At 50.6% G+C, this 57,671-nt stretch carries 50 protein-coding genes and 1 pseudogene; 46 read left to right on the forward strand and 5 right to left on the reverse strand.

Annotated elements, in window-relative coordinates:
* The first annotated feature begins 306 nt into the window (after window positions 1-306).
* Window positions 307-978, forward strand: coding sequence for a response regulator transcription factor (locus tag RB620_RS18150; RefSeq protein ID WP_308096669.1), 672 nt, complete (start codon window positions 307-309; stop codon window positions 976-978).
* Entirely contained in the window at window positions 975-1,973 is a 999-nt protein-coding gene (locus RB620_RS18155) for a sensor histidine kinase (protein WP_308096671.1), read from the forward strand. The genes RB620_RS18150 and RB620_RS18155 overlap by 4 nt, the downstream gene beginning before the upstream one ends.
* Before the next feature lie 31 nt (window positions 1,974-2,004).
* Here RB620_RS18155 and RB620_RS18160 read toward each other — a convergent pair whose 3' ends face one another.
* Both RB620_RS18160 and RB620_RS18165 read right to left on the reverse strand, forming a co-directional pair.
* Window positions 2,005-3,978: an FtsX-like permease family protein gene (locus RB620_RS18160; protein WP_308096672.1), complete on the reverse strand. Its 1,974-nt coding sequence runs from the start codon at window positions 3,976-3,978 to the stop codon at window positions 2,005-2,007.
* On the reverse strand, window positions 3,975-4,724 hold the full coding sequence (locus RB620_RS18165; RefSeq protein ID WP_308096674.1) for an ABC transporter ATP-binding protein: 750 nt from the start codon (window positions 4,722-4,724) through the stop codon (window positions 3,975-3,977). Before RB620_RS18165 ends, RB620_RS18160 begins: the two co-directional genes overlap by 4 nt.
* Window positions 4,725-4,911: 187 nt before the next feature.
* Between RB620_RS18165 and RB620_RS18170 the strand changes: the two genes are divergently transcribed.
* The 3 genes from RB620_RS18170 (at window position 4,912) to RB620_RS18180 (ending at window position 9,497) form a co-directional block, all read left to right on the forward strand.
* Complete coding sequence (locus tag RB620_RS18170) at window positions 4,912-6,654, forward strand: ABC transporter ATP-binding protein (RefSeq protein ID WP_308096676.1); 1,743 nt, start codon at window positions 4,912-4,914, stop codon at window positions 6,652-6,654.
* 11 nt (window positions 6,655-6,665) lie between these two features.
* Window positions 6,666-8,468 (forward strand): ABC transporter ATP-binding protein, encoded by a 1,803-nt coding sequence (locus RB620_RS18175; RefSeq protein ID WP_308096678.1) that lies wholly within the window; start codon window positions 6,666-6,668, stop codon window positions 8,466-8,468.
* A gap of 156 nt (window positions 8,469-8,624) precedes the next feature.
* Window positions 8,625-9,497 carry a YitT family protein gene (locus RB620_RS18180; protein ID WP_374121426.1) on the forward strand — a complete coding sequence of 291 codons (873 nt, stop codon included), beginning with the start codon at window positions 8,625-8,627 and terminating at the stop codon, window positions 9,495-9,497.
* A gap of 81 nt (window positions 9,498-9,578) precedes the next feature.
* On the opposite strand, the gene RB620_RS18185 is transcribed toward RB620_RS18180, so the two are convergent.
* Both RB620_RS18185 and RB620_RS18190 read right to left on the reverse strand, forming a co-directional pair.
* On the reverse strand, window positions 9,579-10,787 hold the full coding sequence (locus RB620_RS18185) for an SLC45 family MFS transporter (RefSeq protein ID WP_308096682.1): 1,209 nt from the start codon (window positions 10,785-10,787) through the stop codon (window positions 9,579-9,581).
* A 3-nt stretch (window positions 10,788-10,790) separates the two neighbouring features.
* Entirely contained in the window at window positions 10,791-11,525 is a 735-nt protein-coding gene (locus RB620_RS18190; protein ID WP_308096683.1) for a glycerophosphodiester phosphodiesterase, read from the reverse strand.
* Window positions 11,526-11,796: 271 nt separating this feature from the next.
* On the opposite strand from RB620_RS18190, the gene RB620_RS18195 reads away from it, so the two are divergent.
* The 4 genes from RB620_RS18195 (at window position 11,797) to RB620_RS18210 (ending at window position 14,582) form a co-directional block, all read left to right on the forward strand.
* Complete coding sequence (locus RB620_RS18195; protein ID WP_308096685.1) at window positions 11,797-12,129, forward strand: metal-sensitive transcriptional regulator; 333 nt, start codon at window positions 11,797-11,799, stop codon at window positions 12,127-12,129.
* 15 nt (window positions 12,130-12,144) lie between these two features.
* Entirely contained in the window at window positions 12,145-12,345 is a 201-nt protein-coding gene (locus tag RB620_RS18200; protein ID WP_308096687.1) for a copper ion binding protein, read from the forward strand.
* A 188-nt stretch (window positions 12,346-12,533) separates the two neighbouring features.
* Entirely contained in the window at window positions 12,534-13,283 is a 750-nt protein-coding gene (locus tag RB620_RS18205) for a hypothetical protein (RefSeq protein WP_308096689.1), read from the forward strand.
* Window positions 13,284-13,715: 432 nt separating this feature from the next.
* Window positions 13,716-14,582 (forward strand): DUF421 domain-containing protein, encoded by an 867-nt coding sequence (locus RB620_RS18210; RefSeq protein ID WP_308096691.1) that lies wholly within the window; start codon window positions 13,716-13,718, stop codon window positions 14,580-14,582.
* A gap of 85 nt (window positions 14,583-14,667) precedes the next feature.
* Here the strand turns inward: RB620_RS18210 and RB620_RS18215 are convergent, their stop codons facing one another.
* Window positions 14,668-15,411 carry a hypothetical protein gene (locus RB620_RS18215; protein WP_308096693.1) on the reverse strand — a complete coding sequence of 248 codons (744 nt, stop codon included), beginning with the start codon at window positions 15,409-15,411 and terminating at the stop codon, window positions 14,668-14,670.
* A gap of 365 nt (window positions 15,412-15,776) precedes the next feature.
* Here RB620_RS18215 and coxB point away from each other — a divergent pair, with 365 nt between their 5' ends.
* From coxB to RB620_RS18400, 37 genes and pseudogenes are all read left to right on the forward strand, one after another.
* Window positions 15,777-16,832: a cytochrome c oxidase subunit II gene (gene coxB / locus RB620_RS18220; protein ID WP_308096695.1), complete on the forward strand. Its 1,056-nt coding sequence runs from the start codon at window positions 15,777-15,779 to the stop codon at window positions 16,830-16,832.
* Window positions 16,833-16,913: 81 nt separating this feature from the next.
* Window positions 16,914-18,758: a cytochrome c oxidase subunit I gene (ctaD, locus tag RB620_RS18225; RefSeq protein WP_308096827.1), complete on the forward strand. Its 1,845-nt coding sequence runs from the start codon at window positions 16,914-16,916 to the stop codon at window positions 18,756-18,758.
* Complete coding sequence (locus RB620_RS18230; RefSeq protein ID WP_308096697.1) at window positions 18,755-19,372, forward strand: cytochrome (ubi)quinol oxidase subunit III; 618 nt, start codon at window positions 18,755-18,757, stop codon at window positions 19,370-19,372. The genes ctaD and RB620_RS18230 overlap by 4 nt, the downstream gene beginning before the upstream one ends.
* Window positions 19,373-19,376: 4 nt before the next feature.
* Window positions 19,377-19,694, forward strand: a complete 318-nt coding sequence (locus RB620_RS18235) for a cytochrome C oxidase subunit IV family protein (RefSeq protein WP_308096699.1) — start codon at window positions 19,377-19,379, stop codon at window positions 19,692-19,694.
* A gap of 123 nt (window positions 19,695-19,817) precedes the next feature.
* Window positions 19,818-20,717 (forward strand): cytochrome c oxidase assembly factor CtaG, encoded by a 900-nt coding sequence (gene ctaG, locus RB620_RS18240; protein WP_308096701.1) that lies wholly within the window; start codon window positions 19,818-19,820, stop codon window positions 20,715-20,717.
* Window positions 20,718-20,803: 86 nt separating this feature from the next.
* Complete coding sequence (locus RB620_RS18245; protein ID WP_308096829.1) at window positions 20,804-21,265, forward strand: DUF420 domain-containing protein; 462 nt, start codon at window positions 20,804-20,806, stop codon at window positions 21,263-21,265.
* Between the two features lie 15 nt (window positions 21,266-21,280).
* A complete protein-coding gene (locus RB620_RS18250) occupies window positions 21,281-22,330 on the forward strand; it encodes an acyltransferase (protein ID WP_308096704.1) in 1,050 nt (349 codons plus the stop codon).
* A 354-nt stretch (window positions 22,331-22,684) separates the two neighbouring features.
* Window positions 22,685-23,407: an ABC transporter permease gene (locus RB620_RS18255; protein WP_308096706.1), complete on the forward strand. Its 723-nt coding sequence runs from the start codon at window positions 22,685-22,687 to the stop codon at window positions 23,405-23,407.
* Between the two features lie 85 nt (window positions 23,408-23,492).
* Window positions 23,493-23,897 carry a GntR family transcriptional regulator gene (locus tag RB620_RS18260; protein WP_308096831.1) on the forward strand — a complete coding sequence of 135 codons (405 nt, stop codon included), beginning with the start codon at window positions 23,493-23,495 and terminating at the stop codon, window positions 23,895-23,897.
* On the forward strand, window positions 23,894-24,838 hold the full coding sequence (locus tag RB620_RS18265) for an ABC transporter ATP-binding protein (protein ID WP_308096708.1): 945 nt from the start codon (window positions 23,894-23,896) through the stop codon (window positions 24,836-24,838). Before RB620_RS18260 ends, RB620_RS18265 begins: the two co-directional genes overlap by 4 nt.
* Window positions 24,835-25,737, forward strand: a complete 903-nt coding sequence (locus RB620_RS18270; protein WP_308096710.1) for an ABC transporter ATP-binding protein — start codon at window positions 24,835-24,837, stop codon at window positions 25,735-25,737. The genes RB620_RS18265 and RB620_RS18270 overlap by 4 nt, the downstream gene beginning before the upstream one ends.
* Complete coding sequence (locus tag RB620_RS18275; RefSeq protein WP_308096712.1) at window positions 25,730-27,040, forward strand: ABC transporter permease; 1,311 nt, start codon at window positions 25,730-25,732, stop codon at window positions 27,038-27,040. Before RB620_RS18270 ends, RB620_RS18275 begins: the two co-directional genes overlap by 8 nt.
* A 244-nt stretch (window positions 27,041-27,284) precedes the next feature.
* Window positions 27,285-27,527: a helix-turn-helix domain-containing protein gene (locus tag RB620_RS18280; protein WP_308096714.1), complete on the forward strand. Its 243-nt coding sequence runs from the start codon at window positions 27,285-27,287 to the stop codon at window positions 27,525-27,527.
* Between the two features lie 791 nt (window positions 27,528-28,318).
* Window positions 28,319-29,344, forward strand: a complete 1,026-nt coding sequence (locus RB620_RS18285) for a hypothetical protein (protein WP_308096716.1) — start codon at window positions 28,319-28,321, stop codon at window positions 29,342-29,344.
* A complete protein-coding gene (locus RB620_RS18290; protein WP_308096718.1) occupies window positions 29,328-29,558 on the forward strand; it encodes a hypothetical protein in 231 nt (76 codons plus the stop codon). Before RB620_RS18285 ends, RB620_RS18290 begins: the two co-directional genes overlap by 17 nt.
* A 1,315-nt stretch (window positions 29,559-30,873) precedes the next feature.
* Window positions 30,874-31,023 carry a hypothetical protein gene (locus RB620_RS18295; protein WP_308096720.1) on the forward strand — a complete coding sequence of 50 codons (150 nt, stop codon included), beginning with the start codon at window positions 30,874-30,876 and terminating at the stop codon, window positions 31,021-31,023.
* 150 nt (window positions 31,024-31,173) lie between these two features.
* Window positions 31,174-32,097 (forward strand): hypothetical protein, encoded by a 924-nt coding sequence (locus tag RB620_RS18300; protein ID WP_308096722.1) that lies wholly within the window; start codon window positions 31,174-31,176, stop codon window positions 32,095-32,097.
* Entirely contained in the window at window positions 32,090-33,937 is a 1,848-nt protein-coding gene (locus tag RB620_RS18305) for a DEAD/DEAH box helicase (protein WP_308096724.1), read from the forward strand. Before RB620_RS18300 ends, RB620_RS18305 begins: the two co-directional genes overlap by 8 nt.
* 44 nt (window positions 33,938-33,981) lie before the next feature.
* Window positions 33,982-35,253 (forward strand): helicase-related protein, encoded by a 1,272-nt coding sequence (locus RB620_RS18310; protein WP_308096833.1) that lies wholly within the window; start codon window positions 33,982-33,984, stop codon window positions 35,251-35,253.
* Window positions 35,254-35,432: 179 nt separating this feature from the next.
* A pseudogene (locus RB620_RS18315) lies at window positions 35,433-36,555 on the forward strand (IS256 family transposase).
* 968 nt (window positions 36,556-37,523) lie between these two features.
* The gene (locus tag RB620_RS18320) at window positions 37,524-37,823 is read left to right on the forward strand and encodes a hypothetical protein (RefSeq protein WP_308096726.1); all 300 of its coding nucleotides are present in this window, start codon (window positions 37,524-37,526) and stop codon (window positions 37,821-37,823) included.
* A 151-nt stretch (window positions 37,824-37,974) separates the two neighbouring features.
* Window positions 37,975-38,730: a YveK family protein gene (locus tag RB620_RS18325; protein WP_308096728.1), complete on the forward strand. Its 756-nt coding sequence runs from the start codon at window positions 37,975-37,977 to the stop codon at window positions 38,728-38,730.
* Window positions 38,711-39,403, forward strand: a complete 693-nt coding sequence (locus RB620_RS18330; protein WP_308096730.1) for a CpsD/CapB family tyrosine-protein kinase — start codon at window positions 38,711-38,713, stop codon at window positions 39,401-39,403. The genes RB620_RS18325 and RB620_RS18330 overlap by 20 nt, the downstream gene beginning before the upstream one ends.
* Before the next feature lie 498 nt (window positions 39,404-39,901).
* The gene (gene galU, locus RB620_RS18335; protein ID WP_308096732.1) at window positions 39,902-40,804 is read left to right on the forward strand and encodes a UTP--glucose-1-phosphate uridylyltransferase GalU; all 903 of its coding nucleotides are present in this window, start codon (window positions 39,902-39,904) and stop codon (window positions 40,802-40,804) included.
* On the forward strand, window positions 40,804-41,469 hold the full coding sequence (locus RB620_RS18340) for a sugar transferase (RefSeq protein ID WP_308096734.1): 666 nt from the start codon (window positions 40,804-40,806) through the stop codon (window positions 41,467-41,469). The genes galU and RB620_RS18340 overlap by 1 nt, the downstream gene beginning before the upstream one ends.
* A 12-nt stretch (window positions 41,470-41,481) precedes the next feature.
* Complete coding sequence (locus RB620_RS18345; protein ID WP_308096736.1) at window positions 41,482-42,738, forward strand: glycosyltransferase family 4 protein; 1,257 nt, start codon at window positions 41,482-41,484, stop codon at window positions 42,736-42,738.
* Between the two features lie 22 nt (window positions 42,739-42,760).
* Window positions 42,761-44,137: an O-antigen ligase family protein gene (locus tag RB620_RS18350; RefSeq protein WP_308096739.1), complete on the forward strand. Its 1,377-nt coding sequence runs from the start codon at window positions 42,761-42,763 to the stop codon at window positions 44,135-44,137.
* A 156-nt stretch (window positions 44,138-44,293) separates the two neighbouring features.
* A complete protein-coding gene (locus RB620_RS18355; protein WP_308096741.1) occupies window positions 44,294-45,541 on the forward strand; it encodes a glycosyltransferase family 4 protein in 1,248 nt (415 codons plus the stop codon).
* Between the two features lie 3 nt (window positions 45,542-45,544).
* A complete protein-coding gene (locus tag RB620_RS18360) occupies window positions 45,545-46,924 on the forward strand; it encodes a lipopolysaccharide biosynthesis protein (RefSeq protein WP_308096743.1) in 1,380 nt (459 codons plus the stop codon).
* Window positions 46,917-47,963: a glycosyltransferase family 4 protein gene (locus RB620_RS18365; protein WP_308096745.1), complete on the forward strand. Its 1,047-nt coding sequence runs from the start codon at window positions 46,917-46,919 to the stop codon at window positions 47,961-47,963. The genes RB620_RS18360 and RB620_RS18365 overlap by 8 nt, the downstream gene beginning before the upstream one ends.
* Window positions 47,960-48,847 (forward strand): glycosyltransferase, encoded by an 888-nt coding sequence (locus RB620_RS18370; protein ID WP_308096747.1) that lies wholly within the window; start codon window positions 47,960-47,962, stop codon window positions 48,845-48,847. The genes RB620_RS18365 and RB620_RS18370 overlap by 4 nt, the downstream gene beginning before the upstream one ends.
* A gap of 141 nt (window positions 48,848-48,988) precedes the next feature.
* A complete protein-coding gene (locus RB620_RS18375) occupies window positions 48,989-51,832 on the forward strand; it encodes a chitobiase/beta-hexosaminidase C-terminal domain-containing protein (RefSeq protein ID WP_308096749.1) in 2,844 nt (947 codons plus the stop codon).
* A 21-nt stretch (window positions 51,833-51,853) separates the two neighbouring features.
* The gene (locus RB620_RS18380; protein WP_308096751.1) at window positions 51,854-52,405 is read left to right on the forward strand and encodes an acyltransferase; all 552 of its coding nucleotides are present in this window, start codon (window positions 51,854-51,856) and stop codon (window positions 52,403-52,405) included.
* A gap of 211 nt (window positions 52,406-52,616) precedes the next feature.
* Window positions 52,617-53,579, forward strand: a complete 963-nt coding sequence (locus RB620_RS18385) for a polysaccharide pyruvyl transferase family protein (protein WP_308096753.1) — start codon at window positions 52,617-52,619, stop codon at window positions 53,577-53,579.
* A 150-nt stretch (window positions 53,580-53,729) separates the two neighbouring features.
* Window positions 53,730-55,100 carry a sugar phosphate nucleotidyltransferase gene (locus RB620_RS18390; protein WP_308096755.1) on the forward strand — a complete coding sequence of 457 codons (1,371 nt, stop codon included), beginning with the start codon at window positions 53,730-53,732 and terminating at the stop codon, window positions 55,098-55,100.
* Between the two features lie 32 nt (window positions 55,101-55,132).
* Window positions 55,133-56,473 carry a UDP-glucose dehydrogenase family protein gene (locus RB620_RS18395; RefSeq protein WP_308096756.1) on the forward strand — a complete coding sequence of 447 codons (1,341 nt, stop codon included), beginning with the start codon at window positions 55,133-55,135 and terminating at the stop codon, window positions 56,471-56,473.
* A 24-nt stretch (window positions 56,474-56,497) separates the two neighbouring features.
* A complete protein-coding gene (locus RB620_RS18400; RefSeq protein ID WP_308096758.1) occupies window positions 56,498-57,664 on the forward strand; it encodes a nucleotidyltransferase domain-containing protein in 1,167 nt (388 codons plus the stop codon).
* Window positions 57,665-57,671: the final 7 nt, after the last annotated feature.

Here is a 57,671-nt window from a genome sequence, read left to right on the forward strand (position 1 = left end):
GTGGTAACCAACCCACGGATAGCAGCGTGCCGACCGTCGCTCGCTTATTTGCTCCCGCGCCTAGTGTTTTGGTGGTGCAAAATGCAAGGGCTTGACTAAAACGTTCATAGCAACGGAACACACAACGCTTATTCGATTGAAAATACCACGATTTCAGGTAGAAAAGCATAATAAAGCCCCGTATTTCCGTTAGATATTCAAAAGGAATAAAATGAGCCGAATAGCGTCGACTACTTCCGTTAGCGTTCAAGAACAACCGCAAAGTACGGTTTTTCGGAGCTAAACCCGCAGAAAGGAGCATCCGGCATGTTCAAAATCATGCTCGTCGAAGACGACGAGAAAATCCGCGCCATCGTGGCGGACAGCTTAAGAAAGTGGCAGTACGAGGTCGTCGAAACGGTCGCCTTCGATTCGATCGAAGAGGAATTCCGCCGGCAGGAGCCGCATTTGCTGCTGCTTGACATCAACCTCCCGGTCTTCGACGGGTATTATTGGTGTCACCGCATACGCGCGATTTCCAAGGTGCCGATCATCTTCCTCTCCTCCAGGAGCCAGAATATGGATATTATTATGGCGATCAATATGGGCGGCGACGATTATGTTCAAAAGCCATTCGATTTGTCCGTTCTCGTGGCAAAGGTGAGCGCGCTGCTCAGGCGCAATTATACATATCAGGACGAGGCGATGATGCTTCGGCATCGCGGATTAACGTTCCACCTGTCGAATTCCTCCATTCAATTGAACGGGACATCCGCGGAGCTTTCGCGCAACGAATTTATTATTTTGCAGGTGTTGATGCGCGGCATCGGGAAAATCGTCTCCCGCGAAGAGCTTATGCACGCCTTATGGAACGACGAGCAATTCGTCGACGACAACACGCTCACCGTTAACGTGAACCGGCTCAGACGCAAAATCGCCGAACACGGCATCGAGGATTTTATTATGACCCGCAAAGGAATGGGGTACATCGTCGAATGAAGCGGGTATGGAAGTTTCTTCGGTATGAACGTCCTTATATTCTGATCTGTTTCGCATGTTATTCGCTAGCCATGGCGATCTGTTACGCGGACCCGCGAATGAATTACGAGTGGGACGCTTTTTTCTACGGTTTGGGTCTGCTTTTTCTTGTGTTGGCGTTTTTTTTCGTCTACCGCTACACCAGGGAGATGCAGGCCATTCGCCTCTTAAGAAGCGAGGACGGGGAGCCGCTGTCGATGGAGGGGGAGGCTTGCCAGGAGGAGCTCGGCCGAATGGAGACCGAACATATCCGCAAGTTGAACGAGATGCACGAGAAGCAGATGGAATCGTACCGGTTCATCGTGTCGTGGTTTCACGAGATCAAGACGCCGATCGCCGTCCTACGGCTGATCCAGCAGACGGATCCGAATGCCGCAGGCATGGACGAGGAGCTGTCGCGCATCGAGCATTACGTGGACCAGGCGCTTTACCATGCGAAGCTGGACAGCTTTCATCAAGATTACGACATTGCGGCAGTCGATCTGGAGCAGCTCGCGAAATCGTTGGTCAAGCGGCATGCCAAAACGTTTATTTCGAAGCGGATCAGAATCGATCTGCAGGTCGAGCGGCTAAACGTGCATAGCGATCGCAAATGGCTGGATTTCGTGCTTCATCAACTGATTACGAACAGCTTGAAGTATACGCCGGCAGAAGGAGAAGTGACGATCGCCACGTCCGAGACGCCGACGGAGATCCGGCTGACCGTCCGCGATAACGGCACGGGCATCGACGCCAAGGATTTGCCCCGCGTATTCAACCGCGGATTCACGGGAGAGAACGGCCGGACCCATGCGAAGTCGACGGGGATGGGACTCTACCTGGCGCAGGAGCTATGCGCGAAGCTCGGCCATTATTTGACTGCCGAATCGGAGAAGGGGCGTTATACGGCGATGACGATCCATTTTCCGCGCAACCACGATCCGTACCTCGATACGCTGCGGCTGCGCCAGTCGTAAACCTTATTATCGAAGAAGAAAGCCGGAAGCATTAAAGCTTCCGGCTGACGATGCGTTCGTATACGCTCGAGGACGAGAGGTAGAGCAGGCCGTAGATGAGGAAGTAGAGCACCATGGAGCCGATCACGATGGCCACGACATCTGGGTAGTCTTGCAGCGTATCCAGGATGTACGAATCGATGATGAACCAGCTGCTCAGCAGTCCGAGCGCCAGCGGAGGCGCGAAGACGAACAGGAGCTGCTTGCGGATGACGGATTTCACTTGATCCCTCCGGATGCCGAGCTTGCGGAGCGTATCGAATTGCTGCATCGCTTCCGTCGCTTCCCGCAGCTGGCGGAAGTAGATGACGCTCGCTAGAGCGAAGAGCGCGATTATAGCCAAGAATGCCCCGGAGAACAGCATGAGGGAAGAGCTTTCGATCTGCTTCGAATAAACGTCGGCGAAGGAGGAGTAATATCCTTCGGGCGCGGCGTCGTAGAATACGTCCTGCACCTGCTTCGACAACGCCTCCGCATTCCCCGCGTCTTCGATGTCGTACGTCGCGAACGTTCGCTCTTCGGCACCTGCGCTCAACTCGGAGTAGGTGTCGTCGGCGATGACGAGGATGGCGACCTTATCGGTCATGGAAGCCTCGAAGTTGGTCGTCCATCCGAGCAGCGAATAATCGAACTGCTCCGCGATCGATAGCTTCAAGGGCGTCGAACCTGCCATGATATCGAAGTCAGGCCGCTGTCCGGGAGCATGGACGAGGGGAATATCGATGCCGGCGGACAGGGCGATCGCTTCATTACCGATTAGCGACGCGGGCTCCGGATGTCCGCGGAGCTCCTCGTATTGCTTGAACGTGCTCTCGGACACGAGCAGCAATCCTTCACGGAACTGCTCCTCTCCTTGGAACGCGATCTCCCGATCGGTGACGGCGTCAGCCCGAAGCGCGTGCAGGACGCGGTAATCGTTCACCGGATGATTCTCCGAGCCGCGAATGATCGCATCCAACTTCGCGTTCGTGACTTCATCCAGCGTTTCGAAGGCGAAGTCGTTCGGCAGGTTTTTCGACACCGCGCTGAACTGCACGCTGTAATTAATGGCAACGAAACTGATAAGCAGAATGAGCGCTGTGCTGAACAATGTAATGAAGGTAAGGTTAAGCGCGTTGCTTCTGACCTGGAACCGGAGTGAGGAGGTCCACAAGACCGTGTTCCCTTCATGATAGCGCGGCGCCTTGCTAAGCCTGCTTAGCAGCCAGCCCGCGAATTGCCGGAAAAACAGCCATGTGCCGGCGATGATGCCGATGGAGACGGCCGGCAGCGCGATCGTGCCATGTTCCTTCCATATGACGGATTCGCGGCCAAGAACGATCAGTACATAAGCTTGCGCGAGCAAAATAACCGCCAAAATAGCAAGCGCGGGAGAGGTCCGGATCGGCTTCTCCATCAATGATCTCGCCCGGAACAGCTCGACGAGCTGGACGCGGCGAACCATGACCAGGTTCTGGATGCTAATGATCAGGACGATGACGAGAAAGACGAGTGCCGTCGTGCCGATCGCCTGGGCGGGAAACGATAACGATACGGTCTGGTCATATTGCATCAGCTTCATCAGCAACATGCCGAACCACTTCGACAGCAATCCACCCAGCAGTATGCCCGCGGCTAGCGATACGGCGCCTAGTACGGTCGTTTCGTAGAACAGCATTCGCGTCACCTGCTTCTCGTTCATGCCGAGCAGCAAGTACATGCCGAGCTCCTTCTTGCGCTGCTTCATGAAGAACGAGTTGGCGTATAAGATGAACAGTACGATAAAGAGGAAAATGGCAACAGACGCGATGGAAACGCCTTGGCGGAACATATCGCTGTTCCGGAGCGCTTCGAGAATATCGTCATTGTACATGAGCGACGAGAACGTAAAATGAATGACGACGCCCGCGATCATCGCGAGCAGGTAGATCGTATACACTCGGAAGTTACGCCGCACGTTGCGCAGCGTCAGCTGGAGCAGGCTCATTCCCGGCCACCTCCGAGTAGGCTTTGCGCTTCCAGAATGCGGTCGAAAAACGACTTGCGGGACTGGTCGCCCGCGTACAGCTCGTTGACGATGGAGCCGTCGCGCAGGAACACGACCCGCTTACAATAGCTGGCCGCATACGGATCATGCGTGACCATGAGGATCGTCGTGCTGAACCGTCCGTTCATGCTGGCAAGCTCCTCGAGAAGCTCCGTTGCGGATCTGGAATCAAGCGCGCCCGTCGGTTCGTCCGCGAAGACGATTGCCGGATTCGCGATCAAAGCCCGGGCGGACGCGGTCCGCTGCTTCTGCCCGCCGGATATTTCGGCCGGATACCTGTCTAGAATCGCCTCGAGCTGCAGCGCTCCGGCGAGCGTCGCTAGCCTTTTCTCCATCTCGGCCGTCTTGAAGCCGCGCAGCGACAGCGGCAAAAGGATGTTTTCTTTGACGGTAAGCGTATCGAGCAGGTTGTAATCCTGGAAAATAAATCCCATCCGCTCCTGGCGGAATTGGCGAAGCTCCTTCTTGCCGAGCGACAGCAGGGATTGCTGCTGCAGCCAGACCTCGCCGCCGGAGAACCGGTCGATGGTGGACAAGACGTTCATCAAGGTCGACTTGCCGGAGCCGGACGGCCCCATGATGGCGGTAAACTCGCCTTCGTTCACCGTTAAGTCGATATTTCGGAGGACGGCGGTTTTGCCGTAGTTTTTGGATACGTTTTGCGCGCGGATAATCGGCATATTCATGTGGTTTCCCCTTTCGTTTCCCTTACTGCTTTCCAATATACCGTCCTCCCGTTTCCCGTTCCATCGATCTGACCGCATCCAAAGTGACGTTTCCGTCACATATGTTTTATACTCGTTTTTTCTGTTGTAGGATTTCGAGTTTAAAGGTAATATTATACAATCGACTGCCGGAAAGTAGGGGATTCCTTTGTCTTTTTTGAGGCGTTTGGATTGGTTTTTCAAGCAAAGATGGGGCAGCTACGCCATCGCGATTACCGTCATGGCGACCGTGAGCCTTCTCTCCGCCTTACCTCCGAGATGGATCGGCAACACGGTTGACCGTATCGGCTCCGGGGAGCTGACGCGGGACGAGCTCGGCCGAACCGTCCTGCTGCTCGTTCTGCTCGCGCTGCTTACCTACGTGCTCGTCTATATTTGGATAACGACCTTATTCCGCAATTCCGCGCTGGTGGAGAAGGTGCTGCGCGGTCGGCTGCTTGCGCATTTGACGAGGATGAAGCCGTCTTACTTCCATAAGAATAGCACAGGCGGTCTCATGGCGCTGGCCACCAACGACGTGCTTGCGATCGGCAACACGGCCGGTTACGGCGTCATGACGCTGGTCAATACGATCGTGGGCGCGTCCGTCGTCATTGTGATGATGGTGCTGTTCGTCTCCTTCAAGCTGATGCTGGCGGCTTTGCTGCCGTTGCCGCTGCTTGCGTTCGTCATCAGCAAGCTCGGCAACAAGGTACGTATTCGCTTTATGGCTGCGCAGGCGGCCTTCGGCGGCATGAATGACCATGCGCTTGAATCCATCTCCGGCATCCGCGTCATCCGTTCGTACGTGCAGGAACGCGCCGACATCACGGCGTTCGACCGCGTGACGGAAGACGTCATGGTGAAGAACCGGCAAGTGTCGCTGCTCAACGCGATGTTCCACCCGCTCATCTCCGTCATCGTCGGGGTGAGCTATACGATCAGTATCGGCTATGGCTCCTATCTTGTGTTGGAGAAGGAGATTCTGATCGGCCAGCTGCTTACGTTCAATATTTATCTCGGCATGCTCATCTGGCCGATGATTTCCTTCGGCGAATTTATCAACGTGCTCCAGCGGGGCACGGCTTCCGCGGACCGACTGGACGATGCGTTCGCCCAGCAGCCCGACGTAACCGAGCCGGAGTCTCCGCTGGCCGTGAAAGTTCCAGCAAGCATCGAATTCAAGCGGCTTGGTTTCACTTATCCGGGGGGGACCGCTCCCAGCTTGTCGGATATCAGCTTCCGGCTGAAACGCGGGCAGACGCTCGGCGTCGTTGGCAAGACAGGCAGCGGCAAAAGCACGCTGCTTAAGCAGCTGCTGCGCCAATATCCGGTTCAACCCGATTCGGCGTTTATCTCGGAAGCGCCGATCGAACGGATCTCGATCGAGCAATTGAAGCATTGGATCGCCTACGTGCCCCAGGAGCATCTGCTCCTTTCCAAGTCGATCCGCGACAATATCGCGCTTGGCAAACCGGATGCGACGGATGAAGAGATCGACAGAGCCGTCGCGATGGCATCCTTCGATTCGGACATTGCGAATATGCCCGAAGGTCTTCGGACGATCGTAGGCGAGAACGGCGTCATGTTGTCAGGCGGCCAGAAGCAGCGACTGGCGATCGCGAGGGCGCTTCTCGTCGACTCCGAAATGCTGCTGTTCGACGATTCCCTGTCCGCGGTGGATGCCCGCACGGAAAGCCGCATCCTGAAAGCGATCCGCAAGGAGCGCGCCGGGAGGACGACGCTGATCACGACGCACCGGCTGTCCGCGGTCAGCCATGCGGATTGGATTTTGGTCCTGCAAGATGGCAAGGTGCTGGAAGAAGGCACGCACGAACAACTAATGATTCTCGGCGGCTGGTACAAGCAGCAATGGGAGCGGCAGCAGATGGAAGCAAGTCTGGAGGAATAGGAGGGATAACGATGGTTTCGGAAGACAACGAACAAGCGGCATCGGGCAAGTCGACCGTCAGGCGGCTGCTTTCCTACGCAATGACCTACAAATACCGGATTATGGCGGCCATCCTCATCTTGTGCGGCGCTGTCGGAGCGGAGCTGGCCGGTCCGCTCATCGTGAAGACGATCATCGACGATCATCTCGGCGCGACGGGAAATGACGGCAGCATGGCCGCGGTATTCCGTTTGTTGGCTCTATATGTAGGACTGTTGATCGCGGCCGGCTGTTTCCACTTTCTGCAATCCTATATGTTACAATCGACGGCGCTGCGCATTATCAAAAACATGCGAATGGATCTGATGAGCCATATTCATCGCATTCCGCTTCGGTACTTCGACAATACGCCGATCGGTCAGATCGTCTCCCGCATCGCGAACGATACGGAGGCAGTCCGCGAATTGTTCATGAGCTTCATGGCGACGTTCGTCGTCAGCTTCGTCCAGCTTGCCGGCATCTACGCGGCGCTTTTCTTCCTTGACGTCAAGCTGGCGCTGCTATGCTTGCTGCTTTTGCCGCTCTTCGCGATTATCATGGCCGTTCATCTCAAATATTCCAAACATTATATCGCGATTATGAGGGCCCGCTTAAGCGACATGAACGCGATGATCAACGAGTCGATCAACGTCATGCCCATTATTCAAGCATTCCGCAGGGAGCGGCGCACGCTCGACGAGTTCGAGTCGCTGAACAACGACAGGTACGTCAACCAAATGAAGCAGTTCCGCATTTTCTCGTTGTCATCCCGCAATATCGTGGGCACGATCGGAAGCCTGCTTACGGCATTCGTCCTGTGGTATTTCGGAGGGGAGGCGCTGACGGGCGGGATTATGTTCGGCGTACTTTACGCTTTCATCGATTACCTCGGTCGAATCTTCCACCCGATCATCGGCATTTTCGACCAATTGACGAACGCCCAGCGCGCGTACGTGTCCGCCGAGAAGGTGTTCGCCATCATGGATATGGAAGGCAAGGATGTCGACGAAGCGCTAGAAGGGAATCGGACCCGCGGCGACATCGCTTTCCGCGACGTGACGTTCTCGTACAAGGAAGGAGAGCCGGTTCTTCGCGATATTTCCTTCGAGGTGAAACGGGGAGAGACGCTGGCGCTCGTCGGGCATACGGGCTCGGGCAAAAGCTCGATCATGAATCTGCTGCTCGGATTTTATGAGCCGGATCGCGGCGAGATTACGATCGACGGACGGAGCATCGGGACGATGTCCAAGCAGGAGCTCCGCAAGCCTATGGGAATCGTGCTGCAGGATCCGTTTCTGTTCGCGGGGGATATTGCATTTAACGTGAGCTTGTATAAGGATGGCATTACCAGGGAGCGGGTGGAAGCGGCGCTGCGCGAAGTAGGCGCAGGCTCCTTCATCGAATCGTTGCCGAAAGGACTGGATGAGCCGGTCGTCGAGCGGGGGAGCACCTTCTCCGCGGGACAGAGGCAGCTCATTTCTTTTGCCAGGGCGCTCGCCTACGATCCGGCCATCCTCATCTTGGACGAAGCGACGGCCAGCATCGATAGCGAAACGGAACATGTCATTCAGCGGGCGCTGAAGGTCGTCAGCGAAGGGCGGACGACGCTCATCATCGCGCATCGGCTGTCGACGATCCGGGATGCCGACCAGATTCTCGTCCTGCACCGCGGCGAGATCGTTGAACGGGGGAATCACGAGGCGTTAATGGCGCTCGGAGGAAGGTATCACAAAATGTATCAGCTGCAAATGGGGGAAGAGGGAGCCGCCATGCAGGCTGCCGTGTCAAAAAAATAAAAGAAGGCTTTGCGACTGTCGTTAAGGACGGATCGCAGAGCCTTTTTTTCAATTCTAAGCCGTTTCTCCGTGGTTATTTCTCGCGTGAAAGATGCACTAGCGGATGAAAAAGTTTATAATAATAAGAAATAGTTATAGATGAAGGGAGGAAGCCATTTGGCAACCGTCAAAGAGCACAAAAAGCTGACGAAGCTGGAAATATTGAAGCGTCTCGTTTTTATTACGATCGGTTCCATCCTGATGGGCGTGGCGCTGGAGCTGTTCCTTGTTCCGTTCGAAATCATCGACGGCGGCATCGCCGGCATATCCATTATGTTATCCGCGCTCACGCCGCTTCCGCTAAGCGTGTATTTATTCCTCGCGAACTTACCGTTCCTCGTGCTTGGCTACAAGCAGCTCGGCAAAACATTCGCATTATCGACGCTATACGGCATTACCGTCATGTCGGTTACGACCGCGCTTCTGCACCATGTCGGCGCGTTCCCGGAGGATAAGCTGCTGGCCGTGTTGTTCGGGGGCATGATTCTGGGCGCTGGTGTAGGTCTCGTTATCCGTTACGGCGGAGCGCTGGACGGCATAGAGGTTATCTCCATTCTGATCTCCAAAAAATTAAGGGTCGCCGTCGGCCAAGTCATCATGATCTTCAACTTGATCATCTTCGTGATCGCGGGTTTCGTCTTCGAATGGACATCCGCCATGTATTCGATATTGGCTTATTACATAGCGATCAAGGTGATCGATATCGTCGTGGAAGGTTTGGAAGAATCGAAGTCGGTGACGATCATCTCCAAGGAATACGAGGAAATTTCCCAATCGATCATGGACCGTCTCGGACGAAGCACGACTTTGTTACAAGCGCGCGGCGGCTACTCGGGCGACGAGACGCAGGTTATCTATTGCGTCGTTTCTCGTCTGGAGCTGGCGAAGCTGAAAGGCATCGTCCAAGCGGTCGACGAAAAGGCGTTTATCGCCGTTGAGCACGTCTCGGATGTCATGGGCGGCAACTTTAGCAAAAACAGCATTCATTAACGATACCGCTTCTGCGGTCAAGAAGGGCCGCGCCTAGTCTTAACGACTTCGGCGCGGCCCTTCCTTTTGTCATAGGATGGCTTACATGGACTGCGATCGCGGAGCTTGGACGGACTTGCCTTGGTCCCGGACGCCTAGCAGGAACAGGAGCGCAACCGCCATGCCTCCCGCGGCGACATAGAACAAGACGGAGTAGCCGAGCCAGTCGATCATCGTGCCCATCAGCGGCGGCGACAAGATGGCCGCAATCGACGAAGCGATGTAATAAATGCCGGTGCGGGTGCCGATGCTGCTCTCTTCGCCGAGCTGCACGATGAACGGATACGAGTTGATGTTGATGCAGGCCCAGAAGATGCCGCCGATCAGCAGCATTATTCGGAGCAAAAGGGTGGACTCCGCGAACGAAATGAGCGAGAAGACGCAAATCAAGCCGACGACGCCGATGAGGATGATGTTTTTTTTGCCGAACCGGTTGCCCAGCATGCCGCTCGGAATAGCGGCCGCGACAAAGGCGAGCGAAAAGAAGGCAAGCGAGAACGAGGCTTGCCCGTCGGTCATGCCGAGCCGGTTCGTGCCGTACAAGGTGAAGAGCGCCTCGACGCCTTGGTAAGAGAAAAACCAAAAGAAGATGGCTCCGAGCAAAAACACAGTCGGCCGATTCCATTCGCCTTTGAAAGAGGTCAATTTCTCATGCTGCGTCCGCTCGTAGTTGATTGAATCGCGTTGCTCCCTGATGACGTATACCAGGGCTGCAAGGCAAAGAAGCGTAATGACCGAAGACGTCAAGAATGGAAGTGAGCTGTGCCGCTCGTAAAGATACGCGCCGCCCGCGAAGGCAAGAATCGAACCGACTCCACCCATGAAGTTGATGATGCCGTTCGCTTGCGTCCGCTTCGCGCCCGGCGTCAAATCCGGCATTAACGCGACCGTCGGCGATCGGTACAAGCTCATCGCCAAGTTCATTAGCACCATGAATGCGATCAGCGTAACAATGCCGTTGTGCCAAGGGATAAGCGAGCCGAATACGGCGGCTAAAGGCATGCCGATCAGCAGGAAAGGCATACGCTTGCCGAACCGCGAACGCGTGCGGTCGCTCTTCCGCCCGATCCATGGCTGCAGGAACATGGCGAAGTAGTTGTCGATCGTCATCATGAACCCGATAAGACCCGCTTTTTTTATGAAATCTTCCAGGAAAAGAGGCACGTAGGCGTTATATAAGGCCCATGTAATGCTGATACTGAAGAAGCCGAGCCCGAGCAGCCAAATTTTGCTTCTGGAATATCCGTTCATCGATTAACCCCTCTCCGCCAGCAGCGCGTTCAGCCGGTCCGGATAATCCGTAATGATGCCGGCGACGCCCGCCTCGATCAGCCGAACCATCTCGCGGTCCTCGTTCACTGTGAAAGGGTGATAAACAATGCCGGCTTCGGCTGCATCATGGACCCACTCCGGCAGAACGGCGTAATGATACGCATGGAGAGCATCCGCTTTCAGCGTAGCGGCGTATTCCCAAGGACGGAACAACCCTTCCATATAAAGAATTCCCGTGCGGATGTCCGGAGCCAATTGTTTGCACAGCGCAAGCGAATAATGGTTGAAGCTGGACAAGACGACGCGGTTCGCAAGTCCGGCTTCGCGTACGGCGGCGATCACCTCCGCTTCCATGCCTGGGTACAGCACGACTCCGTTCTTAAGCTCCAGATTCAAGATCAGTTCCGATTGCGCCGCCAGCTGAAGCAGTTGATCCAAAGTCGGCACGCGCTCGCCCGAAAACGATGGATCGAACCAGCTGCCGGCATCCAGATGACTAAGCTCTTCGTAGTCGGTATCGTTCACGAGTCGATTCAATCCGGCCGTGCGTAGGAGAGAGTCGTCGTGGATGCAGACGAGCTTTCCGTCTTTCGTGCGCTGGATGTCGGTTTCGATTCCCGTTGCGCCGAGCTCGACCGCTCTTGCGAATGCGGCCATCGTATTCTCGGGACAATAAGCGCTGGCGCCGCGATGCGCGAAGTTAATCGGAGTGTTCATTACGTTTCATCCTCTCGAATAATTATGTAAGATCATATAAGAAATCTAAGGTGACTATACCGCAGCATTGTTCGAACCGTATTAACGGTAAACGCTGACAGCCTAAAGATAGCGTTTACATGAGGATCGTAGCATAATTGGAGAATTCTGAATAGAGCCCGCAAGCAAGCGAAAGCTAAAAAAAGCAATTCTGGTTGATGTGCCGCTTTACATACCCAATGGGGGTATGATATGATGATTTTGTCGACAACATACCCTAGGGAGGTATTAAATGGAACCAGTAAAGGAAAGCTGCGAAGAGTTGTCCTGCCATACTGAGGAAGGCGGCAGGAAGAGCCATCACTCCGATAAGACGAAACAAAATTTAACGAGCCGCCTGAACCGAATCGAAGGCCAAATCCGTGGAATCAAGTCCATGATCGAGAAGGATACCTATTGCGACGATGTGTTAACGCAAATCGCGGCGGCGCAGTCCGCGCTAGGCAGCGTCGCGAAGCTGCTGCTAGAGGGGCATTTGAAGAGCTGCGTCGTGGAACGGATCCAGGCAGGCGAAGATGAGGTTATAGAGGAATTGCTAGTAACGGTCAATAAATTAATGAAATAACGGGAGGAAAGACATATGGCGAACATTGTGTTGAAAGTAGAAGGAATGACATGCGGGCATTGCGTGAGCTCGGTAGAGAAAGCGGTCGGCGGCTTAGGCGCAAGCGGACAAGTAAATCTGGCGGAGAAGAAAGTCACGGTGGAGTACGATGAATCCAAAGTAAGCCTCGACGCGATCAAAGCCGCGATCGAAGACCAAGGTTACGATGTGGGATAAGATTCGAACGGTACGGCAACGCCACAACAAGAGAACAAGCGGCAACCGCGCATCGCGCGGAATGACGATAGCCGCGATTACGTTATGCGCCGCACTAGCCGTCGGAGGATGCGGGAACGGGTCGGGCGGGGCGCACGGCAATCATGCCGCCCCTACTTCAGCAGGAGAAACAGGGGGCACGGACGGTCATGCCGGTAACGAACATGGCAATAACGCCGCCGATGCGGAAGCCGGTTCTGAACATGCAGGGCATGGCGACGAGTCGGCAACGAACGCCGGGGGCGGATCACCCGTCTGCAGGCGGGAAGCTGGCTATTGCGATGAACATTACGGACCGGGATGGAAACAAGATCGAGAAATTCGACATCAATCACGAGAAACTTATGCACTTGATCATCGTCAGCAGGGACTTGAGCGAATTTTATCATCTCCACCCGGACTATGAAGGCGAAGGGGTGTTCCGGCAGGAAGCGGTTCTTCCTAGCGGCGGGGAATACCGGCTCTTCGCCGACTTTAAGCCAACCGGCGGAGAGCAGGCGACATTATCCGGCTCCGTTCACGTCAGCGGGGATGAACCGGGCAATCCGCTTGTCCCCGATACGGAATTGACGGAAGAAGTCGACGGTACGACCGTCTCGCTTTCCTTGTCCACGATGAAGGCCGGCGAAGCCTCGGAACTGACGTTCAGCTTCGCCGACGCAGGCACGAATAAGCCAGTCAAGGATTTGGAGCCGTATCTAGGCGCGATCGGACACGTCGTTATCGTAGGCGAGGGCGCCGAGCATTACCTGCACGTGCATGCCGAGAACGGTAACGGTTCGGGACCGGACGCGGTATTCGCGACGACGTTCCCGGAGCCCGGCACTTACCGGATCTGGGGACAATTCCAGCGGAACGGGAAAACCTTCATCGCGCCGTTCACGGTGAAGGTCGAATAGCAGTATAAATTGGACAGGGCTGCCCTGCCGGCGACAATCGTCGCCAGCTAGGCAGCCCTTATTGCGTATATTTAACCTGCCGTTTCAATAAACGACATGTAATCCCCATAGCTAACCGTTAACAGCATGCGTGTCTAGTTGAACGTACATCTCATTTCCTAAAACAACGAAAGCCCTACCTCTCTTTCGTCCTTGCGGCTCCAATGACCGCGCCAGTGTGAATCAGAAAAACAGCATGAAACATGAGTTGGAATCGTCAGTCAAGATGATCAAATACAGAGGGAATAGTTGATTCTTACTGGGGATATATAGGGGTTAAATATTACATTCTTATTATAATATCACATTATGATTTTGAATGCAAGTATAATAACCGAAACGAATGACAACGGCCGATTTGGACACTATAGGATGGAAAGGGAGGGATTAACCATGCCGGATTGGTTCCAAATCGTGCTGCGCACGCTGGCGGCAATCGTCATTTTGTTTGTCCTAACGAAGGTGTTAGGGAAACGTCAAATTTCGGAGCTTTCGTTATTCGAATACATAACGGGCATCTCGATCGGCAACATTGCGGCTTACGTCTCGCTGGATCTCGACAATCTGTGGTACCTTGGCATCGTCTCTTTGCTCGTATGGGTTAGCGCATCGGTCGGCATCGAACTTTGGACGATGAAAAACAAGAGAGTACGGGATTTCGTCGACGGCAAGGGGACGGTATTGATCAAGGACGGCAGGCTACTAAAGAGCCAGCTGCGGAAGGAACGGCTGACGTTGGACGAGCTGCTGGAGCAGCTCCGCGGCAAGGACGTCTTCCGCGTTGCCGATGTCGAGTTTGCGGTCATGGATTCTAACGGCGAATTAAATGTATTAATGAAGAAACAATTTCAGCCGATCACGCCGGACATGCTCGGTTGGAAGATGCCGGAGGAGAAACCGCCCCATACGATCGTGATGGACGGCATCGTGATCGATACCGAGATGGAGCTTGCCGGCAAGAGCAGGCAATGGCTTGATCATGAACTGCACAAGCATAAGATAAAGCTCGAAGAAGTGTTCTTGGCCCAGGTCGACGGAGACGGGCTTACGCTGCAATTGATCGATGGACGAACCTATCCGCGCACGCAGGCGGGAAAGCCGGCCGACCGTATTCGGCAAATGACGGTTCAACTCGAAGCCGAGCTGAAACGGCTTGAACATGCGTCTCGCAGCGACGCGGACCGTGATGCCTATCGCTCAGCTTTGGCACATTTAAGAGTAGGGCTCGACGCGATGGAGCGAGAGAATCGTCCCCATTAATAAAGACGAAAGAGCTTCCTCGAAAGGGAAGCTCCTCGTGTTTCTTCTATATATAAAGGAATGGATTTGCGGCATACCTTTGCGTTTAATGCTGCAAGCCTTTGCGCACTTGCCATCCTTGAGGGGAATAATGGCCCGGTGCCGTGATTGGAGCCGGACGTTCTGTTCCGCCGTCGAATTGGTATTGGATGACCGTGTTAAACGTATCAACCCATGGCGTCAAAGATCGGCCCGCCCATGCTTCCTGCGCGAATTGGACAAAATAATTGTTGAACTCCATGTTGGCCGAAATATGAACTTCCTGCACCATCGGCGCGTTCTCGCGAATTTTATTCGCGATCGTCTGCTTGAGTTCATGGGACAGATTCATGTGGTCGCTCACCGTGAAGAAGGAATTGTATGGCGTTACGAGGGCGTACGTATTGCTGTACGGCGTGCCTGAATCCGCATTGAATACCCCCGCGTTGGAGCCCGTATTGTTCTGCTCGTCCGTACCGCCCTTGCTCGTCGTTCCGGCAGCCGTCCAGTCCAGCAGGATCGCGACGTACGCGTTTTTGTCCGTCAACATGACGATCGCGTTCGCGACGCCGTTGAGCGAGCTCACTTTACTCGACAACATGGAGCTGTATTCAAAAAACGAGTTGTCGTGCTGGGTCGCGCCGCTGCTTGTCGAACCGTAGGACTTGACCCCGTACATCTTGGGGTCACCGGATTTCCTGCTGCCGTAGTCCGAATCGGTGTGCTGTGCCGTCTCCTTATAGCTGCAGGCTGTAAGGGCGAAGATCATGGCCGCGGACAGAAGCGCGAGTCCCGCTCGTCTGATCATCATATTCGCCGACCTCCATTCATAATGGTATGACGTTAGTTTCCGTTCCGGAGAAGCAAATATACGCTTTCGCGGAGCATACATAAATGACCATGGGTTTGGTGCACAATGAAAGGTAAACGAACCTTCGCCAAAGCCGTTTCGAGCCTGCCGCAATAGCCGAAAAAGCGCTAAAATATCCGATTTTGACAGCTTTGAGAACAATTTGTGAACTCTCTGTGGAACATTGACAAATAGGGTCGCCAACTTTATATTTAATAAAGTGTTTAAAGTTGCAGGAGATGTAACAACAGCTGTGAAACACGCAGCAGGCCGCTTGCCACGTGAAAATATGGCCGCTGCGAAAACGTCAAAAGTGGGGTTGATTAATGATGAATCGGTGGCAATTTGTAAGACGGCTGGCACCGCTGATGGCCATGATGGCATTGGTGCTTGCGGCATGCGGACGAGAAGACTTGTCTACGCTGAATCCCCAAGGGCCGGTAGCGGAAGAGCAATTCGGACTAATGAAGCTGGCGATTATAATCATGGGATTCGTGGTTATTGTCGTATTTGCTATTTCTTTGTACGTCATTGTCCGTTTCCGCAGACGTTCGGGAGACAAGACGATTCCGAAGCAGGTAGAGGGTAACCACAAGCTCGAGGTTATCTGGACCGTCATTCCGATCATCCTGCTCGTGATCTTGGGCGTGCCTACTGTACAATCGGTGTTTAACCTGTCCAAGGATTACAGCAATGACCCTGAGGCAGTGAAAGTCATCGTAACTTCTCATCAATACTGGTGGGAATTCGAGTATCCGGAATTAGGCATCAAGACATCGCAGGAACTGGTTATTCCGACTGGCAAGACGATCGCGATCGAAGCGAAGACGGCAGACGTGCTTCACTCCTTCTGGGTTCCGTCGCTGGCGGGCAAGATCGATACGAATCCAAGCGGCAACGAAAACCACATGTACTTCTCCGCGCCGAAAGAAGGCGTTTACTTAGGGAAGTGCGCCGAGCTGTGCGGACCATCCCACGGCTTGATGGACTTCAAAGTGAAATCGGTAGATCCTGCCGCGTTCGACCGTTGGTCGGCGGCGATCAAAGAACCTGTGGCGCTGCCAAGCGATCCGGCCGTTGCCGAAGCTTTCCAAAGCAAATGCCTGGTTTGCCACGCGGTCGGCGATCTCGGCGTATCGGCTTATCCAAACTTAGCGGGTATCGGCAGCCGCGGCAGCGTAGGCGGTATTCTTGTCAATGTAGAAGCTGATGATAAGCAATACAAACACGAAGATACGGTTTACAACAATCTCTACAAGTGGATCAAAGATCCGCAAGCGATCAAGCCGGGCAACCTGATGGCGGACAAATACGATTTGACCGATGCGGAGCTTGAAGGGATTGCGAAGTATTTGTCGGAGTTAACGTTAGATTACGAATAATATCATCAGCGATTGAAGGAGGTACCTACCTTGGCTCATGCACATGCACACGCGCATGCGGTCAAACGCTACAGCGGTCTGATGGACTGGCTGACGACGGTTGACCATAAGAAAATCGGCATTTTGTATTTAATATCGGGGGGATTCTTCTTCCTGATCGGCGGCCTTGAGGCCATCCTGATTCGGGTACAGCTGTGGAGCCCGCAGAACGACTTCGTCGGAGCAGATACATATAATGAACTGCTTACCATGCACGGCACCACAATGATCTTCTTGGCCGCGATGCCATTGCTGTTCGCCTTTATGAACGCGGTCGTTCCGCTTCAGATCGGCGCGCGCGACGTCGCATTCCCGTTCGTGAACTCGCTCGGATTCTGGACATTCTTCTTCGGCGGCGTGCTGCTGAACGTCAGCTGGCTGACGGGCGACGCGCCCGACGCGGGCTGGACATCCTATGCGCCTCTCGCCGGCACGACGTACAGCGGCGACCATGGCGTCGATTATTATGTATTAGGTTTGCAGATCGCCGGTATCGGTACGCTTATCGGCGGCATCAACTTCTTGGTTACGATCATTAACATGCGCGCGCCGGGCATGACATTCATGCGGATGCCACTGTTCACTTGGACGGCATTCATTACGTCAGCGCTGATCTTGTTCGCTTTCCCGGCTCTTACTGTTGGTTTGGCGGCATTGATGTTCGACAGAATATTCGAGGCAAACTTCTTCGACCCTTCCGCGGGCGGCAACGCCGTGTTGTGGGAGCATATCTTCTGGATTTTCGGGCATCCTGAGGTGTATATCCTCATCCTGCCGGCCTTCGGCATTATTTCCGAAGTTATCAGTACATTCTCCCGCAAGCGCTTGTTCGGTTACAGCTCCATGGTATTCGCGACCATCCTGATCGGCTTCCTCGGTTTCATGGTTTGGGCGCATCACATGTTCACGGCTGGACTTGGACCGGTTGCGAACGCATTGTTCTCCATTGCGACGATGCTGATCGCGGTACCGACGGGGATCAAAATCTTTAACTGGCTGTTCACGATGTGGGGCGGCTCCATCAAGTTCACATCCGCAAACTTATTCGCTATCGGCTTCGTGCCGACATTCGTCATGGGCGGCGTTACCGGCGTCATGCTGGCGGCGGCTCCGGCCGACTTCCAGTATCATGATTCTTATTTCGTCGTCGCTCACTTCCATTACGTTATCGTAGGCGGATTGGTGTTCGGCATCTTCTCCGGTCTGCATTACTGGTGGCCGAAGATGTTCGGACGCGTGCTGAACGAGACGCTAGGCAAATGGACGTTCTGGACGTTCTTCATCGGTTTCCATTTGACGTTCTTCATTCAGCATTTCCTTGGTCTGCTCGGCATGCCGCGTCGGATCTGGCAATATCTTGACGGCCTTGGCTTTAACGAGATGAACATGATCAGTACGATCGGCGCATTCCTGATGGGCTTTGGCACGATCTTCTTCATCCTCAACATTATCGTTACAGCCGCTAAACCGAAAGACGCAGCTAACGATCCTTGGGAAGACGGACGTACGCTGGAGTGGACGATTCCATCGCCGCCACCAGAGTACAACTTCGCCCAAACGCCATTGGTTCGCGGTTACGACGCTTATTGGAAAGAGAAGATGGAAGGCCACAAAGGCATGACGCCTGCGGAGCCGATCGGACCGATCCATATGCCGTCTCCGTCGATTCTGCCTTTCTTTATGGGACTTGGATTGTTTATCGCTGGTTTCGGATTCATGTACGCGCCTGACTGGGGTCATGTAGGCCCACTGAAGACAGGTTTCTTCATCGGTATTATAGGCCTGGGGATTACGCTGCTCTGTATGCTGCTGCGCTCCGTCATTGACGACCATGGCTTCCATATCGAAGAAGACGAAATTCTGAAAGATATGGGGGGTAAAGCATGAGTGCGCATACGCATGTAGAAGGGCAATTGCCTCATGAGCCGGAAAAGGCGACCCTCGAGGGACGCAATAAAGTACTTGGCTTCTGGTTATTCCTTGGCGGCGAGACGGTTCTGTTCGGTACGTTGTTCGCGGCGTTCCTGGCGCTTCGCGACCAAGTATTGGACGGACCGAAGCCGGATCATCTCTTCAATCTGACGCTTGTTGCAGTCGCAACAGCGATCCTGCTTACTTCAAGCTTGACGAGCGTACTCGCGATTCAAGCGATGCACCAACAGAAAGTCAAAAGCCTGATCGGCTGGCTGATCGTAACGGTCGTTCTGGGCGCAGGCTTCCTGGGTCTCGAGATTTACGAGTTCTACCACTACGTGCATGAAGGCCATGGATTCACGACAAGCGCGTTCAGCTCTTCGTTCTACACGCTGGTCGGATTCCACGGCGCGCACGTTTTGTTCGGAATTCTGTGGATCACGCTCATTATTATTCAGCTGGCTCGCAAAGGCCTGACGGTCGTTACGGCGCCGAAGACGTATGTTGCCGGCATGTACTGGCACTTTATCGACGTTGTCTGGGTATTCATCTTCACGGTCGTTTACCTGATGGGAAAGGTGGTTTAACGGTATGGCAAGCAATCATCACGCCACGGAGCAAAACACCAAACATCACAAGGTTGAAGGTCCCAAAAAACATATCGTCGCTTTTATCTTTTCGATTCTGCTCACCTTCATCGCTTTTGCTACAGTTATCAGCGGTGAGATCAACAAAGATTTTATCTACATTATTTTGATCGGTACGGCCATCTTGCAGGTGTTCGTACAGATGGCGTTCTGGATGCACATGAAGGATCGCGGCCATACGTATGCGTTAATCGGCATTTTGTCCGGCGTCTTCGTCGTCTTCACTTGCGTCGTCATGGCGGAATATTGGGTTTGGTGGTAATTTAACCATTACGCGATAGAACTGAACAGAGGAGGGTCCCAGCGTAGGTGCGGGTCCCTCTTCTTTCCGTAATGCTAACAATCGGGTCACCAGCAAGCGTTTTATGAGAAAGGAGCCTTTCAGATGTTTGGCTTAAACGAATATTTCACCTTTGAGGAACTATGGTCGCCTATGTTTTTGTTCGGGATGATTGCAGTGGTCATTCTGTATTTCTATTTGATAGGTCCATGGAGAGAGAAACATCATCCGCAAGAAGCGGCGGCGACGCCCCTGCAGAAGCTGTTGTTTGTTCTTGCCGCGCTGTTATTCTATCTGACGCAAGGCGGCCCGCTAAGTTTAATGGGACACTTGATGTTCACCTATCATATGGTCGACATGTCCATCTCCTACTTGATCGTTCCGCCAATGGTTCTAGTAGCCATGCCGGCCTTCCTATGGCGGAGAATGTTCGCGGCCCGCATCTGGAAGAAGCTTTCGTTCCTCATGCATCCGATCTCCACTCTTGTTCTGTTTAATATGTTGTTTTCGATCTATCATGTACCACTCGTCCATGATTACGTGATGACACACTTTACCGTCCACCGGCTTTATTATGTCGTCTTGCTCATTACCGCATTCATGATGTGGTGGCAGATCGCGTGTCCAGTACCGGAATGGTCGCGACTGACGGATATGAAGCGAATGGCATACGTATTCGCGAACGGCGTGCTTCTGACGCCAGCCTGCGCCCTGATCATCTTCTCGCCCGGCGATTTGTACGCGACTTACAACGATCCGCAAGTCTGGGTTCAGGCGATGGGGTATTGCGTTTCCGGAGATACAAGTTATTTGCTGACGCAATATGGCGGGCCTGAATTTTTTAACCACATCGGCATCGACGACGACCAGCAGCTTGGCGGTATCATCATGAAGCTGATCCAGGAAATCATGTACGGCATTATCCTGGCTTATATCTTCAAGCAGTGGTTCAAACGCGAGCATACGGAGGACGAATTGCCGAATCCGAATCCGGGCGCCGTCTAATTTGGCAAGATAAGGGGACGCGGACGCAACTCCTCGAAGTACTCCGACAGGAGTTATTCTCATTATGACGCATGGAGTGGATGACAGTGGATTTGAACACGTTATTGCCGACCATCAGCACGTTTTTTATCGTCCTCAGCGCGACGCTCGTCGCGTTCGGTTGGCGGCTGGCGGTCAAGCGCAAGCTGGATCAGCATCAGAAAGTGATGTTATATGCCGCCGTTGCCGCGGTACTATTCTTTATTATTTATGCATCGCGGACATTTATCATCGGCAGCACGCCTTATAACGGGCCCGACGGACTTAAACCTTTTTACCTTGTATTCCTGCTTTTCCATATCGTGCTGGCAACGGTCGCGGCCGTGTTCGGCATCTCCACGATTGTGTTAGGCTACAAGAAAAAATTCGCCAAACACCGGAAATTCGGCCGTTTCACGTCGATCATTTGGTTCATTACCGCGATTACCGGCGTAGCTGTGTATTCGATTCTTTATTTGTTATACCCGGCGGCCGACGCCAAACCGTTGTTTGAAGCGATCTTCGGATAAGGACGAGAGGATCCCATGAAACCTAACATCGTTGAAATTAACATTGTAAGAGCCTTTGCGATTTTGGCCGTGCTCCTCATTCATGTCACGGCCGGACCGCGTACGGAAGTTCCTTGGGGCAGCTTGTCCGCGCCGTTCTACTTCACCGCGAATCAACTGAGCATGTTCGCCGTTCCGCTGTTCCTGATGCTGAGCGGCCTTGTGTTGTTCTATCGGTATCATGACGATTGGAGCATGGGACATGCATGGACGTTCTACAAGAAGCGGCTGAAATTTATCGTGATTCCGTACCTCGTATGGTCCGTGATCTATTATTTCTTCTACCAAGCTGCATACCGGCAGCCGTTCGGCTTCGATCCCGTCCAGTTCGCGAAGCTGCTCATATGGGGGGACGCGAGCTACCATCTGTATTTTATGGCGATTATTATTCAGCTGTATCTCGTATTCCCGCTCTTGATGGGACTCATGCGGCTGCTGAGAATGAAGGCGCTTCATATCCTGCTGCTGGGATTGATCATCGAAGGCGCGTTTATGTATATCCATTACAATGTCTATTCGTTCGAACACAAAGCGACGCTGATTGCGAACTACTTTGCCGTATTTTGCGCTGGCGCGGCAATCGGAATGCGGTATGAATCGTTCGCGAACCGCTATAGAAACGTCTGGTGGACGGGCCCGCTGGCGGTCATCATCGTCTTTATGTACATGCTGTTTCTGCTCTCGTCCCAAGCCGGCGCGCAGTATCCGATGACGGCGTACATCGTTGCCTATAACGTTTATGCGATTCTGGTGGGCATTAGCTTGATTTGGGCTGGCAAAATCATCGTCGAGCAGAAGGCTCGGATATTGCCTTGGCTGCTCGCCTTCGGTTCCGCTTCCTTCGGCATTTACTTCATCCATCCGGCGATTCAAACGACGGTGGGGAAGCTGATCGGCCAAGAGCTTGGCAGTCCTTATTACCATGTCTATCAAATCGGTCTCTTCGCCACGATGCTCGCGGTTTCGTTCGCGGTTGTCCATTATACGAAAAAGATCAAGTTATCATGGCTCCTCTGGGGCAAATAATCAAGCTGTCTGGGCATGTTGCCCGCAAGAAAACACATCCGCTTCCGGATGTGTTTTTTTTCCACATCAGAAAGTTTAATTTCTTTAGAGCGATAAAGCGTAAAGGAGATTTTCTGATTGGCGATAAAAACTTCCCTGTGCTTACGAAGCTGCTTTGCTTTGTAAAGCTGCAGGTCGCACATCCTCGAATTACTCCGATAAAAGTTTTTCTCATTTTTCTCCCAAGTGTTGACATTAGGTGTGTTCGTGAATATACTGTGTATATAGATATATACAGTATATAGACACAGCTCAGACCTTATGAATCCGGCAAGTTTCAAGGATGAAAGAGATGAGCTTGGGAGGTACAACGCAATGGGGAAATGGAAAGGCGCTTGGTTTCTGGTTAAGAGCGAGTTGTTGAGAGCAAGATGGAAGAGCATCATCCCTATCGTCTTTGCCGGGTATATGCTGCTGTTCATGGTTCCGCTATTCGAAAATGCGTTAAACGGAAATGATTCGTCCTTTGCTTATTGGGCCATCGATTTGTACGCGCTGCTGCTGTTCCCTTGCCTCGGTCTGATGGTAACGCAGCCGTACTTCTACTGGAGAACCGATACCTATACGAAGAAGCTTGAAGTATGGAGGACGCTTCCCATCCCATTCAAGCAGATCGTATTAGGCAAATTTCTTCTGTACCTTACGATATCGATTCCTGCCATGATCTTGTTTTTTACCGGTTTTTACTTTGCTGTTCATGCGATGAACCCGCAATTCGAGCTTGGAGCGTTCCTGCAATTCGCTTTGTTCTGGATCGTCTATACGACGATTGCCGGATTCGGTTACTTGTACGTGGAGCTCGGCTACAAAGGCAAAATTTATTTCTGGTATTGCCTCATCCTATCGTTCGCTGCGCTTGGGGGCCTCATCGCGGTGTTCGCGTGGACTAAGGAAAGCATCCTGTTGAATAGCTACCTGACGGTCTTGAACGGCGGCTGGTGGCTTCCGCTAGCCGCGATCGCGGTCGCGGCGGCCGGCATTCCGCTGGGCCTCGGCAGCATCGAGAAGAAATTGAGAAAACGCAATTTAGCCAAGTAAGAGTAAAAGTAAAAGTAAAAGTAAAGTTCAAAAAGTCCAGTGGACTTTTTGAACATCCATTCGGGAAGGAAGGCAGGTGATTCAAGTGAGGCTTCCCATCCAAATCAACGAACAAAGCGCAGAACCGCTCTACCATCAGATCAAAGTCCAGCTCCGGGCGCTTATCGTAAGCGGCCAGCTTGAAGAAGGCACCTTGCTGCCTTCCATCCGCGAGCTCGCGCAGACCGTCAAGTGCAGCGTCATTACCGTCAAACGGGTATACAGCGATTTGGAAGCGGAAGGCTTGCTCCGCACGAGACAAGGCACCGGCACTTATGTAGCGAAGGTCGGCGAACAGGAACGCGATCGCCATCGCTTATCGGTTGTCATCGAAGCGCTGGAACAGGCGGTTGTTGCAGGCAAGCGGGTACAATGCACGGAAGCGGAGCTCGAGGAGCTATTCCGGGAATCGCTTCGCAAACATTACGGGCCGGGAGGGGAAGAAACATGAACGATTGGAAATCGGAGACGGTGATCCGGTTCGAGAACGTCGCGGTGAAGCGATCGGATTTCAAGCTCGGACCGGCGACGCTCGACATTCCGAGCGGTTACATTACCGCCATCGTCGGGCCGAACGGCAGCGGCAAGAGCACGCTGTTCCGAATGGCGCTCGACCTCGCGAAGCCGGATCAAGGCAAGGTGACGGTGCTCGGCCATGATGTGGGCAGCGGCGACGATGACGCGATCAAGCAGCGAATCGGTTATTTGCCCGAAGAGCCCTACGCACACGAAGAGAAGATGAAAGGCAGCGACAAAGCGAAGATTAACGGCTTCTGGTACAAGGACTGGGATCTATTCCGCTATCAAGAGCTGCTGCGAATCCTGCAGGTGAACGATAACCAGCCGCTTGGCAAAATGTCAAAGGGAATGCGGAGGAAAACGGAGCTGGCTTTGGCGATGGCGCATAATCCGGAGCTGCTGCTGCTCGACGAACCTTCCTCCGGCCTGGATCCGCTAGCCTGGAAGGCGATGATCGATCTTCTTCACCGCCACATGGATCAAGGAGACCGGACCATTCTGATGACGAGCCATATCGTTGACGAAGTGAAACGGCTGGCAGATTTTATCGTATTTATGGCGCAGGGCAGGGTGCTGGGTTTCTACGAAAAAGATGAGTTGTTCAGCAGCTGGTTTACCTATTACATCAGCGGAGAAGGGCTGGAGGCTGGCGATCTGGCCGATCTGCCCGGGCAATGCGGAATCGAATTCGCAGGCCAGCATACATTCCGAGTGACGACGGGCAAAGCGTTTGAAGCCGAAAGCTGGTGCGCAGACGCCGGACTTCGTATCGTCAGCAAGTCGGCGATGGAGCTGGATGAAATCATGGCCGCCTTATTGCACGGCATCGGATTGGAAACAAGAGTAAACGAAGCGAGGGGAACGAGAAGATGAAACCATTGGTAGTCGACGGAGTAACCAAACAATACGCGGACAAAACCGCGGTGAACAACAATTCCTTCGAAGTGGGCGAAGGCGAAATTTACGGCTTGCTCGGCGCGAACGGCGCAGGCAAAACAACGACCATGAGAATGGTGCTGGGCCTCATCTATCCGGACGAAGGAAAAATTCTTTACAACGGCAAACCTTATAGCAATGAACAGCTCAGTTTGCTCGGTTATTTGCCGGAGGAGAGAGGGCTGTACCCGAAAGTGAAGGTCAGCGACCAGATTATCTATCTCTCGCAGCTCAGAGGGATGTCAAGAGCGGATGCCGACCGCAACCTGAAGTTCTGGCTAGAGAAGTTCGAGGTGCCGGAGTATTACAACAAGAAGGTCGAAGAGCTGTCGAAAGGCAATCAGCAAAAAATCCAGTTCATTGCAGCCGTCAACCACAAACCGCGCATCGTCGTCATGGATGAAGCGTTCAGCGGGCTGGATCCCGTCAACGTCGAGCTGCTCAAGTCGACGGTCAAGGAGCTTCGCGACACCGGAACGAGCATCCTGTTCTCGACGCACCGGATGGAGCATGTCGAGGAGCTGTGCCGCAACATCACGATTATGCACAAATCCAATACGGTGCTGAAAGGCAGCCTGAAGGAGATCAAGAAGAAGTTCCCGAGAGAGCGCGTCATCCTGGGCACGGATAAGGAGGTCGGAGGGCTCGACCGTCTATCCGGCGTAACCGGAGTAACCCGTACGGAGCAGGGCTACGATATCGCGATCGCCTTCGAATCCGCAGGAACGGACATTTTGAAGCTTGCGATGGAGCAGGCGAACGTGAACCATTTTGAAATTAAGGAACCGACGCTTAACGAAATCTTTATCCGAACGGTGGGTGATCGTCATGAATAGTTTCTGGACGGTAGTAGGGTTTACGATCCGGAATAAGGTCAAAGGTAAAGCATTCGTCATCACGACGTTAATTATTGCGTTAATCATCAGCATCGGCATTAATCTCCCGTACATCATCGAGCAGTTCGATAAAGGCGACAAAGCGACGAACGTCGGTTATATCCAAATGACAGGCGAAGACAATCAGAACACCGGCGACAGCTTAAAGGCTTTCTACGAAGGACAGGAAAATCCGAGCATCGTCATGGTGCCTTTCGAGGACCAAGGCGACGCCGCCGCCAACGAGAAATCGCTCAAACAGGCGATCGACGACGGTAAAATCAAAGGGTATCTCGCATTCGGCAACGAGCTGACGGACAGCGGTTTCCCAGTCATGACCTACAACTCCGAGAAGCTGATGGAATTCGGCATGACGGAATCGATGCAAACCGCGCTGATCCAAATTCGCCAGGCCAACATCCTCAAGGATGCGGGTTTGACGAACGAACAAATGACGCAGCTGTCGGCGCCGATCAAGATCGACACTGTTCAAATCTATACGGGCGACGGCTCCGGCAACGAGGGCAGCGGCAGAACGCCGCAGGAGCAAGGCGTCAATATGGGCGTCGTCTACGTCATGATCATCTTCCTGTTCATGGCTATCATGACCTCCGGCAACATGATCGCTTCTGAGATTACGGCGGAGAAGAGCTCCCGCGTCATGGAGATTCTCATTACGAGCGTATCGCCGCTGAAGCAAATGTTCGGCAAAATCTTTGGCATGTTCGTCGTCGTTATCGTGCAGGTCGCCTTCTACGTCGCGGTGATCCTGGGGAACGCCTCTATGCCGCATAACAAAGGCGCGCTGGGCAATCTCGACATCGATCTGTCGCTCGTCGATCCGATTCTGATCATCTATGCGTTGCTGTTCTTCTTGACAGGATTCTTCCTCTTCGCGACCCTGTACGCGGCGGTAGGCTCCATCGTCAGCCGGACGGAGGATCTCGGCCAAGCGGTAATGCCGATGACGTTCATCTCGCTGGCCGGCTTCTACATCGCGATCTTCAGCATCAGCACGCCGGACAGCATGCTGGTCAAGGTAACATCTTATATACCGCTATTCTCGCCGTTCACTATGCTGCTCCGTCTGGGACTGACGGAAGTACCGTTGTGGCAGACGCTCGTATCCTTCGGCATCCTGCTCGTCTCGATCTACGTGGCGGTCTACATCTCCGCCAAGATCTACCGCACGGGCGTGCTTATGTACGGCAAACGCCCTAGCTGGAAAGAGATTCGCAAGGCGATGAAGGCTTATAAGATTTAATCGTCGCTATGTGGTGTGGGTAATACGTAATGTTGTCACACATTTTACGTACGATTGCCACAAAGAACTACTTTGAATGTCACACATGAACGCCTTAGGAACACTGAAAAGTGTAGATAAAACAAGGTTTCTTCATTAAATGTGATTCAAAATCCCCTCGAAACGGAAAGTGCTAATTTATAGAGACGAAACTTTTAATCGTTGAATGTGAAATGGCACTTTCCGAATCGAATTGAGGTGAATAATGAATCAGATCGGGGAAAACATTCGTAGGCTGAGAAAATATTTGGGGCTAACACAAATTGAGTTTTCAAGGCAAATTGGGGTATCTCAAGGTACCTTGAGTGATATTGAACAAGGTAATTGCACCCCTTCCGTTGAAACGGTACTGTCGATACATGAAAGGTATGGAGTAACTTTAAATTGGATTCTAAAGGGCTCTGATAAAGAGTGGGCGGTTGATTCCAAAGTTTCAAACACAGGTTAACAAAATGAACTGCTAGCGGTAATAAAACTTCTTACGGAAGAAGCAGCGATTGAAGTTCTTGATTTTGCAAACTATAAATTAAAGAAGTGATCTATGACTTTTATTCATTTCAACCCCTAAGGAGCAATCATAGATTGCTCTTTTTTATGCAACACCCATGGATATGGGGGAGCTAGAAAAAACTAGTGAGATAGGAGAATATTTTCTCAAGTCTTGCCGTAGTCGTGTATAATTGCGGTGATTTTTAGAAGGGGGGCGGATTAGTTTTGAGAGTTCGATTTATCACCAGTTAACCCCGATAATGTAAAGCTGATAGGTTGGAAGCATATTAAAGATCCACAGAAGTCCAATTTCCCACCTAATTGGCAGGATGTACTAAAGGAATAAATACATCAATTTAATTAAACTATCGGTGAAAAATAGCATCATGACATAACGGCAGCCGGCCACACGACCGGTTGCCGTTATTCGTTGAATTAACTGGCAGGATAATTTAGTTCAATGAACGAAGACTCTAGTTGTATTGTGAGGTGTCGATTCTTGAACTCTCTAAATGATGAGTTAATAAAGAACGAAATGGCTGTCGGGGCATATTTCCGTACCTGACGTCCTGCTCGCCCTCGGTTCGGCGCTGAGCTGCAACTCAACAATGATCTTATTGCGCCCAGCTAAATCCAAAGTGTGAAGAGGTTGGTCCCTGCATTTGCTGTGGGGGCTTCCCCGCACATTATTTATGGGACTATACTTCTCTTTTGTTATTTTTTTGGTAGTATAGAACAGAGAGGTGTTGTATGAGAAAATCGTCCCTGTGGATTTATGCGGGATTGGTGTTAGTGTTGGCGTTCGATATTTGGACAAACCACTCACCAGAAGCCAAAGCGTTTTATGACAAGTTGCTCGACCCAATCGATGCGATCAAACTTTCGTTGATTTGGTCGATCCTATTCTTCATTGGGTTGGTCATCTGGTATAGGGATCGGCTCTCCTTAAAGGAAGAGGAGAAAGACGAACTGAAAAACCAGATGCGAAGCCGGATGGAGATGCTCGTGATGGCAAATCAGGAGTTAAGCGAGTATCGCATGCATGATTTGCTTCTAGGCTTGTTTCAACGGTTTGTCTCGATACAGCCGTTTGTTCTCGGTGTACAGCTCTATGAGTATACCATCGTGAATAAATCAGGCTATGGAACCGTGAAGCTTAATTACTTTGACGGGTACGTCCGGGAGCTAGTCGATGTTAATGCTGCTCAACAATTGTATTATTCCTATCCTTTGGACGTCATGCGTGAATATCAGGATGCTCTGGAATCGTTGTATGAAGAGGATAATACCGAGCAAATTTATCCGGACAAGCTAATAAATTTCTGCTACAAACATCAGCGCACCCTCTCCTTGAAGCCGAATCCGGCCATTTCTGAAGAGGACGCCATTGTTTATGCCTTCGTTTCGCTGGGTATAGATATATTAAGCGCTGCCCTTTATAATTCGGTTGGCAGTTTTATTGATCCAGACAAGATCAAACTGATTCTGACCAAAAAGCGGACTGGCTTTCTACAATCCATCCTAGCGAACAGCCCCTACACGTTTTCGCATCATGAGTTAAATGGCAAGGCTGATCGACAGTATATCGGTAGTCCTTTTCATTACAATGACCGTCAATATCTTTATGTCATTGTTCTCGATCAAGAAATCCTGGATGAGAGCAATTACCAGGAGATGATTACGGACATTACTGATGGCTTCGAGAGCCGACTTCAAAAATGTCTGGAATCGGTGTATAATGGAAACAAGAAGGGTGATGATGAACATGGTAGTTAAGCCAGAGAAGAAAGTTCTCAATGCTTCCAAAGTAATCCGTCAGCTTGAAAATGAGGGATGGGTCGTTATTAAGGAGTCTCCTCACGTCAAAGCTACACGTTCAAAAGCAGGCTTTAGCGCCTTGGTTGGCAGTCGTAATCGCCCATTGGTCATTAAGGACTCTCATTCCGAAGTTACAGCGTCAAAAGCAGGCTTCAGCATCTTTGGTTGGTAATCGGATTCGCTTGCTGGTCATGAAATAATAACATATTCTCGATTAGGAGACGGCGATGCCGTCTCCTTTCATATTTTCTTCTCATTCGGCGTATACTTCCAACAATACGCCAAAAGGGAGGGACGACAACAGTATGGACAAGCCCTATCTTAAAAACCGTGATGAAATCCTCCTGCAGTTAAAGAACCTTGGGTTTAAGTTGAACGAAAGCGACGAGAAAAGGCCGTGTTCCGGTTTAGTCGGAAGTCGCCGCAGCCCCCTAATCATCTCGCCTAAGCCACAAAGCAGTAAGCGAACAAAGTAATAAAAAGTTCCGCTTAAGTCTCAAATGAACTGATCATAAGTTAATTCAGAGAAAAAGACGACATTCCGTTTGAAATGTCGCCCTCCAAGATAAATCATTCAATTACCGTCCAAGAATCGTTTCCTTTTTTAATTAGCGTTGAATTCTTTAAAGTATTCATCAGGACTAATACGCTTAGTATTAAATGAATAAAGTACAATTACTCCAACAATGATTACTAAGAATAAAGTTATCCAAAATTTACGGTTTGTTAACAAGGTGTTTGCCTTCGGCAAAACCAGACCTATAATATTGAGAAATGTGATACTGTCCACCCCCAGGAGTATCGTGATATATATCAACACCATAAATGACTCGTCCAACAACCTTTACAGGTACGTTTTGTGACTTAGCAGTATATTCCCAATATTCTCCCATTCCGCTTCTTGTATTTTTCGTAAGTCGTTCTGCATCTTGGTAGCTTACTATGGATGGTTCATGTACCATATCTTATTTTTTTAACGCAAACTCCGCAAAGAAAATAACGTAAATGGTTATCGCCGATTAGATGGTGTCTTCGAAATCCATATTGGAAAGAATATGCAAGGGAGCATTGATTTTAATAAACAATTATTAATATTATTGAGTATTGCCAAAGAGAAAAACTAAAAATTGAGTTCGTATCAGGCTTGTTTACTTATGGCAGAATGGTGCAAATATGCGGGGAGTCCATTCTTTTAATAAAACCACTAGGGCCGATTTCGAACATTATACAAAGCGAAATGATTAAAAGCTTCGAAAATAATTCAAATGTTAATAGTGATCATTTACATCTGGTTATTCTTGATCCGTCCAAGATTAAAATTAAAAAATAATAGAAATGGAAGGAGAACGGTAAGCTTTTAAATGAGTGATTTAATGTTACTATTTAGGTCTCCCCAAATTCTGGGGAGGTTCTTTTTGTTATTTAAGGATTTATACGTTCAATAGCCAATTACTATGAGACAAGTAACTTTTGGTAGGAGTGATGTCATGAAACTAATACCACAACAAGTGGATACAATATGCAAAGGATATCAGGAAATTGCTTGTAATTCCATGCACTCCTCTCAATTTGAGAAACAGGCCCAACAAATCGAAAAAATTGGAGAAACGCGTCCACAAGCACGAACACCAACTTGACCAATCGAGCCCCAATGCAACAAAACACCATCAAAAGATTTAAATCTAAACAGCGATCAAAATACATACTAAAAGAAACTTTTGGAAGATATTTGTCGAAAAGGAGTGTATAATGAGTGTATATGAAACTTTTTACATTGAGGTGAGTTTATGATAGATTTTTTAACACCACTTGGCGAACAGATGAGGAATCTTTTTAATTTATTCGATGTTGATTATTCTTATTATGAAGATACCGAAGGTGAGAAGAAACATGTGGAGTTTATTACAAGAGGATTCGATACTGATTCTGAAGATCAAGTAAGACTATTGGCCTCGATTTGCTATCATATACAAACCGGATTTTGGTCTTCTTCAATAAACACATTATCTCAACTACAACCAGATCTTGACCTTGATTTTGAATTAGAACAAAGTATTCATGAGTATTTTTCTGGGAGTTCCTTTGGACTATTGGAGGAAAGAAAAGAACACTTTCAAAACCAACGCAACCCCTTTATTTTGGAGGTATTAGCTAACTGTATGCTATTCTCTGTGGAGAAAACTCCGAATTTTGATTTTGTTCTGAGAGCTATGAATAAAATACATTTAAGCTCAAAGATTCAGGGATTGGATGCAGCAGCTATTGCAAGTACTGCTTCTTCAGAATATTACATTATTGTAGGTGAAGCGAAGAATAGAGATATTCCATCTCAGGGTACATCTGAAGCATTTGAAGCCTTTCAAAAGCACGATTCAGGAAGAACGTGGGCTGATATTAGACAACTAGTAGGTTTAATTTCTGAAGCAGCTAGACTTAGCAATAATAATGGAGTTGAATTGACTAGGACGCTCTCGAAATGGTCGGTTTGGAAAGATCGGTATATATATAGATTAACGATTGAACACAAAACAAAAAAGCCTCACGGGGGATCGCAATTTAAAGATTACCACCAGTACACTCAAAATGTAGTAGAACCAGAGAGGAGGCAGTGTGAATCATTTGGTACTAAGAGGTTGACTGAGTTTTATGAGAAAGTATCACGACTAATTGTTGAGTACATTGAAAGTAAGGGTGAGAAAGAGAGTGCTTGACCATTTTGCTAAAGAGCGATATTCCCTGGCATCATCTCTTGTTGAAGATCTTAATGGTGAAGATATAAGAGAATTGCTATTAAAGATCACCATTGAGAACACTAGAGTAAATATTTTTAAAGCGACAAATAGTGATGGAGTAATTGATGAGGAAGAAATCTCACTTCTTGATAGATTAGCAAAGTCTCTCCTTCTACGAATTGTTTTTGATAATGAAGTTGAATTCTCATTAATTGAAAGCGCTGCATTAGTATGTGCACAAGTTTATGAGACATTATCTCCCCCGTTAAATGAAGTTATTTATACATTAGAAGATAATACATATCTAAATAGAGTAATGACTTCTCTTCTGTATTATGTATCTGGATATGATCCTAACGCCAAACAATCGGTTTCGGAATTAGGTGGAAGAATACTTATCGATGAATCTGTTGAATCGAGATTAATGGCCAACTTAATTTATTTCTCTCAGTTTAAAATTAGAGATATCAACAGTATCAGAAACGGAAACGAAGAACTGATTCAACCTCAAAACATTATTCAACTTAAGCAGTTATCACGAAATGCTTTATATTATGAGCTTGATGATTGTTTAAATTTAATTAAGCAGGAACTGATTAACTACCATACTAGTTGGAACAGAGATATAAAAAGTAAATTGAAACGCCTCTTTGAACTTGCGACTGATTGCAATGAGCAAACGATTAGTTTAATTTCGTTAATATTATTAGTTCTGGATAAAGTACTTGCGTCACGTGCTATTTCAGTAATTTTGCCTCCTAGTGATTGTTTAGAAGGTGTATGGTCAATTCACATGCAAGCCTATATAAATGAAGGTGTATATCTTATATGGCCACCTCATAAAGAAGCAATTGATAAAGGCATTCTAAATGAACAAAATAATATTGTTGCTATTCCTACAGGGACAGGTAAGAGTCTTATTGCAGAACATAAGATTATTTCATCTCTTCAGAGAGGGCAAATTGTAATTTATCTTTCTCCGACTTTGGCTCTCTGTAGGCAAATATCAGGTCGTATGAGAAAAATACTTGACGTCCAGAGTTTGATTTCTGGAAGCTCATTGTTAGTTGATGATTTAGAATCATTTGACGAATTGGATGATCATGAGACTAAGTTGATTCTCGTAATGACTCCAGAAAAATGCTCCACCCTATTGAAAAATAGACAAGACATTTTTCAAAATGTTATTCTTTGTGTGGTTGATGAGTTTCATAATATTAAAGAAGGTAGTCGTGGAGCTTTACTTGACTCACTTCTGGCAAGGCTTTCAGAAGCTGCGCCAAATTCAACATATTTGTTACTCTCTGCATTAATTGATAATTCTGAGATTCTTCCAAAATGGTTGGAAAATTTAAATCATAAAGATGTACAAACTACATTCACAAGATGGAGACCTTCTAGAACAATTCGAGGTTTCATCGCTCACCCGCAGATCGAATATAATCAGGCTTTAAGGAATGCAAAATTGAGTAAAAAAAAGACCTATTCTGAGGAAATTGAAACTGATTTATTTTTTTGTGTACAGGATGTGTGGTCACAAAATGAGCGGCAATCCGCGTACCCAATTAGAATTCCAAAAAAGTTTAAAGTTAGATTTGGCGTAAATAATTTTGGAACCTGGTCGACAACGGGATATGGAAATGACCTATCACGTCAACTTGGAAATTGGTTGGCAAGTTGTAATATGCCGGTATTAATTTTTTCCCAAACAACGAGACATTTATTGAATGAGATAGAAAACCACAGTAAAATACGAACATTTAATCAAGTCTTAAATAATAAAGTGAGTGCATACTTAGAAATAGCAAAAGCTGAATAGGGTACGAGTCTGAACTTCTTGAAGGATTAGGAAAAGGAATTGGAATTCATACTCAAGCGCTAATTGAAGAAGAGCAACAAGCAGTAGAGGAGTTCTTTAAAACGAGTAATAAAGGTGTTGTTTGTGCAACAGGGACCCTAGCGCAAGGGCTTAATCTACCGGCTTCAGCTGTTGTTGTTAACACAACTAAGCAGCATAATGAGGAAGATTTACCAAAACCATTGTCGAAAGAAGAAGTAATAAATATGTTGGGCAGAGCTGGGAGACCAGGTCTAGGATTCCAATCAATTGGAATAATTGTGCCACAATACCCTGCTTTATATGATCAAGAAAAAAATACTTATTTACTTGATGAGGAATATAGAGATTTCTTAGAAAGAATTGATGCAGTTGTACCTTTAAGTTCAGGTTTGATTAATGTTATCGAGACAGTTGCATCGTTAACTGATCCGAATGAGGATCCTGATAAGCTTACATTTTTATTACATGCTGCAGTGAAAGATGGTTTAGTTAATGAGGATATTATTAATAAGACAGTTGCCAGTTATTTTGTAGGATCAGAACCAATTAATTATGCAATTCAAAAATGTAATCTTTGGCTAGAAAATGCTTCAAAGGATACAAAAATGCAAAAAGTGATTGGCTTGGCACAAAAATCGGCAATACCGTTAAGTCTCGCAAAAATTTTAGTGGAGACTTTTGATGAAGATCAAACCAGTATGTTGCTTGCTCTGAGAAGCGCTACAACGGAAGACTGGATCAGATGGTTTTTAAATAATCTCAAAAAACTTGGCGGAGAGTTTTATAAAACATATATACATTCTGTCTTTACCAATTGCGATTTGTTAGTCGGCTTTATCAGTAGTTGGACAAGTGGAAAGAGTATTCTGGAAATTGCTCAATTGTTTTATAGTCTGGAAGTTGGGAAAGAGCCTGTTCCCGGGAAAAGAAGTAACCAAAGTGCGATAGCCAAAGTAATTCATGTTCTGAATGATGGCAAGAGAAACATTGTTCATTTAGCAAATTGTTATCTATACCTGGTTGAAGAATTAAACTCCAGTAGGGAACTGGAATCTGAATTACCAAACGAATTGTTGATGCTTTCAACATGCCTTAATTTAGGTGTCCTCGATTTCGAGGCAATAAAATTTCGCAAGAAGGGGTTTCCAAGGGAGCTATCAATTAAATTTGGTGAAATTTTTAGTAGTCCGTATGATGTGAAGAATCTAATCTTCATGTGGAGTATGACTAATGAAATCGAAGGAATACAGGTTTCTGAAAGATTAAGAACGGCATTGATTAGTATAAATAGTTAAGGTTGAACTGAATTGTTTGCAGTTAAGATGACGTAAAGTAAGTTGTGTACCAAGTTTTGGTATCTATCCGAAACACAAAAAGGTAGGGTATCCTCGGGATTGTTGAAGTCACCGAAGGAGGACCTTACTCAATGACTAATTTATCCGAAAACCTGTTCAATGATCTACTGTAAAATGCTGTGACTCGACTTGTGAAGGAAAAGATCGAATTGCTTCTGCGAGAAGAAATCAAGAACTTCCTTGAAGTCGAGCAAGAAGGCTAGCGCAATAGTCGAAACGGCTACTACGAACGAAACCTAGACACCTGACACGGAAAATCACTGACCTCAAAGTACCTAGAGACCGCAATGGTCAGTTTCAGACGCATCTCTTCGAGCCCTATTCACGTCGCGAAGGATGGCTAGAGGAGGGGATCATTCATCTGTACAAAGGCGGTATGAGTACGCGTGAAGTGGCTAAGTTTATCGACTCCATGTTTGGATCGCATTACTCTCCTACCAGATTAGCAATATCACACATACGGTCATGAAGGACATTGAAGAGTGGCAGAATCGCCCGCTGGAGCGCCGTTACTCGGTCCTTTGTCTCGATGGACTCTACGTCAAACTCAAGCGGAACACAGTCAGCGGGGAGGCCGTCTACCTTGCTATGGGCAACGAAAAAGGCTACCGGCAGATTCTTGGCTTTTACGTCGGCGGACAGGAGAGCGCTAACGTGTGGCGAGAAGTACTGCAGAGTCTGCGTGAACGCGACGCCACAGATGTGCTTCTCGGAGTTTTTGACGGATTGCCAGGGCTAGAGTATGCATTCAGAAAGGTCTACCCCAAAGCGGACGTTCAACACTGTGTGGTGCAAAAGGTGCGTAATACGATTCCGAAGATTCGCGTGTCTTAAAAGACCGAATTCCTCGCGAATCTCAAAGATGTTTATACCGCTCTGGACGGTGATGTTGCGCGAGCAGTCTTTGACGGCGTGAAAGACAAATGGAAAAAGCTCTACCCAAAGGAGATCAAATCGTGGGAAGAGCAACTGACCACGCTCCTCACCTTTTACAAGTTCCCGCCGCTAACTTGGCCAGCGATTTACACGTCAAATCCGATTGAGCGAATGAACAAGGAACTGCGCAAACGTCTGAAGCCTATGAACAGTCTGACGAATATTGAAGCAACGGAAAAAATAATTAACCTGCAAGCCCTCGACTACAACGAGAAATGGTGTGGCAGAGCGATCCGAGGATTTGTCTATGTCGATACAAAGGTTGATTTTGAAAAGATGTACAGCGAACGTTATGGAGGGCAATGACCTCTATATCGTTCGCTGAGGCTAAGCCCCCCAATAAACAATTCCATCGTCCCGATGGAAAAACCTACTACACAGAATACTTGACGTTACCGTGACAACATTAAGTATCGCCCACACTGGTGTGGTAATACGTATCACCCACAAAAGACCCTTGATTTGTCAGGAACGCTGATAAATCAAGGGTTTTTCATAATTGAAAAAAGCTCCCTCCTCCGGAGCATTGCGCAGGCCGCTCTCGTCCTTTGGTCCGGTAAAAAAATACTAGAGTCGGTGTCGATTCGGCTCAGCAGCGTGTTTAAAGGAATGAAATAATGATGTTTTTAGAAAGCGATCGCTATTTTTTCGGATGAAAAAGCTCGATTATTATTTTTTTTCATATAAATAAACCGTTTTCATGAATGGCGGCGATCATTACCGATGGATGCAAATAATGTCGAATGACATGGTCGCGTCAGCTATTTCCGGGACATCGGTCAATAGTCCCGATTCAGGCAACCGAGGTGTGGATTTTTTTTGCATTACTAGAAAAGAGGCAGAAAGTTGGAAGCGGAATCATCCTTTCTATTACAAGGGTAGCAATCGGTTTATAGCTATACGGAATGAGTCTGGAAGCGGATTGGCCATAAAAGTATATAAAGCGCTTTCATCTGACAAAATTATCTTTTTCGCAAGCAAAAGCGGATTTGTTAATGAATAATAAATGGTTAAATTAGGAGCGAATACTTATGAAATCCGTCCGCAAAATGAGAAAGAAAGGCTAAATGACAACATGTCTTTATTCCCTCAAGAATTGTAATAATCTATGTCATACTAGTCTCAAAGTTGAAGCTTGGCAGAAAATAAACAATATTTTTACTAATATTAAAACTTCCTAATTATTGTTGTGTTATATGTCGATTTGTAGCAATCTTAACTTACCTGAGGGAGGGGACGGTAAAAGTAAGGCTTGGAAATGGAGGATTTCGTCAATGGAAGTTTCGAATCAAGAGCAGAAGCGCGTAAGGCTGAAGCAATTTTTGAAAATATTATCCGAAGATCCTTCACTGGCAGGCTGGGAGAAGCTGCAGAACGCCGGTTCACTCGCCGACCTCCTTGTTTACACCGGCTATTATCCAAGAAACGATACAATAGACATGGCCAAGGTCGTGTCGCTCCTCCTAAAGAAGCTGGGTCACGAGGCTGGCTCGGAGGACATGATGGAGCATGTCATTAACGGAGGAACGGTAGAGGAATTTATGAACAAATGGAAGGTAAGGGCGTCGGGATAAAGGAGAAAGGATGGAGGCGGACGCTTCTATGCCATTCTCACGCCCAAAAGTTCGCGTTTTGAATAACTAGTGCATATAAGTATTCGTTAAGAATAATTTCTGAGCGAATCGAGGAAAAGAATAGATTTTAGGAGTAATGGAGGAGACCTTGTTGGAATTGAAACAATACTGGAACATCGTCAAAAGAAGGCTGTTATTAATTGCACTCATGATTATCGTCGTTTGTACGGCCGTAGGCATTTACTCCTTCTTATTCATCAAACCGCAGTTCTCGGCTTCCTCTACGCTGATCGTCAACGACTTCAAGGACAGCGCCGAGCTGCTGCCAAGCATAGACGCAGGCTCCATTGCCTCCACGATCGGGCTCATCAAAACCTATAAAGAGATCGTAAAATCGCCTAGCATGATGAAAAAAGTGCTGGGCGAGTATCCGGATCTTGCAAACTCATACCGTGAGCTCAGCGGCAAGGTTACCGTGAGCTCGGTTAGCGAAACGCAGATTATGACCATTACCGCCCGCGAGGACTCCTACGAGAAGGCGGCCAATACGGTCAACGCCGTTGCGACCGTTTTTCAAAAATCGGTTCCCGAGCTGATGAAAATCGACAATGTTTCCGTCTTGGACCAAGCCGATCCAAGCGAGCAGCGCGGCCCGGTGGCGCCGAATCCAATCATGAACATTGCCGTTGCATTCATACTGGCCGCGATGGCGGGCATAGGCCTCGCCTTCCTTCTGGAGCATTTGGACGACACGGTCAAGAACGAAGAAGACGTCGAGATGCTGCTTGGCGTTCCGGTGCTGACCTCGATTCCGAGGTTTAAAGAACGCGACGCCGATGAACGAGGCAACGGGGCGACGATGACACGAGGAGCAGGGAGGGGAAGCAATGTCTCGCTTGATACGTAAATGGAATCTCATTACGGAACGAAATCCGGGTTCGCCCATCTCCGAGGGGTATCGTCTGCTGAGGACGAACATCGAGTTTGCGACGAACGACGATAAACCGCAAATCATGATGGTCTCCTCGTCCCAACCGGGCGAAGGAAAAAGCACGACATGCGCCAATATGGCGGTCGCATTCGCTCATGCGAACAAACGGGTGCTGGTGATCGATGCGAATTTACGAAAACCGGCGCAGCACTACATTTTTTCCGTGTCCAACCATAAAGGCTTGACGACCGCCTTGCTGAGCCGGCTGGAGCCGCAGGAGGTCATCCAGCGGACGAGTACGGACAATCTGTCGGTTCTCGCCGCAGGCCCGACTCCTCATAATCCGTCGGAGCTGCTGTCGTCGAAGGAAATGGGCAGCCTGCTTGAGACGTTGAGGGATGCCTACGACGTCATCATTATCGACACGCCGGCGATCATGTCCGTTACGGACGCTCAAATCGTTGCGGCGCAAAGCGATGGCGTCGTCCTGGTCATCGACTCGGGGAACGTGAAGAAAGAGGTCGTGCTCAAAGCGAAGGCCTCCCTCGCGCATGTACAAGCCAATCTGATCGGCGCCGTACTCAACAACATTAGCCGCAAACAAGCGGATTCCTATTCCTATTCCTACAAAACCGGCATCAACGCTTAGCGTCACAACATCAAGCTATGAGTGCGTGTTCATAAAGTTCGGTTCTCAGTACCGAGAAGATTGGATGAAGCTAGAAACTGAGGAGCGGAGCGTAGCAGAGCTACGTGAGCACCTGCAATGTTTCCGAAGGAAACATACTTCGTAAGCATTCGCTAAGGTTCGGCTGAATTCAAGATTCGATGTCGAGTAAGCTTCTAGGAATACTTCGTAATGGGAAGCGGACTTTTTGAACAACCTCTATAACGGAAGGTAATGTCTCCTGCACCTTTATCACCGGAGGCACTCGGTCATGCTGTGGGTCAATTGACCTTAGACGTTAATCGTCAAGGGTGTGACGTGAGGGAGGGTTAAATGCCCTGTAGCTTTATTTTTCATGTTTTCTTCGGATTTTTCACTAAAAATCCGAGCTATGTTTTCAGGGGCAAGGAAAGCATAGCTCGCATTTTTAGCGTCTCGATAGAATGCGAAAAAAATAAATAGAGGATAGGGTGAAGTCAAATGAAAAAAGTGAGAAAAGCCATTATTCCTGCTGCGGGACTCGGTACCCGGTTTTTGCCTGCGACGAAAGCCATGCCGAAAGAAATGCTTCCTATCGTTGATAAGCCCACTATTCAATACATCGTAGAAGAAGCCATCGAATCGGGCGTCGAAGACATCATCGTCGTGACGGGCAAAGGCAAACGGGCGATCGAGGACCACTTTGACAGCGCGTTTGAGCTGGAATACACGCTCGAGAACAAAGGAAAGCTCGACATTTTGGAAGAGGTAAGGAAATCGTCCAACGTTAACCTTCACTATATTAGGCAAAAAGAAGCGAAAGGGCTTGGCCACGCCGTCTGGTGCGCCCGCAATTTCATCGGGGACGAGCCGTTCGCCGTTCTGCTTGGCGACGATATCGTGGAAGCAGACACGCCTTGCACCAGGCAGCTGATTGAGCAGTACGAGCTCACGCAGCGTTCGGTTATCGGCGTGCAAGCCGTTCATCCGGATCAGACGGACCGCTACGGGATCGTCGATGCCGGCGAGACGATGGGCCGCCTATATCAGGTGAATCGGTTCGTCGAGAAGCCGCCGAAGGGACAAGCGCCTTCCAACCTGGCCATTATGGGCCGCTATGTCCTTACCCCGGAAATATTCGAATACTTAGGCCGGCAGGAAATCGGCGCGGGCGGAGAAATTCAACTGACCGACGCGATCCAGAAGCTGAACGTGGCTCAAGGCGTTTATGCCTACGATTTTCAAGGCAGGCGCTATGACGTAGGCGAAAGGCTTGGCTTTATTATGACGACCGTCGATTTCGCGCTCCGGAATAACGAGCTTCGCCATCAGCTCTTGAACCAGCTTGGCGAATTGTTAGAGAGAGAGCACGGGAAGCAATTAATCGCAATAGGGGGTGAATAATGATGCAACCGCATTTCCGCGATGAAGTCGTATTGAACACGCCTAACGAATATCGATTTTCCTTGAATTCGGTATTGAAGAGGACCATTGACGTAACCGGTTCGCTGGTAGGCTTGCTTCTGTTAAGCCCGTTGTTCGTCATCATTGCCGTTCTGATCAAACTCGAGGATCCGAAAGGCTCCTTATTTTTTTACCAAACGAGAATCGGCAAGAACGAGAAGCCGTTCCGGATGTATAAATTCCGCTCTATGGTAAGCAACGCCGAAGAAAAGCTGAAGGAGCTGCTCGCCCAGAACGAAATCGAGGGCGCTATGTTCAAGATGAAGAACGACCCGCGCATTACGAAGGTCGGGAAGTTCATCCGCAAAACGAGCATTGACGAGCTTCCGCAGCTGATCAACGTGCTTCGGGGCGATATGTCCCTGGTCGGTCCGAGACCTCCTCTAGTCAGGGAAGTTGCGGAATATACCGATTACGACAAGCTGCGTTTGACGGTTACGCCCGGCTGCACGGGTCTATGGCAGGTTAGCGGCCGCAATGAATTGAGTTTTAAGGAAATGGTCGAACTGGACTTGAAATATATTCAAAATCGGAGCGTCGCGTTTGACTTGCTCATCATATTCAAAACATTCAGAGTGCTTCTTGGGGCAAAGGATGCTTTCTAAGGCGGAAAACGGATGAAAAAGATCATGTTTATTACGAATAGGCTGCCGTTTCCAAATACGGACGGCAGGAAAAATCTGCTTCAGCAATACATTCAGCAAATCAAAGACATTTATCCCGAATGCCGGATCGTGAACTTGTCCTTCGTAGACGACAAGAAGTACTTGAAGGACCGGCCGGATACGATTGCCCGGCTCGAATGTCTGGAGCTGCCGGGCATGGCCGAAAAGCTGTTCAATGCTCTGGTCTATTCCGTGCTCCTGCGGAAATGGCCGCTTCAAGTGTCGGTCTACTACTCCCGGAGAACGCATCGGCGAATCAAACGGTTGATCGAGGAAGAGCAGCCGGATTTCATCCTCTACGATATGGTGCGCGTCGCGGAGTACGTTGCGGACGGTAACGGGCAGCGCGTGCTCAGCTACGATGATCTGCTGTCCTTGCGCTATGAACGCCAGCTTCAATGGTTCCAGTACATTCCGTCGGTATTCGGCGGTTTTTCGGACAAGCTCCCGTCCGGACTCAAGCGGTTTGCCGATGTGAAGTTCATTCAGAAATGGCTCGTCTCGTTCGAGAGCAAGCTGTTGCACAAGTACGAAAAGCATGTTGCCCGCCATTTCCAACATCTGATCTTCACTTCGCCCAAAGAAGCGGAAACATTCCGGCAAGTCGTCAGTCACCGCTCTTGTCTCGGCATCCCGATGCGATTCGATCCGGATGGGCAATCGGCGGGGATTCCCCGCCCGTACGATCGGAACAAGCTCGTCTTTGTCGGGAAGATGGACATTCCCCACAATAGCTCCGCTTGCGTTTTTTTCTGCGAGAAGATATGGCCTAGCATCAAGCGGAAGGCGCCTGACGCAACGTTCTATATCATCGGCAAAAGCCCGACCGCGGAAGTGCTAAGGCTGCAGCAGACCTGTCCCGGAGTTATCGTAACCGGAGAAGTGGACAACGTGAAGCAGGTCGTGAGCGATGCCGCCTTAATGATCGCTCCGCTTCTGTTCGGTACGGGAATTAAAACGAAAATCGTCGAGGCGATGTCTTGGGGCGTTCCGGTCGTCACGAATCCGATCGGCGGCGAAGGCATCAACGCCATCAATCGCGAGGATCTGTTCGTCTCCGAAACGGATGAGGAAATGGTGCAGAACGTGCTCCTGTTACTGAACAACGAAGAGATTAACGAAAAAGTTTCGCGCAATTCGATCCGTTACGTGACCCGTCATTTCAGCAGCTCCGTCACCCGCAAAAATTTGGAGCTGATTTTATCGTAGGGCAATTGCGCCAAAGCAGGTGTTGGTTATCATCCGGAATCTTGTAATCGCGCTATTCCTATTATCCTTGATGCTCTTAACGTACGACAGCTTGCCTTATATCCCTTTCTCGGTCTACCGGCCGGTCTCGATGTTTCCGATGTTCCTTGCTTCCGTCTTGCTCCTGCTGACCGACTTCAGGTTCAAGAAGGGGGATGTCTTTCTTCTTCTCTTCATGATGTACAGCATCGGGCATTCCTTGATCGCGGCTATGTCGAACGGCGATATCGGCAGCAGCGCGTCGCATATTGTTACGCTGCTGTTCGGCCTGTCGATGTACCGGGTAACGGTATATGTCTCCGAACAAGCGAAGAAAGATCCGGAAATTTTGAAGGGCATCGCCAAAAGCATCGCGATCGCGTTTATTCCACCGCTCGCGGCCGGTTTCCTGCAGCTCGTCGATTCGTTCTTCGTCCGCAACGGATTTTCCGGCGCCTTCACGGGACTATTCGCGGAGAAGGTGTATCTCCGAAGAATTCAGATGCTGTCGGGCGAGCCTTCATGGGCGGCGATCCATATGCTGAGCGGCGGGCTGATCATGTTTTTCCTGTACAAACGGGGCTTCCGCAAGCAGCTGCTCCTGTTCGTCGCCACGATATTGCTTATGGTGGCGTCGTTCTCGGCCTACGCCTATACGGTGCTGCTGACCGCGCTGCTCATTTACGTGCTGGTAACGAACAAGAACAGGGGCAAGATGCTGGCCGTTCTGACGGTCTGCGCCTTGGTCGTCGTCGTGGGCGTGCCTTATCTGATCGAGACGTTCAAGATAAGCGGCTACTTTACGGAGCGGTTTCAGTTCGATTTCAAACAATTGATGAATAGCGACAATTCTTTTTTTATTCGGCTGGTGTTTCCGGCCATCGGTTTCCTGGAATTTGCCAGACATCCGATTTTCGGAGTAGGCGGCGGTTTTTATTATACGGAATTTGCCTCCCTTCTACAGCAGCATTTCAGCAGCGGATTGAAGTTCACCGAAGTTTACGATCTTGTGTTTAATAAGCCCGATGCAGCCACGTCGAGAAATCTGGTGTCGAAGGTGTTCGCCGAGGAAGGCCTTATCGGGGTTATCCTTTTTGGAGGGTTTCTAGTTTCGATCTTTCGTAGCTGCGGGGCAAATCCGTATTCGAAATTCGCTTTTGCGTTATGCATCGCGCTTGTCATGAATTTTGATTCTTATGCTTTTCTGGATTTCTGGTTGTTGTTCGGGTTCATCCGCGGTGGTGGGTTCGAAACGGAAGCCTTGCGTACCGGCCTTCCCGTACGCGCTCCCGTTCGGGCAAGAGGCCTGATGCCGCCCGTCAGACCTATTTATAGTGCGAGTTCAAAAAGCTCAGTTTTCAGCACCGAGAAGATTGAATGAAGCTAGGAACTGAGGAGCGGAGCGTAGCAGCGCTACGTGAGCACCGGAAGTTCCGGCTGAATTCAATATTCGACGTCGAGTAGGCTTCCCGAATATGCTTCGTGATCAAAAGTGGGCTTTTTGAACAACCTCTTATAGCGAATGGAGACGAAAGGCATGAAGATCGTAATCGTAAACAGCTTGTATACGCCGTATATTATCGGCGGCGCGGAAATATCGACGCAAATTTTGGCCGAGACGCTTGAACCGGCGGCCGACGTGCACGTGATCACGACAGGCGGGCAGAAGAGGAGCGCCGGCATCTTGTCGGAACGGATTAACGGGGTTATGGTTCACCGCCTCCCCTACAACAATTTGTATTGGATTGGCGACGGGGAAGGCCGAGGCACGCTGCATAAGACGGCCCGCAGGCTTGTCGATATGTATAATCCGATGCAAATCGGGACCGTATCGAGCCTGCTCACGCAAATACGGCCGGATCTCGTCCATACGCAAAATTTGTCCGGGTTCGGAGCAGGGATCTGGTCGGCTTTCCACCAAGCGGGCGTGCCGATCGTGCATACGCTGCGGGATTATTCGCTCATCTCGCCCGTTAGCTCGCCTATCGCGAGTCCGCTATTGGCACGGTTATACAAGCTGCCTTCCCTTGCGTTCAGCAAGCGGGTAACCGCGGTGGTCGGCATATCCTCGCATATTTTAAACCGGCACACGGAATCGGGCTTGTTCCCGAATGCGGAGCACCTTGTCATTCCGAACGCGGTGGAGGGCGACATTGGCGCTGGCGAGAAGAAGGAATTCGCGCGCAAGCCGCTGCGCGTCGGTTATTTCGGCAGAATCGAGCAGGAGAAAGGCGTCCGCGAAATCGTCGATGCCGTCCTCTCGCTGCCGCAAGGGAGGGTGGAGCGGCTCTATGTATGCGGCGAAGGCAAGCTGAAGGAAGAACTGACGGCTGCGTGCGGCGATGACGAACGCATCGTGTTCACCGGCAAAGTGAAGCCGGCCGAGGCGCGGGAGCTCATGGCCAAGGTGGACGTAACCGTCGTTCCCTCGATTTGGGAAGAGCCGTTCGGTCGGGTCATTATCGAATCCTATCAAGTCGGGACGCCCGTATACGCCTCGGCTGTAGGCGGAATCCCCGACGTCGTCATGAACCGCGGATTTCTGTTCGCGCCGGGCAGTACGGGTGCGATCCGGGACAAGCTGATGGAATATTTCCACTACTCGGCCGAGGAGAAAGAAACGATTCAAAAGGAGTGCCTGGAGCACAGCCGCAAATTCACCAAGCAATCGCTGCTAGAACAGCATACGGAATTGTATAAGTCGGTCATGCTTCAACAATCCGGCATTGCACAATCGGAGAATGTGTTTTCCGGGAAAAAAATGAAGGCCGGCGCGGGAAGGTAGTCTATGGCACAGGCACAGTTGGCAATCCGAAAACTGTTTAACGGGAACGGCCTCGTTCAGACGATCATGCGAACGAGCGCGATCAATGTCTTGGTGATGGTCATTACGACGATCACCTCCATCGTTACGGCGAGAATGTTCGGCGTCGAGGGCAAAGGGGAGTTTTCGGCGATTCTGTTCTGGCCGACCTTCCTGGTCGGAATCGTCGGCTTCGGACTTCCCACTTCCCTCATCTACAACATGAAGCGGCATGCCGGCAAAGGAGCGGAATACATCAGGGCGGGGTTTCTGTTCCAGCTCGCGGTGAGCATCGTTGTCGGCGTCGTTTCATGGATCTGTCTCCCGGTATGGCTGGGCAACTATTCCGCGGAGGTCGTTCAGACCGCGAAGTGGTACACCGTGCTGACGCTGCCGCTGCTGCTTGCGGTCAATCTGATCGCGGCGCTGGCACAAAGCTCGGATAACTTCCGAACGTACAACGGCGTAAGGCTGTTCGTCCCGCTCTTTAATTTGGCGGGGATCTTCGCGCTCTTCTCGATCGGGGTGCTGAGCATTCACGCCGCCTCGTTCGTCTACCTGATCACGACGCTGCTCGTCGTGATTTGGTCCTTGTACCAGCTCAGGGGCGAGCTCAGAATCGATTGGCTCAGGCGCATGGTCGACAAGGCGGCGGCCGGTTCGCTGTTCGGTTACGGCAGCCGGGTGTTCGGCGTCGAGCTGCTCGGAACGTTGTATTCGCAGTTTGACAAAATCATTATCTTATCGCTGCTCACGCCGCGTGATTTCGGTCTGTACAGCGTCGTTTACGCGCTGTCCCGCGTGTTCAACACGGTTCAGATGGCAATCTCGAACGTCATCTTTCCGAAATTGACGGGGATGGACAAGGACAAAGTCATTTCGACGGTCGGCCGGGCTTTCCGGCTGTCGCTTATTCTAATGACGATTGTGGTCGTGCCGAGCATGATCATCGGCAGGTTTCTGATGGGCCTTTTGTTCGGCAATGAATTCCTAGAGGCCAGCACCGCTTTTTATCTGCTTTCGATCGAATGCATACTCGGCGGCGGCTCATGGATTCTGGCCGCTTCGTTCAACGCGCTGGGTCGTCCCGGCCTCGTGCTGATCCGGCAAATCATCGCGCTTGCAATTACGATCGGACTATTCTTCCTGTTCACGCCCTTATACGGCCTGAACGGAATCGCCTTGTCGTTGGTCGTCGGCGCGCTGGCGAGGATGATCATTACGATAGCCGCGATGAGGGTCGCATTCAAGGTGCGGTTTGCCGGTATGTTGTTCGACAAGGACGATTTCCGCTTCCTGATTGGCCGTTTGAGAGAGAAAAAATTCATGAAAAGAGTTGGAAGAGCAGGTGGAACGGATGAGTAACCCTACGGTCTACATGTGGCCGAAAGCAAGCCCGCATAACAAATACTCCGAGCTGCTGACGAAGTCCATCGAAGACAATGGTCTGCAGGTGGAGCATTACGACAAGAAGAACATCCTTAAGCCCGTCAAGGGAGATATCGTCCATATGCATTGGCCCAGCTACTCGTATCAGGCGTCCAATTTTCCGTTAACGCTGGTAAAGTCGCTGTTATTTGCCGGACTTCTTCTGTTCTTGAAGGCGCGGGGCGTGCGGCTGTTTTGGACCGTTCACAACGTCTGGCCGCATTCGACGGGCAAGAGCAAATGGGATTACAGCATGCGAAGATTTATATTATCCGTCTGCAACAGGGGCTTTGTCATGAGCGAATCGGTCAAGCATGAAGTGATCGAGACGTTCGGGGTAAGCGCCGATAAGCTGATCGTCACGCCGCACGGCCATTACGTGGATGCCTATGTCGGCATGGGGACCGATATCCGCAAGCGGTTCGGCATCCCGTCGGAGCAGTTCCTGTTCCTGTTCGTCGGCCGGATCAATCCGTACAAAGGCATCGAGAAGCTGGTCGAAGCTTTTCTGTCGCCGGGGCTGGAGTCGGCCGGCCTGTTGATAGCGGGCAAAGTAGATGCCGGTTACAGCCTGGATTACATTGATCCGATCAATGATGGCCGAATCAAGGTTTATCCGCATTTCGTGGACGATCGCGAGCTGGTCGACTTCTTGAAGGCCGGCGATGTCATGGTGCTGCCCTATAACCAGATTACGACTTCAGGAAGCGCGATTCTCGCGCTCTCCCATTATAAGCCGGTCGTTGCGCCTAGGCTCGGTTCGCTTAGCGAATACGTTGCCGAGGGATGCGGAATCTTGTACGATCCCGCCGACCCGGACGGATTGCGCAAAGCGCTGGCGATGTCGGTCGATATGAATATGAGCGAGGCCGAGAGGCATATTTCGAAGAAGCTGGCGGAGCTGGACTGGCAAGGGATCGCCGGAAAAATGATCAAGGTCTACACCGGAACAAAACGGTACGAGGTGAACGCATGAAAGCGACGATAGCGATTTGCACGCATAACAGGGCTGAAGATGTAAGGGAAGCGCTGTTCAGTCTTCTGCAGCAAAGCTTTACGGGTGCTTACGAGGTCATCGTGGTCGACAACCGGTCCACCGACAACACCAGGCAGGTCGTTCAAGAAGTGGGTCGGATGACAAGCATTCCGATCATCTATGTTTACGAGGAACGGCTGGGCCTCTCCGTTGCCCGCAATCGCGCGATTCGCGAAGCGAAGGGCGACTACATCCTGTTCCTGGACGACGATGCCGCTGCCTCCAAGAACTGGATTGAAGGCATTGTGTCCGTATTCGAGTCCGATCCCCGGATCGGCTGCGTCGGAGGCAAGATCGATCCGGCATGGGAAGGGGCGGAGCCGGCCTGGCTTCTGCCGGAGAACCGCACGCTCTATACGATATTGGACTACTCGCAGGAAATCGTGGAAATGAAAAAGCCGGCCATCCCGTTCGGAGCCAATGTCGCTTTCCGCAAATCCGTGTTCGATACGCTGAGGCCGTTCCGCGAGGATTTGGGAAGAGTGGGAAGCAACCTGCTCTCGAGCGAGGAAGCCGAGCTCATAGACCGTATCCGCAGCCGCTATACCGTCTATTACACCCCTTATGCTTGGGTTCGTCACAAAATACCGCACAGCAGAGTCAGCCGCAAATGGCTGCTGCGCCGGATCTATTGGCAGGGCGTGAGCAGCGCGGTGAGCTCGGAGCGGAAAACGGGCATTTTCGTTAAATCCGTACTGAAGGTTCCGGTTTTTCTGGTGCTCACGGTCGTCTTCTTCTTCGATAAGCATCGGATTTTTCGCAATATTAGCAAAATTATTTACAATAACGGCTTAATCAGCGGCGTTCTGCGAACGTATCACTAGACAAAACGAGAGGGGAGCAAAGTGGTGGAGTGGGTAGCAAACATAAAGAGAAACCATCGTGCTATTTTTTATTTGATCTCATTCTTATGTTTACTTATAACCCTGATCCCGATAAGCGGTCATGCGGACGGCGCTATTGCCGTGGAATTAGTCGTTGACGATCTTGCGGATTGGAGTCATGTCTACAAGCGATCGGAGACGCTTTCCCTGCAAGCGTATGAAGGTGCCGACGATCCCACCCGGGTAACCCGAAGCTTTGCGCCCAAGGAATACATGACTTACCGGACAGACGGCCCGCTAAGAAATTTTTCTTTATACGCCTACTATCGATCGGGCAACGGGCCGTACGATCAGCCTAATTTTTATGTTTCCGCCGACGGCAGCCAATACGAGAAAGTAACGCCCCGCAGCTTCAACGATGCAGATAACGTCAATTTTGTCGTATATGAGCTGACTGGTTTTCGCTCGGACGCACGATATTTGAAAATCGAATTCACCGGCAGCGATATCGCGAATTCGCCCGTCCTCGGAAAAGCGGTACTGAACGGTCCGTTAGGCGTAACCGCCAACCTGCCTTCGGGGTCCGTCCCTTACGGCAGCATGATTATGCTACAGAGGGCATCGGAGGGCGACAGTGTCTATTACACGACGGACGGCAGCGATCCGAGAACGTCCCTTACGCGCAAGCTGTATTCCTCGCCGATCATGGTGCTGAACGAACTATCGCTAAGGACGACCGCCGTCAGCCATTCGGCTGCGGGCGGTTCGGCGGCAAGCCGGGTTTCCGCTTACCGTTACGTTCCCGAAGGCTCGCTGGATATGACGGTCGGCCTGTACGATCCGCTCGACGATTTCAAGCGGCTTGCCAGCCGCTCGAGCGTTTACATTGCACGAGAATCGTCTTACTACTTCGGCAACGATTCGAGCCGGATGGTACGAACGACCGTGAAGCCGGGACACATCGTCTATCATACGAATTACGATATAACGTCCTTTATGGTGAACAGTTACTTTTTCGCAGGAAAAGCGATCGAGAAGCATCGGATCTATGTATCGGATAACGGCAGGGATTATACGGAGCTGACCGCCGACGCTTACGCGGTAGGACATCCCGTATCCAATTGGCAGAAATACGCGTACGAAGCGACGTCGCTGCCGGCGGGCACGAGGTATTTGAAGATCGAGCTGCGCGGACAGGCTGCGTGGTCGCCTCAGGTTTCGGATGTCATCCTCAATCGGAACACCGCTTCCGTGAAGGTGCAGCCGATCAGAAGCGGCGATTCGCTGCAAGCGGTGCTGGCCACGGCTTCGAGCGGTGCCCAAATTTATTACCGGTTGAACAAAGGTTCCGCCTTCCGGCGTTATACCAAGCCGCTTCAGCTCGCCGGCTATAACTTGCTGGAAGCCTATGCGGTCAAGGAAGGCCTCGAGCCAAGTCCGATCCGTAAATATACGCTCAACGCGAGCGATCAAATCCAGGTGGACCGGTTCGGTCAGATTGAGTCCGCCGACTTTCCCGAGAAGGTCGTAAGCGAACAGCAGCTGAAGGCGGACGCCGATACGGACGCCGCTTATTACGACGGGTTGACGCCGCCTTCGAACCGGGATGCGTACGGCGGCCTGGCCGGCAGCGCGACGAAATACGGCTTGCAGAAAAAGGGCTTCTTCGCCATTCAGAAGATGGGAAGCCGCAAGGCGATGACGACGCCGGACGGCAATCTGTTCTTCAGCTTGGGCGTAAACGGGCTGACGGCGAACGAAACTTATACGATGGTCAAGGGGCGGGAGGAGCTGTTCGAATCGATACCGTCCATTCTTGAGGATTATAAAACGGCTTATAACGGAGACGCTAACTTTTCGTTCTACTTGGCCAACAAGTTTATCAAATCAGGCACGGTCCCAACCGAGCACGCAATCTATTCGGAAGCGGCCGGGCGCATTAAGAAATGGGGATTTAACAGCGCGGGAGGCTTCTCGCCGGACAAATACGGCGCGGAGAACAAGCTGCCTTACGTGCGGATGCTGCCGTTATCCAGCATGAGCTGGGCGAAGATAGACGGGCTTTCGCTGTTCGACATTTTCGCCCCCGACGCGGCAGCCAAGCTCGATAAGTCGTTTGCTGGGTTCGTCGCGCCGTATAAGGACGATCCGATGCTGATCGGGTATTTCATCGACAATGAGTATGAATACCAAAAGTTTTATTCCCACGTGCCGAAGCTGAAGGCAAGCAAAGCGGCGATCAAGGGACGCTTGGTCAAGCGGCTGAAGGACAAGTATCAGGACTTGGACAAATTCAACAGCGAGTGGCAGACAAGCTTTGAATCCTTCGAAGAGTTGAATGAAGCGGAGCTGCAGCTCAAGACGTCGGCGGCGTGGCGCGATATGGACGCCTTCTTCAGATACTACCTGGAGACGTTCTACGGGACGGTCTCGCGGCTCTACCGAAAATACGACCCAAATCATCTTCTTCTCGGAGACCGCTGGCTGACGACGCCGTTCCATAACGAGAAGTTCCGGAGCGTCATGGCGGAGATCGAAGGGAAGTACGTCGATGTCATCAGCATCAACGACTACAGCTATAACATGGAAGCCGGCCTTCTGGAAGACGTATACGCGAAATCAGGCGGCAAGCCGATTCTGATCAGCGAATTCGGTTTCGGCACGACGGAGCAAGGCCTCGATCCGCTCCTTCCGAATTCGGCCGTCAATCAGTCCCAAAGGGGAACGCGTTACAGAAATTACGTAGAAGCCGCCGCGAGCTCGGACTACATTGTGGGCGCTCACGTGTTCAATTACTTGGATCAGGCTGCTCTCGGCAGATACTGGGAAGGCGCATGGGGCGAACGCTATAACTCGGGGCTTGTCAATGTCGCCGACCGGCCGTATAAGGAATATTTGGACGGCGTCATGGCAACCAACTACGACATTTACAAGGTCATGCTAGGGGAGAAACCCCACTATTATTACGATCTGAGCAATAAATGATTGGCGAGGTGAAAGGTTGTCGTGGATACAAGGAAGAGAAGCCTTAAGGAATATGTCAGATTCGGATACCGTATTCTGCTCGGCTTGTTTTTCAGGACGAGGCTGGATCAAGGAGGCAGCCTGCTCCGGGTCTGCGGGAGAGTCGACGTATCCAAAGCCAAAAACGCCAAATTGATTGTCGGAAGAAACGTCATCCTGCATAAAGATATCGGTCTGTATCTGGAATCGGGAAAGGCGAGGATCGAGATCGGCGATCATACGTTCATTAACCGAAGATCGGAAATCAGGTGCAAGGAGCAAGTGAAGATCGGCAATCATTGCGCGATTTCCTGGGACGTATCGATCATCGACACCGATTACCACCAGCTTATCGGCACCGAATCCACGAAGCCGGTCTTCATCGGAAACAAGGTTTGGATCGGCTGCAAATCGACGATTTTGAAGGGCATTACGATCGGCGACGGCGCCGTCGTAGCGGCGGGCTCGGTCGTCACGAAGGATGTGGCGCCCTATACGCTCGTGGCGGGGGTGCCGGCCAAGGAGATCAAACGGAACGTCGAGTGGACCCTTTAGAGAGGTAGTTCAAAAAGCCCGCTTTTGATCACGAAGTATGCCATGAAGCATAGTCGACATCGAATATTGAATTCAGGCGAAACTTCCGGTGCTCACGTAGCTTCCACTACGCTCCGCTCCTCAGTTTCTACCTTCATCCAATCTTCTCGGTGCTGAAAACCGGGCTTTTTGAACACGCATTAAATTAATACAAAGGAGAGAGTGAGTGATCATGCAGAGTACCGCGAGTCTTCACCAGATGGACGTGCTGAAAAATAAGCTTCGCCAAATTACGGACGTCATTCCGCCGGGCTCCAACATTTTCTATATCGATATTCCCGTTCACAGCAACGGCGGCGACCTGCTCATCATGAAGGGCACGGAGGCGTTCTTCAGAGACTACAACATACGCGTCCATGCGCGCTACAGCGTGCTTGATTTTCCTGATTCGCTTCTCATCCCGAAGGATTTCATTATCGTGCTTCACGGGGGAGGGAATTTCGGCGATCTGTATCCCGCGCATCAGAAGCTGCGCGAGAAAATCATTGCAGGCTATCCGAACCATCGGATCGTGATGCTTCCGCAGACGATCTTTTATAAGCAAGAATCCGAATTCGACCGCACGGCGCAAATTTTCAACGGACACAAAGACGTTCATCTCTACGTCCGCGACACGTTGTCTTTGCAAGCCGCAACGGAGAAGTTTCATCGGTGCAACGTGTATTTATCGCCCGACATGGCTCATCAGTTATGGCCGATCCGGCATAAGGACAGCCCGGACAAGGACCTGCTCTGCTTCTTCCGCACGGATATCGAGAAGACGGCCGAGCAGGAGCAGCTCGAATCCGCGGGCCGCGGCGATTATTTGGACTGGGGCTCCCTGTACAACAGGATGGAGCAGAAATCGATTCATCTCATTGTCCGAATGATCAAGAAAGGCGCCGGTCCGCTGCCGATGCAGACGATTTGGGGCAAGTACACCGATTATTTGGTGGATAAAGCGGTCAAGCGGTTCAGCGGTTACCGGAACGTGCAGACGTCAAGGCTTCACGGCCATATTTTATCCTGCCTGATGGATAAGCCGAACACGCTGCTGGACAATTCTTACGGCAAGAACTCCAACTATTACCATACCTGGACAAGCGGCATCAGGTCTGCCCAATTGATTGTGAAGAACGAAGGCTATATAAGATGAACAAGAGATTTCCCCTGGGAGCGGAGCAAGAGAGATGAATCTGGAGAAGCGTCAGGAAATCCGTGAACAACAGCGATCGGAAGATCATCTCTCTTGCGCAGCGCCGCATGGTGCAATTCTTAAGTTCAACTCTATAGAGGAGGAGTAACCATGAAAATTGTTCTACTCTCGGGAGGCTCGGGCAAACGCCTATGGCCGCTGTCGAACGATTCCCGCTCCAAGCAGTTTTTGAAGGTGCTGAAAAATTCGGAAGGGAAGCTCGAGTCGATGGTGCAGCGGGTTTGGGGGCAAATCGAAAGCGCCGGGCTTCGCGAGCATGCTTACATCGCAACGAGCAAGCCGCAGGTCGAAATGATCTACAGCCAGCTGGGCAGCGAGATCGAAGTGATCGTCGAACCGGAAAGAAGGGATACGTATCCCGCGATTGCGCTGGCGGCCGCCTATTTGTATTCCGTAGAAGGCGTCAGCTTGAACGAGACGGTCGTCATTATGCCGGTCGACCCTTACGTCGAGGAATCGTTCTTCCGCAAGACCAAGGAACTGGACCGCGTCTTGAACGAGTCGGGCGCGGACTTGGCGCTAATGGGTGTAAAGCCGACTTATCCTTCGGAGAAATACGGGTATATCGTTCCGCAAAGCGGGACGCCGCATGACGCGCCATATATGAACGTACAAAGCTTCCGGGAGAAGCCCCGCGAAGAGGACGCGAAGGCGATGATCGAGCAGGCCGCCCTATGGAACTGCGGGGTGTTCGCGTTCAAGCTGGATTCCATCATCAATATTTTGCTGTCGCACGGGCATCCGATCCAATTCGACGAGATGGTGAAGCAGTACGACAAGCTTCCGAAGAACAGCTTCGACTACGAGATTGTCGAGAAAGCGAACAGGATCGTCGCGTTGCCTTACGAAGGGGATTGGAAGGATCTCGGGACGTGGAATACGCTGACGGAGGAAATAGCCAGCCCGCTGATCGGCAAAGGGATTATTTCGGACAACTCTTCCAATACGCATATTATAAACGAATTGGATATTCCGATTACGCTGCTTAATGTATCCAACGTCGTCGTCGCGGCGAGCCCGGACGGCATTCTCGTCTCGGACAAGGCGTCAAGCCCGATGATCAAGGAGGTCATGAAGCATTCGGATCAGCGTCCGATGTACGAGGAGCGGCGTTGGGGCCGTTACCGGGTGCTCGATTACTTGAAATATCCGGACGGGACGGAAGTGTTGACCAAGCGGCTCTGCGTCGGACCGGGCAATAATTTGAGCTACCAGTATCATCTGCTTCGGGACGAGGTATGGACGATCGTCTCCGGCAACGGGGAGATGGTGCTCAACGACAAGCGATTCCCGGTAAAGGCCGGAGACGTACTCACGATATCGAAACAGAGCAAGCACAGCCTGCGCGCGGAGACGGAAATGGACATTATCGAGGTGCAAACCGGGTCGGAGCTTATCGAAGAGGACATTGTCCGGCTAGCGTTCAATTGGGACGAAATTATGCAAATATGCGCGGTGTAGGCGGCGGGGTTTCAATAGAAGGAGTGATGAGAATGAACATTACGGTTATCGGCACCGGCTACGTCGGGCTCGTATCGGGTGTCTGCTATGCTGAGCTGGGGAATAAGGTCATCTGCGTCGACAAAGATTTTGGGAAGGTCGAAATGCTGCAGGCCGGCGAGATTCCGATCTATGAGCCGGGGCTCAAGGAATTGGCGGACAAGAACCGTTCCGTTGGAAAGCTCGCATTCACGACCGATCTGACCGAAGCGGTGCGGCAATCGGACATTATCATTCTGGCCGTCGGAACGCCGCCGATGCCAAGCGGCGAGGCGAATATGGCCTATATCAATCAAGCCGCCCTTGATATCGCCGAAGCGATGAACGGCTACAAAATCATTGCCATCAAAAGCACCGTGCCAGTCGGCACGAACGAGCGGATCCGGGAGCTGATCCGCGCCCGCACCTCCGAGCCGTTCGACAGCATCTCGCTGCCGGAATTTCTGCGTGAAGGCTCGGCCATCAAGGATACGATGAATCCGGATCGGATCGTCATCGGCGCCGATTCCGAAAGCGCGGCCGCCACGATGGTTCGGCTGCATCGGCCGCTGACGGAGCAAATCGTCGTGACGGATATCCGCAGCTCGGAAATGATCAAATACGCATCCAATGCTTTTCTCGCAACGAAAATATCGTTCATCAACGAGATTGCGAACATTTGCGAGAAGGTAGGAGCGGATGTGACGAAGGTTGCGGACGGGATGGGCTACGATAAGCGGATCGGACAGTCGTTCCTCAGAGCCGGGATCGGCTATGGCGGCTCCTGCTTTCCGAAGGATACGAGAGCCCTTATCCAAATCGCCGGCAACGTCGATTACGAGTTCAAGCTGCTCCGCTCGGTCGTGGAAGTGAACCAGGATCAGCGGTTTAACGTGATCCGCAAGCTGGAGACGATCTTTAACGGCCAGCTGAGAGGCAAGACGGTCGCGATATGGGGGCTGTCCTTCAAGCCGAATACCGATGACGTCCGCGATTCGCCTGCGCTAGAGATCATTCAATATTTGGTCGAGAACGGCGTCAAGGTAAAGGCTTACGATCCGATCGCGATGGATAACTTCAAGGCTTTATACGGCAAGGAAGGCGTCTCATGGTGCAGCCAGGCGCTCGATACGGCACAAGACGCGGACGCGCTTTGCCTGCTGACGGAATGGGATGTATTCGCGGAAGTCGATTTGAATCTGCTGCAATCCGTCATGAAGCAGGCCATTCTGATCGACGGACGTAACGTGTTCAAAGAGGAAGATTTGCTCGGGACCGCGTTCGTATATTATTCCGTCGGACGGCCGAGCCTGAATCAAGGCGTTAAGCAGCAAATTCCGGTCATGCAGTTGTAATTCTAACGATAGCGGGGTTCTTACATGATGAAAGCAGGGAAAATTGATTTAAGCGATATTTCGAATGAATTATCCTTTCTGTTATTCATTCTGCGCGAGGATTGGGAATGGGATGAGCATCGAATGCGAGAATACGCTTCAAAGACGAAGTGGGATTCCTTCCTACAATTCACTTTGCATCATCGCGTCTATCCTATCGTTTACTTGAAGCTAAGCCAAATCCGTTCATCTTGTATTCCCGCCGATGTTATGGAGACGCTCCGCTACCATTACAACGCCAATATTTTGAAGATGATGCAGCTTACGAGAGAGATGAATACGATTTGCGGCAAATTAGAAAGCAGCGGCATACGTAGCCTGATATTGAAAGGCCCTGTACTGGCCGTTCAGCTTTACGGCGATATGGCGCATCGGACTTCCAAAGATTTGGATATTCTGCTCGATATCGAAGATGTGGAAAGCGCGGAGGAAGTGATGGCGCAGCTCGGATACGAAGCGGAGGAAAAGCCTACAGCCAAATCCAATTGGAAGACGAAGACGCATCATCTTTCGTTCAGGCACAAAGAGCATGCCGTACAAGTCGAAGTCCACTGGCGGTTAAATCCTTATTCCAGCGGCACGCATTCGTTCCATCAGCTGTGGGAACGCAAAAATACTGTTGAAGTCATGAATTTATCCTTTTATTGCTTAGGGAATGAAGACCTGCTCTACTATTTGGCCGATCACGGCGCCAGGCATGCCTGGTTTCGATTGCGCTGGCTAGTGGATATCGATCGGTTAATCCCTCAATTGAACAGTGACGAAATGCTTGTTTACTTTAGAGAGCACGGCGGACAATCGTTGGCCGGACAGGCTTTCCTGCTCTCCGAGCAGCTGTTTGATTCGAAGATTCCTTCTTCCATGGGTCAGCTGACGAATAATAAGAAGACGATCAGGCTGGCGAGAACGTCTTTGTTTTTTATGAAAAGAATCGTTAAATTAAACCCGGTTCCGGAAAAAAGCGTCGTATGGCCGTATTTCCGGTACAGTCTATCGCTAATGACAGGCAGGCAGCGAGCGAGGTATCTATTGAATTACTTAGAGCCTAACGGGAAAGACATGTCGCAGCTGCCGCTGTACAAGCCGCTTCATTTTCTCTATTTCCCGCTCCGGCCGTTTCTATGGTTTTGGAGGCATATTATAAATAATTAAAATTTTA

The sequence above is a fragment of the Paenibacillus sp. LHD-117 genome (assembly GCF_030929555.1).
GTDB lineage: Bacteria > Bacillota > Bacilli > Paenibacillales > Paenibacillaceae > Pristimantibacillus.

Coding starts and splice junctions, on each gene's coding strand:
- RB620_RS18275 (WP_308096712.1), top strand. CDS start 25,730: ATGAATAGTTTCTGGACGGTAGTAGGGTTTACGATCCGGAATAAGGTC.
- RB620_RS18395 (WP_308096756.1), top strand. CDS start 55,133: ATGAACATTACGGTTATCGGCACCGGCTACGTCGGGCTCGTATCGGGT.
- RB620_RS18340 (WP_308096734.1), top strand. CDS start 40,804: ATGATGCAACCGCATTTCCGCGATGAAGTCGTATTGAACACGCCTAAC.
- ctaG (WP_308096701.1), top strand. CDS start 19,818: ATGTTTGGCTTAAACGAATATTTCACCTTTGAGGAACTATGGTCGCCT.
- RB620_RS18160 (WP_308096672.1), bottom strand. CDS start 3,978: ATGAGCCTGCTCCAGCTGACGCTGCGCAACGTGCGGCGTAACTTCCGA.
- RB620_RS18195 (WP_308096685.1), top strand. CDS start 11,797: ATGGAACCAGTAAAGGAAAGCTGCGAAGAGTTGTCCTGCCATACTGAG.
- RB620_RS18330 (WP_308096730.1), top strand. CDS start 38,711: ATGTCTCGCTTGATACGTAAATGGAATCTCATTACGGAACGAAATCCG.
- RB620_RS18230 (WP_308096697.1), top strand. CDS start 18,755: ATGAGTGCGCATACGCATGTAGAAGGGCAATTGCCTCATGAGCCGGAA.
- RB620_RS18265 (WP_308096708.1), top strand. CDS start 23,894: ATGAACGATTGGAAATCGGAGACGGTGATCCGGTTCGAGAACGTCGCG.
- RB620_RS18365 (WP_308096745.1), top strand. CDS start 46,917: ATGAGTAACCCTACGGTCTACATGTGGCCGAAAGCAAGCCCGCATAAC.
- RB620_RS18400 (WP_308096758.1), top strand. CDS start 56,498: ATGATGAAAGCAGGGAAAATTGATTTAAGCGATATTTCGAATGAATTA.
- RB620_RS18210 (WP_308096691.1), top strand. CDS start 13,716: ATGCCGGATTGGTTCCAAATCGTGCTGCGCACGCTGGCGGCAATCGTC.
- RB620_RS18300 (WP_308096722.1), top strand. CDS start 31,174: ATGATAGATTTTTTAACACCACTTGGCGAACAGATGAGGAATCTTTTT.
- ctaD (WP_308096827.1), top strand. CDS start 16,914: ATGGACTGGCTGACGACGGTTGACCATAAGAAAATCGGCATTTTGTAT.
- RB620_RS18165 (WP_308096674.1), bottom strand. CDS start 4,724: ATGAATATGCCGATTATCCGCGCGCAAAACGTATCCAAAAACTACGGC.
- RB620_RS18155 (WP_308096671.1), top strand. CDS start 975: ATGAAGCGGGTATGGAAGTTTCTTCGGTATGAACGTCCTTATATTCTG.
- RB620_RS18345 (WP_308096736.1), top strand. CDS start 41,482: ATGAAAAAGATCATGTTTATTACGAATAGGCTGCCGTTTCCAAATACG.
- galU (WP_308096732.1), top strand. CDS start 39,902: ATGAAAAAAGTGAGAAAAGCCATTATTCCTGCTGCGGGACTCGGTACC.
- RB620_RS18385 (WP_308096753.1), top strand. CDS start 52,617: ATGCAGAGTACCGCGAGTCTTCACCAGATGGACGTGCTGAAAAATAAG.
- RB620_RS18280 (WP_308096714.1), top strand. CDS start 27,285: ATGAATCAGATCGGGGAAAACATTCGTAGGCTGAGAAAATATTTGGGG.
- RB620_RS18190 (WP_308096683.1), bottom strand. CDS start 11,525: ATGAACACTCCGATTAACTTCGCGCATCGCGGCGCCAGCGCTTATTGT.
- RB620_RS18390 (WP_308096755.1), top strand. CDS start 53,730: ATGAAAATTGTTCTACTCTCGGGAGGCTCGGGCAAACGCCTATGGCCG.
- RB620_RS18270 (WP_308096710.1), top strand. CDS start 24,835: ATGAAACCATTGGTAGTCGACGGAGTAACCAAACAATACGCGGACAAA.
- RB620_RS18295 (WP_308096720.1), top strand. CDS start 30,874: ATGAAACTAATACCACAACAAGTGGATACAATATGCAAAGGATATCAG.
- RB620_RS18205 (WP_308096689.1), top strand. CDS start 12,534: ATGCCGGTAACGAACATGGCAATAACGCCGCCGATGCGGAAGCCGGTT.
- RB620_RS18175 (WP_308096678.1), top strand. CDS start 6,666: ATGGTTTCGGAAGACAACGAACAAGCGGCATCGGGCAAGTCGACCGTC.
- RB620_RS18285 (WP_308096716.1), top strand. CDS start 28,319: ATGAGAAAATCGTCCCTGTGGATTTATGCGGGATTGGTGTTAGTGTTG.
- RB620_RS18250 (WP_308096704.1), top strand. CDS start 21,281: ATGAAACCTAACATCGTTGAAATTAACATTGTAAGAGCCTTTGCGATT.
- RB620_RS18320 (WP_308096726.1), top strand. CDS start 37,524: ATGGAAGTTTCGAATCAAGAGCAGAAGCGCGTAAGGCTGAAGCAATTT.
- RB620_RS18370 (WP_308096747.1), top strand. CDS start 47,960: ATGAAAGCGACGATAGCGATTTGCACGCATAACAGGGCTGAAGATGTA.
- RB620_RS18355 (WP_308096741.1), top strand. CDS start 44,294: ATGAAGATCGTAATCGTAAACAGCTTGTATACGCCGTATATTATCGGC.
- coxB (WP_308096695.1), top strand. CDS start 15,777: ATGATGAATCGGTGGCAATTTGTAAGACGGCTGGCACCGCTGATGGCC.
- RB620_RS18255 (WP_308096706.1), top strand. CDS start 22,685: ATGGGGAAATGGAAAGGCGCTTGGTTTCTGGTTAAGAGCGAGTTGTTG.
- RB620_RS18150 (WP_308096669.1), top strand. CDS start 307: ATGTTCAAAATCATGCTCGTCGAAGACGACGAGAAAATCCGCGCCATC.
- RB620_RS18200 (WP_308096687.1), top strand. CDS start 12,145: ATGGCGAACATTGTGTTGAAAGTAGAAGGAATGACATGCGGGCATTGC.
- RB620_RS18215 (WP_308096693.1), bottom strand. CDS start 15,411: ATGATGATCAGACGAGCGGGACTCGCGCTTCTGTCCGCGGCCATGATC.
- RB620_RS18235 (WP_308096699.1), top strand. CDS start 19,377: ATGGCAAGCAATCATCACGCCACGGAGCAAAACACCAAACATCACAAG.
- RB620_RS18185 (WP_308096682.1), bottom strand. CDS start 10,787: ATGAACGGATATTCCAGAAGCAAAATTTGGCTGCTCGGGCTCGGCTTC.
- RB620_RS18290 (WP_308096718.1), top strand. CDS start 29,328: ATGAACATGGTAGTTAAGCCAGAGAAGAAAGTTCTCAATGCTTCCAAA.
- RB620_RS18360 (WP_308096743.1), top strand. CDS start 45,545: ATGGCACAGGCACAGTTGGCAATCCGAAAACTGTTTAACGGGAACGGC.